The 56,777-nt window shown below is 49.4% G+C and carries 53 protein-coding genes, 1 other RNA gene and 1 pseudogene (2 of these 55 only partly in view); 31 read left to right on the top strand and 24 right to left on the bottom strand.

All coding sequences use genetic code 11. The annotated features are described in order from the left end of the window. On the bottom strand, positions 1 to 827 hold the beginning of the coding sequence (locus LHL18_RS08550; protein WP_226766614.1) for a penicillin-binding protein activator. The gene continues 1,000 nt to the left of window position 1, outside the view; 827 of the gene's 1,827 nt are visible here — the first part of the coding sequence; it begins with the start codon at positions 825 to 827; the stop codon falls past the left edge of the window. Positions 828 to 913: 86 nt separating this feature from the next. On the opposite strand from LHL18_RS08550, the gene rsmI reads away from it, so the two are divergent. After that, entirely contained in the window at positions 914 to 1,765 is an 852-nt protein-coding gene (gene rsmI, locus LHL18_RS08555; RefSeq protein WP_226766615.1) for a 16S rRNA (cytidine(1402)-2'-O)-methyltransferase, read from the top strand. Between the two features lie 20 nt (positions 1,766 to 1,785). After that, an RNA gene (gene rnpB, locus LHL18_RS08560) (RNase P RNA component class A) lies at positions 1,786 to 2,158 on the top strand. 107 nt (positions 2,159 to 2,265) lie between these two features. On the opposite strand, the gene LHL18_RS08565 is transcribed toward rnpB, so the two are convergent. Further along, a complete protein-coding gene (locus LHL18_RS08565; RefSeq protein ID WP_134052302.1) occupies positions 2,266 to 5,301 on the bottom strand; it encodes a carboxypeptidase regulatory-like domain-containing protein in 3,036 nt (1,011 codons plus the stop codon). 245 nt (positions 5,302 to 5,546) lie between these two features. On the opposite strand from LHL18_RS08565, the gene LHL18_RS08570 reads away from it, so the two are divergent. Together LHL18_RS08570 and LHL18_RS08575 are read left to right on the top strand one after the other, a co-directional pair. Further along, positions 5,547 to 6,923, top strand: a complete 1,377-nt coding sequence (locus LHL18_RS08570; RefSeq protein ID WP_226766616.1) for an SH3 domain-containing protein — start codon at positions 5,547 to 5,549, stop codon at positions 6,921 to 6,923. Positions 6,924 to 6,934: 11 nt separating this feature from the next. After that, positions 6,935 to 8,035, top strand: a complete 1,101-nt coding sequence (locus LHL18_RS08575) for a dipeptide epimerase (RefSeq protein WP_134052298.1) — start codon at positions 6,935 to 6,937, stop codon at positions 8,033 to 8,035. 57 nt (positions 8,036 to 8,092) lie between these two features. Here LHL18_RS08575 and LHL18_RS08580 read toward each other — a convergent pair whose 3' ends face one another. Beyond that, the gene (locus tag LHL18_RS08580; protein WP_226766618.1) at positions 8,093 to 8,938 is read right to left on the bottom strand and encodes a MurR/RpiR family transcriptional regulator; all 846 of its coding nucleotides are present in this window, start codon (positions 8,936 to 8,938) and stop codon (positions 8,093 to 8,095) included. Positions 8,939 to 9,311: 373 nt separating this feature from the next. Between LHL18_RS08580 and mraZ the strand changes: the two genes are divergently transcribed. The 16 genes from mraZ to lpxC all read left to right on the top strand — a co-directional run bounded on the left by mraZ (position 9,312) and on the right by lpxC (position 26,941). Next, a complete protein-coding gene (gene mraZ, locus LHL18_RS08585; RefSeq protein WP_226766620.1) occupies positions 9,312 to 9,776 on the top strand; it encodes a division/cell wall cluster transcriptional repressor MraZ in 465 nt (154 codons plus the stop codon). Further along, positions 9,777 to 10,721: a 16S rRNA (cytosine(1402)-N(4))-methyltransferase RsmH gene (rsmH, locus tag LHL18_RS08590; RefSeq protein WP_226766622.1), complete on the top strand. Its 945-nt coding sequence runs from the start codon at positions 9,777 to 9,779 to the stop codon at positions 10,719 to 10,721. It abuts the gene before it with no gap. Further along, on the top strand, positions 10,714 to 11,022 hold the full coding sequence (gene ftsL / locus LHL18_RS08595) for a cell division protein FtsL (protein ID WP_226766624.1): 309 nt from the start codon (positions 10,714 to 10,716) through the stop codon (positions 11,020 to 11,022). Before rsmH ends, ftsL begins: the two co-directional genes overlap by 8 nt. Continuing rightward, complete coding sequence (locus tag LHL18_RS08600; protein ID WP_226766626.1) at positions 11,019 to 12,770, top strand: penicillin-binding transpeptidase domain-containing protein; 1,752 nt, start codon at positions 11,019 to 11,021, stop codon at positions 12,768 to 12,770. The genes ftsL and LHL18_RS08600 overlap by 4 nt, the downstream gene beginning before the upstream one ends. After that, the gene (locus LHL18_RS08605; protein ID WP_226766628.1) at positions 12,760 to 14,217 is read left to right on the top strand and encodes a UDP-N-acetylmuramoyl-L-alanyl-D-glutamate--2,6-diaminopimelate ligase; all 1,458 of its coding nucleotides are present in this window, start codon (positions 12,760 to 12,762) and stop codon (positions 14,215 to 14,217) included. Before LHL18_RS08600 ends, LHL18_RS08605 begins: the two co-directional genes overlap by 11 nt. Beyond that, positions 14,214 to 15,590, top strand: a complete 1,377-nt coding sequence (locus LHL18_RS08610; RefSeq protein ID WP_226766630.1) for a UDP-N-acetylmuramoyl-tripeptide--D-alanyl-D-alanine ligase — start codon at positions 14,214 to 14,216, stop codon at positions 15,588 to 15,590. The genes LHL18_RS08605 and LHL18_RS08610 overlap by 4 nt, the downstream gene beginning before the upstream one ends. After that, positions 15,584 to 16,666 (top strand): phospho-N-acetylmuramoyl-pentapeptide-transferase, encoded by a 1,083-nt coding sequence (gene mraY / locus LHL18_RS08615; RefSeq protein ID WP_226766631.1) that lies wholly within the window; start codon positions 15,584 to 15,586, stop codon positions 16,664 to 16,666. Before LHL18_RS08610 ends, mraY begins: the two co-directional genes overlap by 7 nt. Before the next feature lie 8 nt (positions 16,667 to 16,674). Beyond that, positions 16,675 to 18,018: a UDP-N-acetylmuramoyl-L-alanine--D-glutamate ligase gene (murD, locus tag LHL18_RS08620; RefSeq protein WP_226766632.1), complete on the top strand. Its 1,344-nt coding sequence runs from the start codon at positions 16,675 to 16,677 to the stop codon at positions 18,016 to 18,018. Beyond that, a complete protein-coding gene (ftsW, locus tag LHL18_RS08625) occupies positions 18,015 to 19,226 on the top strand; it encodes a putative lipid II flippase FtsW (protein ID WP_134052279.1) in 1,212 nt (403 codons plus the stop codon). The genes murD and ftsW overlap by 4 nt, the downstream gene beginning before the upstream one ends. After that, positions 19,219 to 20,319 carry an undecaprenyldiphospho-muramoylpentapeptide beta-N-acetylglucosaminyltransferase gene (gene murG / locus LHL18_RS08630; RefSeq protein ID WP_134052277.1) on the top strand — a complete coding sequence of 367 codons (1,101 nt, stop codon included), beginning with the start codon at positions 19,219 to 19,221 and terminating at the stop codon, positions 20,317 to 20,319. The genes ftsW and murG overlap by 8 nt, the downstream gene beginning before the upstream one ends. Next, on the top strand, positions 20,316 to 21,785 hold the full coding sequence (gene murC, locus LHL18_RS08635) for a UDP-N-acetylmuramate--L-alanine ligase (RefSeq protein WP_226766634.1): 1,470 nt from the start codon (positions 20,316 to 20,318) through the stop codon (positions 21,783 to 21,785). Before murG ends, murC begins: the two co-directional genes overlap by 4 nt. Further along, positions 21,782 to 22,711 (top strand): D-alanine--D-alanine ligase, encoded by a 930-nt coding sequence (locus tag LHL18_RS08640; protein WP_226766635.1) that lies wholly within the window; start codon positions 21,782 to 21,784, stop codon positions 22,709 to 22,711. Before murC ends, LHL18_RS08640 begins: the two co-directional genes overlap by 4 nt. A 2-nt stretch (positions 22,712 to 22,713) precedes the next feature. Further along, the gene (locus LHL18_RS08645) at positions 22,714 to 23,466 is read left to right on the top strand and encodes a cell division protein FtsQ/DivIB (protein WP_226766637.1); all 753 of its coding nucleotides are present in this window, start codon (positions 22,714 to 22,716) and stop codon (positions 23,464 to 23,466) included. Next, the gene (gene ftsA, locus LHL18_RS08650) at positions 23,463 to 24,698 is read left to right on the top strand and encodes a cell division protein FtsA (protein ID WP_134052269.1); all 1,236 of its coding nucleotides are present in this window, start codon (positions 23,463 to 23,465) and stop codon (positions 24,696 to 24,698) included. The genes LHL18_RS08645 and ftsA overlap by 4 nt, the downstream gene beginning before the upstream one ends. A 27-nt stretch (positions 24,699 to 24,725) precedes the next feature. Next, positions 24,726 to 25,886, top strand: a complete 1,161-nt coding sequence (gene ftsZ / locus LHL18_RS08655) for a cell division protein FtsZ (protein WP_134052267.1) — start codon at positions 24,726 to 24,728, stop codon at positions 25,884 to 25,886. 143 nt (positions 25,887 to 26,029) lie between these two features. Beyond that, on the top strand, positions 26,030 to 26,941 hold the full coding sequence (gene lpxC, locus LHL18_RS08660; protein WP_134052265.1) for a UDP-3-O-acyl-N-acetylglucosamine deacetylase: 912 nt from the start codon (positions 26,030 to 26,032) through the stop codon (positions 26,939 to 26,941). Positions 26,942 to 26,970: 29 nt separating this feature from the next. On the opposite strand, the gene LHL18_RS08665 is transcribed toward lpxC, so the two are convergent. Beyond that, on the bottom strand, positions 26,971 to 27,444 hold the full coding sequence (locus LHL18_RS08665) for a DciA family protein (RefSeq protein ID WP_134052263.1): 474 nt from the start codon (positions 27,442 to 27,444) through the stop codon (positions 26,971 to 26,973). Positions 27,445 to 27,642: 198 nt separating this feature from the next. On the opposite strand from LHL18_RS08665, the gene secA reads away from it, so the two are divergent. Together secA and mutT are read left to right on the top strand one after the other, a co-directional pair. Continuing rightward, positions 27,643 to 30,360, top strand: coding sequence for a preprotein translocase subunit SecA (gene secA / locus LHL18_RS08670; RefSeq protein WP_226766639.1), 2,718 nt, complete (start codon positions 27,643 to 27,645; stop codon positions 30,358 to 30,360). 65 nt (positions 30,361 to 30,425) lie between these two features. Then, positions 30,426 to 30,842 carry an 8-oxo-dGTP diphosphatase MutT gene (gene mutT, locus LHL18_RS08675; protein ID WP_226766641.1) on the top strand — a complete coding sequence of 139 codons (417 nt, stop codon included), beginning with the start codon at positions 30,426 to 30,428 and terminating at the stop codon, positions 30,840 to 30,842. Between the two features lie 10 nt (positions 30,843 to 30,852). Here mutT and yacG read toward each other — a convergent pair whose 3' ends face one another. From yacG to LHL18_RS08700, 5 genes are read right to left on the bottom strand one after another with little or no spacing between them, the layout of a single operon-like run. After that, positions 30,853 to 31,080, bottom strand: coding sequence for a DNA gyrase inhibitor YacG (yacG, locus tag LHL18_RS08680; RefSeq protein ID WP_134052257.1), 228 nt, complete (start codon positions 31,078 to 31,080; stop codon positions 30,853 to 30,855). A 29-nt stretch (positions 31,081 to 31,109) separates the two neighbouring features. Further along, a complete protein-coding gene (gene zapD, locus LHL18_RS08685) occupies positions 31,110 to 31,856 on the bottom strand; it encodes a cell division protein ZapD (protein WP_134052255.1) in 747 nt (248 codons plus the stop codon). Positions 31,857 to 31,900: 44 nt separating this feature from the next. Further along, on the bottom strand, positions 31,901 to 32,509 hold the full coding sequence (gene coaE, locus LHL18_RS08690; RefSeq protein ID WP_226766643.1) for a dephospho-CoA kinase: 609 nt from the start codon (positions 32,507 to 32,509) through the stop codon (positions 31,901 to 31,903). Next, a complete protein-coding gene (locus tag LHL18_RS08695; protein WP_226766644.1) occupies positions 32,509 to 33,384 on the bottom strand; it encodes a prepilin peptidase in 876 nt (291 codons plus the stop codon). Before LHL18_RS08695 ends, coaE begins: the two co-directional genes overlap by 1 nt. Then, positions 33,384 to 34,613, bottom strand: a complete 1,230-nt coding sequence (locus LHL18_RS08700) for a type II secretion system F family protein (RefSeq protein WP_226766646.1) — start codon at positions 34,611 to 34,613, stop codon at positions 33,384 to 33,386. The genes LHL18_RS08695 and LHL18_RS08700 overlap by 1 nt, the downstream gene beginning before the upstream one ends. Here LHL18_RS08700 and LHL18_RS19860 point away from each other — a divergent pair. Further along, entirely contained in the window at positions 34,601 to 34,669 is a 69-nt protein-coding gene (locus tag LHL18_RS19860) for a PEP-CTERM sorting domain-containing protein (RefSeq protein WP_226766745.1), read from the top strand. The genes LHL18_RS08700 and LHL18_RS19860 overlap by 13 nt on opposite strands. Positions 34,670 to 34,678: 9 nt before the next feature. On the opposite strand, the gene pilB is transcribed toward LHL18_RS19860, so the two are convergent. The 11 genes and pseudogenes from pilB to LHL18_RS08760 all read right to left on the bottom strand — a co-directional run bounded on the left by pilB (position 34,679) and on the right by LHL18_RS08760 (position 43,242). After that, the gene (pilB, locus tag LHL18_RS08710; protein ID WP_226766648.1) at positions 34,679 to 36,376 is read right to left on the bottom strand and encodes a type IV-A pilus assembly ATPase PilB; all 1,698 of its coding nucleotides are present in this window, start codon (positions 36,374 to 36,376) and stop codon (positions 34,679 to 34,681) included. Positions 36,377 to 36,514: 138 nt separating this feature from the next. Continuing rightward, positions 36,515 to 37,666: a serine hydrolase domain-containing protein gene (locus LHL18_RS08715; RefSeq protein ID WP_226766649.1), complete on the bottom strand. Its 1,152-nt coding sequence runs from the start codon at positions 37,664 to 37,666 to the stop codon at positions 36,515 to 36,517. Next, the gene (locus LHL18_RS08720; protein WP_226766650.1) at positions 37,663 to 38,796 is read right to left on the bottom strand and encodes an isoprenylcysteine carboxylmethyltransferase family protein; all 1,134 of its coding nucleotides are present in this window, start codon (positions 38,794 to 38,796) and stop codon (positions 37,663 to 37,665) included. The genes LHL18_RS08715 and LHL18_RS08720 overlap by 4 nt, the downstream gene beginning before the upstream one ends. Positions 38,797 to 38,916: 120 nt before the next feature. Continuing rightward, a complete protein-coding gene (locus LHL18_RS19790; protein WP_319004169.1) occupies positions 38,917 to 39,330 on the bottom strand; it encodes a pilin in 414 nt (137 codons plus the stop codon). A 340-nt stretch (positions 39,331 to 39,670) separates the two neighbouring features. Next, a pseudogene (locus LHL18_RS08730) lies at positions 39,671 to 39,970 on the bottom strand (type II toxin-antitoxin system RelE/ParE family toxin). Continuing rightward, on the bottom strand, positions 39,957 to 40,250 hold the full coding sequence (locus LHL18_RS08735) for a type II toxin-antitoxin system RelB/DinJ family antitoxin (RefSeq protein WP_226766651.1): 294 nt from the start codon (positions 40,248 to 40,250) through the stop codon (positions 39,957 to 39,959). Before LHL18_RS08735 ends, LHL18_RS08730 begins: the two are co-directional and overlap by 14 nt. Before the next feature lie 74 nt (positions 40,251 to 40,324). Further along, on the bottom strand, positions 40,325 to 40,984 hold the full coding sequence (locus LHL18_RS08740; RefSeq protein ID WP_226766652.1) for a cold shock and DUF1294 domain-containing protein: 660 nt from the start codon (positions 40,982 to 40,984) through the stop codon (positions 40,325 to 40,327). Positions 40,985 to 41,074: 90 nt separating this feature from the next. Continuing rightward, complete coding sequence (locus LHL18_RS08745) at positions 41,075 to 41,437, bottom strand: HepT-like ribonuclease domain-containing protein (RefSeq protein WP_226766653.1); 363 nt, start codon at positions 41,435 to 41,437, stop codon at positions 41,075 to 41,077. Continuing rightward, the gene (locus LHL18_RS08750; protein ID WP_226766655.1) at positions 41,434 to 41,724 is read right to left on the bottom strand and encodes a nucleotidyltransferase family protein; all 291 of its coding nucleotides are present in this window, start codon (positions 41,722 to 41,724) and stop codon (positions 41,434 to 41,436) included. Before LHL18_RS08750 ends, LHL18_RS08745 begins: the two co-directional genes overlap by 4 nt. Before the next feature lie 49 nt (positions 41,725 to 41,773). Beyond that, positions 41,774 to 42,658 carry a carboxylating nicotinate-nucleotide diphosphorylase gene (nadC, locus tag LHL18_RS08755; RefSeq protein ID WP_226766657.1) on the bottom strand — a complete coding sequence of 295 codons (885 nt, stop codon included), beginning with the start codon at positions 42,656 to 42,658 and terminating at the stop codon, positions 41,774 to 41,776. Positions 42,659 to 42,708: 50 nt separating this feature from the next. Continuing rightward, on the bottom strand, positions 42,709 to 43,242 hold the full coding sequence (locus LHL18_RS08760) for a retropepsin-like aspartic protease family protein (protein WP_226766659.1): 534 nt from the start codon (positions 43,240 to 43,242) through the stop codon (positions 42,709 to 42,711). A 66-nt stretch (positions 43,243 to 43,308) separates the two neighbouring features. On the opposite strand from LHL18_RS08760, the gene ampD reads away from it, so the two are divergent. The 6 genes from ampD to lpdA all read left to right on the top strand — a co-directional run bounded on the left by ampD (position 43,309) and on the right by lpdA (position 51,758). Continuing rightward, the gene (gene ampD, locus LHL18_RS08765) at positions 43,309 to 43,875 is read left to right on the top strand and encodes a 1,6-anhydro-N-acetylmuramyl-L-alanine amidase AmpD (RefSeq protein WP_226766661.1); all 567 of its coding nucleotides are present in this window, start codon (positions 43,309 to 43,311) and stop codon (positions 43,873 to 43,875) included. Positions 43,876 to 43,887: 12 nt separating this feature from the next. After that, on the top strand, positions 43,888 to 44,739 hold the full coding sequence (gene ampE, locus LHL18_RS08770) for a regulatory signaling modulator protein AmpE (RefSeq protein WP_226766663.1): 852 nt from the start codon (positions 43,888 to 43,890) through the stop codon (positions 44,737 to 44,739). A gap of 321 nt (positions 44,740 to 45,060) precedes the next feature. Further along, entirely contained in the window at positions 45,061 to 45,819 is a 759-nt protein-coding gene (gene pdhR / locus LHL18_RS08775) for a pyruvate dehydrogenase complex transcriptional repressor PdhR (protein ID WP_226766665.1), read from the top strand. A gap of 61 nt (positions 45,820 to 45,880) precedes the next feature. Beyond that, entirely contained in the window at positions 45,881 to 48,547 is a 2,667-nt protein-coding gene (gene aceE, locus LHL18_RS08780; RefSeq protein ID WP_226766667.1) for a pyruvate dehydrogenase (acetyl-transferring), homodimeric type, read from the top strand. An 11-nt stretch (positions 48,548 to 48,558) separates the two neighbouring features. Next, the gene (gene aceF, locus LHL18_RS08785; protein WP_226766669.1) at positions 48,559 to 50,193 is read left to right on the top strand and encodes a pyruvate dehydrogenase complex dihydrolipoyllysine-residue acetyltransferase; all 1,635 of its coding nucleotides are present in this window, start codon (positions 48,559 to 48,561) and stop codon (positions 50,191 to 50,193) included. Between the two features lie 152 nt (positions 50,194 to 50,345). Next, entirely contained in the window at positions 50,346 to 51,758 is a 1,413-nt protein-coding gene (gene lpdA, locus LHL18_RS08790) for a dihydrolipoyl dehydrogenase (protein ID WP_134052218.1), read from the top strand. Positions 51,759 to 51,805: 47 nt separating this feature from the next. Here lpdA and LHL18_RS08795 read toward each other — a convergent pair whose 3' ends face one another. Next, entirely contained in the window at positions 51,806 to 53,218 is a 1,413-nt protein-coding gene (locus LHL18_RS08795; RefSeq protein WP_226766671.1) for a deoxyguanosinetriphosphate triphosphohydrolase, read from the bottom strand. Between the two features lie 127 nt (positions 53,219 to 53,345). On the opposite strand from LHL18_RS08795, the gene LHL18_RS08800 reads away from it, so the two are divergent. Continuing rightward, entirely contained in the window at positions 53,346 to 54,341 is a 996-nt protein-coding gene (locus LHL18_RS08800) for an NERD domain-containing protein (protein WP_226766673.1), read from the top strand. Between the two features lie 8 nt (positions 54,342 to 54,349). Here LHL18_RS08800 and LHL18_RS08805 read toward each other — a convergent pair whose 3' ends face one another. Genes LHL18_RS08805 through LHL18_RS08815 form a run of 3 tightly spaced genes read right to left on the bottom strand, consistent with a single transcriptional unit; the run spans position 54,350 to position 56,133 of the window. After that, positions 54,350 to 54,880 (bottom strand): hypothetical protein, encoded by a 531-nt coding sequence (locus LHL18_RS08805; protein ID WP_226766674.1) that lies wholly within the window; start codon positions 54,878 to 54,880, stop codon positions 54,350 to 54,352. Between the two features lie 33 nt (positions 54,881 to 54,913). Then, positions 54,914 to 55,489: a hypothetical protein gene (locus LHL18_RS08810; RefSeq protein ID WP_226766675.1), complete on the bottom strand. Its 576-nt coding sequence runs from the start codon at positions 55,487 to 55,489 to the stop codon at positions 54,914 to 54,916. Then, positions 55,486 to 56,133 (bottom strand): hypothetical protein, encoded by a 648-nt coding sequence (locus tag LHL18_RS08815; RefSeq protein WP_226766676.1) that lies wholly within the window; start codon positions 56,131 to 56,133, stop codon positions 55,486 to 55,488. Before LHL18_RS08815 ends, LHL18_RS08810 begins: the two co-directional genes overlap by 4 nt. Positions 56,134 to 56,626: 493 nt before the next feature. Here LHL18_RS08815 and LHL18_RS08820 point away from each other — a divergent pair, with 493 nt between their 5' ends. Next, positions 56,627 to 56,777, top strand: partial view of a type II toxin-antitoxin system CcdA family antitoxin gene (locus LHL18_RS08820; RefSeq protein ID WP_226766678.1) — the 5' portion only. 80 nt of this gene lie beyond the right edge of the window; 151 of the gene's 231 nt are visible here — the first part of the coding sequence; the start codon lies at positions 56,627 to 56,629; its stop codon lies off the right edge, out of view.

The raw sequence follows: 56,777 nt of genomic DNA on the forward strand, positions 1-56,777 counted from the left end.
TGCGCATGTGGCCGGAACTGGCCTTGCAGCGGCAGTAACACCGCAATACGTTTGGGCTGGTAAGGTGTCAGGTTGATTAACTGGCGCACAGCATCAGGCAGCTGAGATAGTGCCGGCAGCGTAGGATAGCGGCGCTGCCAGTCAGCGAAAGCTTGTTGTAAAGCCTCAGGCTGACCAATATAACGCCGGCTTAGCTGCGCCAGATTCAGCCAGCCAGCCGTGTTGTAATCTGCTCCTGTACGTAAACCTTCCAGCTGACTGTCGCTCAGCGCTGACAGGTTTTGCCATAACTGGTCCGGATATTGTGGAAAGTTTTGTAAAGCGCCGTCCTGCTGCTCCAACAATAACAAGTTGCGGCAGGCAGCTAAGTAGCGTTGTTGCTGGCTTTGATGCTGGCCGGCAAGCCACAGAAATTCAGCACGATCCGACTCAGCTATCTGTTCAAGTTCAATCTTGTCTAACAGCTGCATCAGACTGTGTTGTTGCTGTGTGGCAAGATAGGCTTTTAGCCTTGGCAGCATATTCTGGCGTCTGACCAGCGGATAGGGGCTTTGTTTCAGACTTTCAGTGATTGCCAACGCCAGCAGGTAATCTTCTTCTGCCAGCGCCTGTCTGGCGGCTTTTAGCAAGTGGTAATGCTGCGGCTCAGCCTGATAATTGCGGGCCAGTTGGTACAGTTCACGGGCAGAATATGGCTGGTCGTCCGTTTTGCTTACCGCAGGCGTATCGATAGAAGACCGCGGGGCTGTTGCCGGGCCTTGCGCACAACCGGCCAGAATACCACTGAGGCAGAGAAATAACGCGGGCTTAAATTTGCTGGAAGTCACAATGCACAGTACCATAGCGAAACAATGGTCTTATCTTACTGAGACTGCCGGTTAAGCTCAATTAAATAGCGTACATTAATCATAAAATGGCAAAAGATAACGGTTTTTTATATGTAGTGGCGACACCGATAGGCAATCTGGACGATATCAGCCAGCGTGCCATTGATACACTGAAGCAGGCCGACTGGATAGCAGCGGAAGACACCCGCCATACCGGCAGGTTGCTGCAACACCTTGCCATTTCTGCTAAAACAATTGCGTTGCACGATCATAACGAAAAGCAGCGTGCTGCCAGTATTATTCAGAAATGTCAGGCGGGCGAAAATGTGGCACTGGTGTCTGATGCCGGTACGCCATTGATAAGTGATCCGGGATACAGTCTGGTAAGGCAATGCCGCGAAGCCGGGGTAAGAGTTATCCCCATTCCAGGCCCCTGCGCATTAATTACTGCGCTGTGTGCTGCAGGCTTACCGACCGATAAGTTTCATTTTATCGGCTTTTTACTGCCGAAAAGTCAGCAGCGACAAAATCAGCTGGCCGATGTGCCGGCCGCCGTCGGCACCATTATATGTTACGACACGGCACGGCGGATTAAAGACACCTTACAGGATGTCGCACTGGTGTTTGGTGCTGAGCGTGAGCTGGTGCTGGCCAAGGAGCTGACCAAAACCTTTGAGCATTTAGAATATGGTACAGCTGAGCAAATCACGACGTGGCTGGAAGCTGATCCGCAGCGTTGTCAGGGGGAAATGGTGCTGATGATAGCGCCGACGCCAAAAGCCGACAGTGAAATAAGCGATGCTGCGCAGGCAACCTTAAAATTATTGCTGGCAGAGCTGCCAGTGAAGAAGGCAGCAGCTATTACCGCCGAAATTCATGGTATGAAGAAAAATGCGCTGTACAAACTGGCGTTGCAATTTACTGGTGAAAGCGAATAAAAAGCGTATAATCGCCGCCGTGAGTTGGCCAAGACAATCGCTGCCTGCGCAAGCAGGGGGAGGAAAGTCCGGGCTCCACAGGGCAGGGTGCCAGGTAACGCCTGGGAGGCGAGAGCCTACGACCAGTGCAACAGAGAGCAAACCGCCGATGGCCCTTTCGCAAGAAAGGGATCAGGTAAGGGTGAAAGGGTGCGGTAAGAGCGCACCGCGCGACTGGTAACAGTTCGTGGCACGGTAAACTCCACCCGGAGCAAGATCAAATAGGCCCCCTTTGGCGTGGCCCGCGTTGGGGGCGGGTAGATTGCTTGAGGCTTAAGGCGACTTAAGTCCTAGAGGAATGATTGTCACTCTGGCAACAGAGCACAGAACCCGGCTTACTGGCTGGCTCACCCCGAATTACAAAAAAACCGCAGCTAAGCTGCGGTTTTTTTGTTTTCTGCTAGCCATATGCAGAAAAAAGCCCGCACAAGGCGGGCTGGAAGTCACCAGGAACGGTGGGTTTAGAAATCAAAACCAACAGACAATTGTAGACGACGTGGGTTGTAAAACTCAGTCGGCTCGCCATAGGTGGTTGATGTAACCAGCGGGTTGATACGGTAACCGGTTTGACGATCAAACACGTTAAACAGGTCTGCACGGAAGCGCAGTACATATTTATCCGCAAAGGTAAAGTTCTGGTTATAGCTTAAATCTAACTGCCAGTGGCTGGCACTGCGGCGGCTACCTGCTGGCTCACTGTAGCGGATAGTGCCTGAGCTGTAGCCATAGTAAGCGCCATCCCAGTTTTCCCAAGGCTGACCAGATTGGTATACCAGGTAGGCACCAATATTGGCTTCCCAATCGGTGGTGTAATAACCAAAAGCTTTTAGCAGGTGCGGTTTGTCGCCGGCCAGAGTACCGTATTTGTTATCCCATGAGTAACGGCCCGGGCCATCACCATAGTTAGATGAACCTATAAAGATGTTCTGATCCTGATTAGTGGTTGTGTTGTCCTGGTCAAAGTTGCCGTAGTAATGGCTCCAGACATAAGACAGGTTAAAGTAGGTGCGGTCGCCAAAATATTCGGCCTCCAGGCTAACTTCCCAATACTTGGTCTGGCCGTCATCAATTTCAGCAATCACATAGGTACCACCTGAGGGGCTACCAATACCGTCATAGCGGTCGGCTAAATCAGGAATATATAAACCTTTATCAGCGATATGCGCTGGCACGCCTGGTGACTGGCTGCTGGCCGGGTAGGCAGCGATACGGCCGTTATTCGGCATATCTTCCCAGAAGTGTGAACCATAGCGGTAACGGGTATGGCCGCGCAGTTGTAAGCGGTCAGTAATGGCCCGGGTAGTACCTAAGGTAATCTCGTCAATGCGGTGTGGTTTCATATTATCGGCAAAAAATTTGCCTGATGAGCCGTTAGCTGCACCTGAATCGAGGAAATTACCGTCTTCATCAAAATACACTTTTAATGACTGCTGGGTGTTACGATCCCATGAAGCCGCCCTGGCCAGTGAGCTGGCTTCCGGGTTATAGCTGGCATAGTTAGCAAATACCGAGTTTTGGCCATCATACTTCCAGTCAATCCCCAGGCGTGGTTGGATCAGGTCTTGCCAGTCTACTGAGTACATTTTGTACTTCTCACCCATAGCCAGTTCCCAACCTGAACCGTTGGCTGAGTTAGCCCGTAAGCCCTGACCGTATAAGGTATCTTTACTGATCAGTACGCCGATATTGTAGGTAAAGTCGCCATGCTCAATGGTATCGTTAATTTCCAGATTCCATGATTCAGAGAATGAATGGATGGCGGATACCGCCTGACCAGACTCGTTAACAAAACTCATCTGCTCTGTGGTTGCGATGTAATAAACAGACGTTGGATCAAGGCCGGCCGGGCTGCCGTCCAGTGCTACATTGCGACCGCCATGATAGCTGATAGAGCCCCAGCCATTAGAGAAACGGCTTAACTCTTCTTCAGCTTCAGAGTATTTCAAGCCGACATGAATCGAGTGCACCAGCTCATTACCAATAATTTCATGATCCAAGGCCAGCTCGAAGCTGTCACGGAAGAAGTTCTGGTTGTTGTACTGATAGTAAGCACCTACACCACCACCGCCGGTTAATACACCATTTTCGGTATAGCCATAGCGGTTAATCAGCTCTTGTGCACCCACATTAAAGCTTGCAGCATCTACTTCGGTATCTGCCAGTAAATCAGGCACATTGAAATAACCCATTTGGTCCAGATTGGCAACATCAAGCGATGCGCCCAGCTCTGGTACCACACCTAATTCAACGTCAGGTTTACCGCCGGTTTTATAATCAAATTTATTAATGTTGAAGCTTAGCGTGGTGTAGTCACCCAGAATATAAGAGCCGTCAAAGGTGAAAATCTTTTGTGTTGCCTGATCGCCAGCAGATACAGAGTCTGTCTCGAACTCACCGATACTGCCGCCTGTTACAACACGGTCAGAATCGCGGTAGCTCAGGTTTAGCAATAAATCATCGGTCGGTGCCCAGGTTAACTTACCGAAGTACTCATCGCGATCGCTTTTATAGGCTTTGGTAGGGCCGTACGCCGTCACTTTATTGGAGCCTTTTTCTTCCGGGCCATAGTAAGAGCCATAGAAAAACAGCTGATCTTCTATCAAAGGCCCACTGACACTGGCGGTAATCCAGGTTTTATCAGTGTCCTGCTCTACGCCGTCTTCACGTGAGGCGGCAAAGTTTTTATTTTCGATTTTGTACTCAACACTGCCTTTAAACTCGTTGGTGCCTGATTTTGATTTAGTGTTAATAGCAAAACCACCTGAGCGGTTAAAGCCTACTGCTTTAGCGCCGCCGCGCTCCATCGACACCATTTCAATATCGTGTGTTGACGGCTCAGACGCCAGGTTGCCGAACAATGGCATTGATACATCGACACCGTCGAAGCCGTATTTGTTGTGCGCGCCGGAACCGCCTGCTGACGGGCCTAAGGTGCCGTTTTCGGTGTACTGCACACCAGGTACGATTTTCAGCATATCGCGGAAGGTTTGGCCGACAGGCAGAGCTTCTACCACGTCTGAGCCCAGAGAGTTACTCAGCGATGAATTGCCTTGCTGAGCGAAAAATGGTGAGCCGACAACCTGAATAACTTCGATATCACCAGTCTGACTTTGTAATGCAACATTAACGTTGGAGGTTTGATCCAGCAGAACATCGACTTCCATCTGTTGCACGCTGCCATCAGCTGCAGTGATGGTCAGGGTGTAGCGGCCTGGGATCAGCAACGGCAAATTGAAGCTACCATCTTCACGTGTGTGGACTGTGCGTGGCTTAGGCATGACCGGGCTGGTTGCTACGACAGTGACACCTGAAACAGAACCCGTTGCCTGTTCAGTCGTTACTTTACCGCGGATACCACCTGCCTGTTGCGCCAGTGCCGGTGTGCAAAGCAGCATACCGGCCAGTACAACGGCTGAAACTTTTGCGGGTTTAGTCAAGGCTGTTTGCACAGCATCGACTAATCGATGTTTATGTAAGGTTTGCTGTTGAGACTTCATTGCTCTCTCCTGGAGTTGCGTTATTTTGTTTTATTCAGTGCTATCCGTTATTCGGGTCTGCGCGCCCGTTTTTTTAGTAGTGTTTGTTTTCTGCACAAAATTAACATAGCAATATTTCTTTCCTTTGGAAAATAATTTATGCTCAATTTTGTAAATTATTGGAATATTTGATTCCTTTACGTTGTATTGTAGCGCTGTTGCTGCTATTTAACGTAATGAAATTAAACAATTATTCAGGAGTTGGCATGAAGAATATGGTGCGGTTGCTGTGCGGTTTTTACCTGCTGGCACTGACCACAGCGTCTGCTAATCAGTTTAGTTCTGACGTGCCATTAATACAGCCGGAACAGATGAGCCGCCAGTTCTGGCAGACGAAATTAACCGACGGTGATAAGTTGCTGCTCACGCCAGAGCAAATAGCCAGCCGCAATAAACAGACTTTTACTTTGCAAAGCGAAATGCAATCGCTTGACAGCTTGCCGCAAACACTGAGTAAAGCTGAGTTACTCAGTGTTATTGCGAATGTCAGCCCGGTGCCGTCAAGTGCACGGTTTTATGCCGATGGCCGTGAAGTCAGTCAACAGCAATGGCAACAATACCGGGCATTACTCGCCATCGATAAGGTGCAGCTACAAAACACGCTGCAATTTGCTTTAGTGGTAAAGCGTACTGCACTCAGGGCTTTTCCTACCGAAGACAGGGTATTTAACAGCGAAGCCAATCTGGATTTGGACCGCTTTGCTGAAACGGCGCTGTTTCCCACAGATGCCGTTGTAATACTGCATTACAGTGCAGATAGTAGCTGGGCACTGGTGCAGAGTTTTAACTACACCGGTTGGGTCAAGACAAAAGATATTGCCACCGGCAGCAAAGAACAGGTGTTGGGGTATGCCCGCAGGCAACCGTTTTTGGTCGTCACCGGCGCGACAGTGCGCACGGCTTACACTCCAAACCGACCAGACATATCAGAACTGCAGCTGGAAATGGGCGTACGTCTGGCGCTAATGGATGCAGCAGATACCGGTTTTAGTGTGCATGGGCAAAACCCGCTGGCCAGTTATATTGTGTCTTTGCCGGTGCGCAATGCGGATGGTTCGCTGGCATTTGTGCCAGCGCTGATCCCGCGTAGTGCCGATGTCAGCCAGGGGTATTTGCCGTTCACCGCCAACAATATTCTGCAGCAGGCGTTTAAGTTTCTCGGTGAACGTTACGGGTGGGGTCACGACTACAACGGCCGTGACTGCACCGGCTTTATCTCCGAGATTTTCCGCAGTTTTGGCTTTGTCATGCCGCGCAACTCGGGGCAGCAGGGCAAAGGGGCTTATGGTGATAATATCCGCTTTGACCAAAGCAGCAACGCGCAAGAGAAGCTTAGCGCGATCCAAAAAGCCCGCGTAGGGGACTTATTTTATTTCCCGGGCCATGTATCGCTGTATCTGGGTATGCAGGATAACCAGCCTTTTATGATCCATGACGTCAATACACTTATATACCCGCTGGAAAACGGCCAGCTATACCGTGGCACGTTAAATGGCGTAGTGGTAACACCTATGCTACCACTGAATGCTAATACTGAGCAGTCGTACCTCGACGCGCTCTATGCAATTAAATCACTGCGTTAACAGGGGCAACTATGAAAATTACAGACATTAAACTGGGTATGTTGCGCGTGCCTCTGAAAACACCGTTTAAAACAGCTTTGCGCACGGTAAACACCATTGAAGACATTATTGTGATGGTGGAAACCGATACCGGCCATGTTGGTTATGGTGAAGCACCGGCAACCGCGGTGATTACCGGCGATATCCATGGCTCCATTATCGAAGCCATCCGCACTGTGATAAAACCGAAGCTGATTGGCCAGGATATCTCTGACTTAAATCATATCGTACGGCTGATACAGGGCTGTATTATGAAAAACTACAGTGCTAAAGCCGCTGTCGAAATAGCGGTTTATGATTTATTCGCCCAGCTGTACAAAGCCCCGCTATATAAAGTGCTGGGTGGTGGTGTACCAAAAATAACGACAGACATTACCATTAGTGTTGATTACATCGACAAGATGGTTGCGGACTCGTTGCAGGCGATAGACCGCGGCTTTGAAACACTGAAAGTCAAAGTGGGTAAAGATATAGGTGTTGATATTGAGCGGGTAAAAGCCATTTATGCAGCAGTGGAAGGCAAGGCGCTGATCCGGCTCGATGCTAACCAGGGCTGGACAGCAAAAGAAGCGGTATATGCGCTGCATAAACTGGAAGATGCGGGTGTAAGGCTGGAGCTGGTGGAGCAGCCGGTTAAAGCCTATGACCTGGAAGGGCTGAAATACATTACTGAACGTGTGCATACGCCGGTTATGGCCGATGAAAGCAGCTTTGGTCCACGCGAGGTGATTGACCTGATAAAGATGCGCGCTGCCGACATTATCAATATTAAGTTGATGAAAACCGGCGGTATTGCCAACGCGATTAAAATTGCCGATATCTGCTCGTTTTACGACATGCAGTGCATGATTGGCTGCATGCTGGAAGGCAGTGTCAGTGTGGCGGCGGCAGTGCATGTGGCGGTGGCAAAATCAGATGTGATCACCAAAATAGACCTGGACGGGCCTTCATTGTGCCTGTTTGATCCGGTAAAAAGCAGTGTGAAGTTTCACGATGCCGATATCACCATTGAAGATGCGCCGGGGTTGGGTATTACGGCTATTGAGGGCCTGGAGATGTTGCCGGGTAACTAACATAGCCCGTTAGATTGCACCGCCCTGAACGAACAGCTCAGGGGTATCCTTTTAACCTCAAGGCTGTTCCAGTATATGTAACAGCTTGCTGCTTTCTTCCAACTGGTGATCGCTGTTTTGTCGCTGGCACAACATTAAATACAGAATATGGCACAGGTGCTGCTGTGCCAGCTGTACCAGTATAGGGTTTACCCGCACGTTCTCATCACCACTTAGCGCATATAACGCTGTGTTAGCGGCCATACTCAGCGCATTGGCTTTGAAGCTGGTCAGGCTGATAAGCGGAATATTTTTGTTCTTAGCGTAACGTGCCAGTTTCAACAAATCACTATTCTGGCCTGATTCGGATACCAGCAGCATTACGCTATTACTGCTAAGTGTGCTGGCGAGCTGCAGTGTCAGGGCCGGATCACTGTGCTGTAATGCCAGTTTGCCCAGTTGCAGTAAGCGAAATTGCATATCGTGGGCGACAATAGCCGAGGTGCCATAGCCTGCCAACAGTATTTTATCCGCCTGACTCAGATGCGAAGCGGCATCGAGTAACGATTTTTCTTCATTAATTTCTAAAATGCCACGCAAATGGCTGGTCAGACTGAACTGCAACTGTTCTACTAAGTTCACCAGCCCGCTTTGTACCGGATTTTGCTCTTGGTTGTCGCGGTTTAGCGTTGAAGCGGTGATCACCGCCTCGCTAACGGCGAGCTTCAGATCGGGGTAACCTTTATAGCCCAGTTTCTGACAAAATTTCACCACGCTGGACTGGCTGGTGCCGACTGCGTCAGCTAATTGCTGGGAAGAATAATCCCGTAGCAAATTGGCGTTATCGAGAATAAAATCTGCCAGCTTGCGTTCGATAACTGACATTTGCTCCAGCATGCCGCGGATCTTCAGTAAACACACCATAGGGCTTTAATCCTTTTATCGCTGCTGCGCTATTGTGGAATTTGTTATTAGCTTGATGCACCAGTATTGAATAATTTATTCCGCCTTGGCAAGCCACTACAATAAAAAGCAGCCTGAGCCAGGGTGCTGTACATAAAAACAGGACTATTTAGTATCGCTTTTGATCTGCCTCCACTTTTTCCCACCAAAATCATCACCGTCGCTGCAGAGCTTATTTTTACTGTGATCGCAAACGATGATTAGCTTAGTTTTTGCCTTGACAATGGTCAAACCTCGACCCTAAACTGTATCGTTGTGGGGATTTGTGGGTAAAAGTGGATCGTTTTGGATTACCTGCGAACAAAAACAAATAAATAAACTGCACAGGAAGCTTATGTTTCGTGGCTCATTTACGTTGACACTGGACGAGAAAGGACGGTTAGCGCTACCTGCACGCTACCGTGAATTTCTGCTGTCTGATTGTCAGGGCCACATGATCTGCACCATAGATTTGCATGATCCCTGTTTGTTGTTATATCCGCTGGCTGAGTGGGAAGAAATAGAAGAAAAACTCAAGCGCTTGTCCAGCTTAAACCCGCAGGAACGCCGCTTACAGCGGGTGTTACTGGGGAATGCGACCGACTGTGATATGGATAAAAGCGGGCGTATTTTACTGCCTGCGCCGCTGCGTCAGCATGCGGGTTTGAATAAAGGTATCCGTCTGGTGGGTCAGTTAAATAAATTTGAAATCTGGGATGAGACAACCTGGAATGAGCGTCTGGCGGCTGATATCGCGCTGGAACAGGCTCAGGCCGGTGATGTTGAACTGTCAGAACGATTACAGGATTTTGTACTGTAAATGAATGCACCGGCGCATATTTCCGTTTTGCTGCAAGAAGCAATCGATGGCTTAGCTATTAAGCCCGATGGTTGCTATCTGGATGGCACCTTTGGCCGTGGCGGCCACAGCCGGGTAATTTTATCCAAACTTGGCCCTAAGGGCCGGCTGTACGCAATAGATCGCGACCCCACCGCGATAGCAGCAGCTGAACCGCTAAAAGCAGATCCCCGTTTTCATATCACCCACAGCCCCTTTGCCGCCCTGGCGTCTATTGCTGAACAGCAGCACATCAACGGTGCCCTGGACGGTATATTGCTTGATCTTGGTGTGTCCTCCCCACAACTGGACGATGCCGATCGAGGCTTTAGTTTTATGCGCGACGGTCCGCTTGATATGCGGATGGACCCAAGCTCTGGTATCAGCGCTGCAGACTGGCTGGCTCAGGCTGATGTTGAAGATATCAGTTTTGTACTGCGGGAGTATGGCGAGGAAAAATTTGCCTGGCGTATCGCACAGGCAATTGTGGCCAGCCGCACTGAACAGCCGCTGACACGCACTGCGCAGCTGGCAAAGCTGATAAGCGACAGCGTGCCGAAAAGTAACAAAGAGAAAAAACACCCGGCTACGCGTAGTTTTCAGGCTATCCGCATTTATATCAATAGCGAGCTGGAGCAGGTTAATCAGGCGTTACATGCTGCGATGCAGGTACTCAAACCCGGTGGCCGGCTGGTGGTTATCAGTTTTCATTCACTGGAAGATCGGCTGGTTAAACAGTTTATGCGCCGGTTCTCTAAAGGCGAGCCTGTACCGCGCGGTATTCCGCTGACCGCGGTGCAAATGAATCAGCGTACTGAATTGACACTGATTGGTAAGGCTATCATGCCATCAGAAGCGGAACTGCAGGCCAACCCGCGGGCCCGCAGTGCAGTGCTGCGTATCGCACAAAGGCAGCAGCATGAGTAACATTAATCTGCACTGGCTTATCGTACGTGACTGGCACCAGCAAAAATGGCTGGTGTTGCTGTTATTGGCGTGTATCGCTTCTGCGCTGGTGGTGGTGCACTTTGCGCATTTAAACCGTCAGCTCACTATTGCCCAGGATGCGCTGTATCAGCAGCGTGACCAGTTGGACATTGAATGGCGCAATCTGGTGCTGGAGCAACGCGCTTTATCGGAACACAGCCGGGTTGAAGATATCGCCCGCAACCGGTTAAACATGGTTCGTCCATCAGGCGAGCAGGATATTGCGGTGACAGTGCCATGAGCAAGACTAAAAAAGCACCTCAGGCAAAAGCAAGAACAGCCCCGTCGGTAATCGGCTGGCGTTTTGCTTTTGTTTTAGTCAGTCTGGCCGGGGTATTCACCGCTTTGATGGTTCGGGCGGCGTGGTTGCAGGTGGTAGAACCTGACATGCTGGTCAGCCAGGGCGATATGCGCAGCTTACGGGTTGAAGCGGATACGGTACTGCGCGGCATGATATTTGACCGCAATGGCGAAGAGCTGGCGATCAGCGTACCGGTAGAAGCTATCTGGGCCGACCCTAAAGTGGTGATTGAACGTCACGCCGCAACTGACGAACGACGCTGGCATGCGCTGGCAGATATTCTGCAAATGACACCGGCACAACTGCTGAACAAAATTGGTGATAATCCGCAGCGACGCTTTGTTTATCTGCAACGCCAGGTCAATCCAGCTGTGGTTGATTATGTGAAAAAATTAAAAGTGCCGGGCATCTATTTTCGTCAGGAGTCGCGCCGCTACTATCCGGCTGGCGAGGTTACCGCGCAGCTGATAGGTTTTACCAATGTTGATGATGTCGGCGTTGAAGGTATTGAAAAACGGTACGACGAACTGTTAACCGGCAAAGCCGGCCGTAAAGTATTCCGTAAAGATGCCAAAGGCCGGGAAATTGAAGTGCTGGAACGGGCGCAGGCTAAAGCCCCCGGTAACTTACAGCTGAGTATCGATCAGCGAATTCAGTCAGTTACGTACCGCGAGCTGAAAAAAGCTGTGCTTTCGCACGGTGCTACATCAGGTTCAGCCATCGTGGTTGATGTACAGAGCGGTGAAGTATTGGCGATGGTGAATAGCCCGTCATTCAACCCTAACAACCGTGGCAATGCACCGGCTTATTTGTTTCGTAACCGTGCTATTACCGATACCTTTGAACCCGGTTCGACAATGAAGCCGCTGGCTGTACTCAGCGCGCTGGAGTTTGGCAGTGCCAACCTGAATACTAAAGTTGATACCTCTCCCGGTTACTTCCGCATTGGTGGCAGTTGGGTGCGCGATGCCAACAATTACAATGTGTTAAGCCTGACCGGCATTATTCAAAAGTCGAGCAACGTGGGTGTCAGTAAACTGGTGCTGGACATGCCGATAGAGCATGTTATCGGCTTGTACGCCAATATGGGCCTGGGTATTGATACCGGTCTTGGGCTGAATGGCGAAAGCAGCGGGATGTTAAGCCACCGCCGGCGCTGGTCTGATCATGAACGTGCGACCCTGTCGTTTGGTTATGGTTTGTCTGTCACTGCTGCGCAATTGGCGCGGGCCTACGCCACCATGGCAAACGGCGGTGTGAGTCGTCCACTTACGATACTAAAAGATGACCAGCAACATTCGGGCGAACAGGTGTTAGCGCCAGAGCATGCGGCAGCGATGCTGGAGATGATGGAAGCCAATATTATGCCCGGCGGTACAGCAACCAAAGCACAGGTTAAAGGTTATCGCGTGGGCGGAAAAACCGGTACGGCACGTAAAGCGATTGCCGGTGGCTATGGTGAGGATTATGTGGCGTCTTTTGCCGGCGTAGGCCCGGTATCTAATCCGCGGCTGGCCTGTGTTGTTGTGATTAATGAGCCTGCCGGTGATTTTTATCACGGTGGCGAAATTGCAGCGCCGGTATTTGCCAATATTATGGGCGCCAGTATGCAACTGCTGAATCTGACGCCTGATGGTACAAGTCAGCCCAGACTTTCTGCTCTGACAGGAGGTAATAATGCCGGTTAACGCACAACAGTGGCTGGCGCTTTACGCCAGTGATATTCCGCCGTGTCAACTGAATCAATTACAGCTCGATAGCCGTAAAGTGAGCAGTGGTGATGTGTTCCTGGCCATCCCGGGCGTGCAGCAACATGGCAAACAGTTTATCGCGCAGGCGCTGGCACAGGGCGCTGCGCTGGTGCTGACAGATGAAGGCCAGTACGAGGACAAGCGTATTCTGGTGCTACCGGAGTTGATGCAGCTTCTACCTGCGTTAGCAGCCAGTTTCTATCAGCAGCCGGCACGATCACTGCAGCTGGTTGGGATCACTGGCACTAATGGTAAATCCAGCACGGCCTTTTTTGTCAGTCAGTTGGCTGAGCAACTGGCACAAAAAGCGGCTGTCATCGGTACCCTGGGTTATGGCCCGTGCAGCAAGCTGACACCTTTACCCAATACCACACCGCATTATGTTGATATTCAACGCATTTTGTCAGAAGCGGTGGCTGCGAAAACCCAGCTGGTTGCCATGGAAGTATCTTCGCATGCACTGGTTCAGCAACGCGTTGCCGGGCTGTGGTTTGACGCGACAGTATTTACCAATTTAACCCGTGATCATCTGGACTATCATGGCTCTATGGCGGAGTACGGTGCCGCCAAAGCGTTATTGTTTACACCGCAGCTTAGCCGCGCAGCGGTAATTAATGTGTCCGACGAATTTGGCCGCCAGCTGGCAGCGCAAAGTCAGTTACCGGTTTGGGCTTATGGTAAAGCGGCCGACTGCCGTGGTTTTAACCGCTATCTGGCGTATGACGATGTGCTTGCTACCGAAGACGGCTATCAGCTACAGCTAAGCAGCCACGTCGCCGAGTACAACTTTTATCTGCCGCTGCTCGGCGAGTTCAACATTCAGAATGTATTGGCCGCCATGAGCAGCATGCTGGTGCTGGGTTACGATTTAACCACAGTGGTAGCCGCATGCAGCCAGCTCAAACCAGTGCCCGGGCGCATGGAACAGTTTAAATTTGCGCAGAATTTTACTGCCGTGGTTGATTATGCCCATACCCCAGATGCGCTACAACAGGCACTGCAGTCGTTGCGGTTGCATTGTAAAGGCAAGCTTTGGTGCGTATTTGGCTGCGGCGGCGACCGCGACCGAGGCAAAAGGCCGCTGATGGGACAATTAGCCGAATTGCATGCTGATCATGTGATTATTACCGCAGATAATCCGCGCAGCGAAGATGTGCTGAGTATCTGTGAAGAAATTGCCGCCGGCATGAGCCCTGATGGCAGTTATACCATTGAACCAGACCGGCAAAGTGCTATTAAGCTGGCGCTTATCAGCGCGCAGGAAGGAGACGTTGTACTGGTCGCTGGCAAGGGGCATGAAACTATTCAGATCATTGGCTCAGAGCATCGGCAATACGATGAGCGGGCTTATCTTCGTCAACTGGTAGCGGAGATGTCAGCATGATAAAGCTTAACTGTGCAGAAATCGGATTGATGCTTGATGGCGCCCTGACCGGCCATAATGTCAGTATCAGCAATGTCAGTACTGACAGCCGCGTGATAGGTGAACACGATTTATTTATTGCGCTAAAGGGCCCCAACTTTGACGGCAGTGCCTTCGTGGCTGATGTGAAAGAAAAAGGCGCAGCTGCAGTGGTGGTAGAACAGGCTGTAGCCGTTGATATACCGCAGATCATTGTACAGGATACCCGGCTGGCGTTGGGCCAGCTGGCCGCTGCGGTAAAAGCGCGGCTGGCGCCAAAAACGATAGCGGTAACCGGCAGCGCCGGAAAAACCACAGTTAAAGAAATGATGGCGGCTATTCTAAGCCGCCGTGGCACTGTGCTGGCAACGCAAGGCAATTTTAACAACGACATTGGTGTACCGCTGACGATGCTGCGTCTGACTGAGCAACACCAGTATGCAGTGTTGGAGCTGGGCGCCAATCATCAGGGCGAAATTGCCTACACCACGTCGCTGGCTAAACCCGATGTCGCTATTATTACCAATGTCGCGCCGTCACATCTGGAAGGCTTTGGCGATGTCTACGGCGTGGCTCGCGCTAAAGGTGAAATTTTTAATGCGGTAACTGCACAGGGGCTGGCCATTATTCCAGCCGACAGTGAATATCGCGACTACTGGCTACGCCGGCTAGAAGGCAAACCCGTGCAGCAATTCTCAGCTACGGCCGTGGCCGATTATCATGCTACAGACATCATCCTTGATGCCAATGGTTGCGCAGGTTTTGAGCTACATTGCCCAACTGGACGCCAGTTTATTCAGCTGACGATTCCTGGCAAGCACAACGTTGCTAATGCGTTAGCAGCGGCAGCTGCCTGTATTGCCGTTGGCGCCAGCCTGGCCGATGTCCAGCTTGGGCTGGCACAGATGCAGGCAGTAAAAGGCCGCACTAATGTCAAAATGGTGACGCCTCAACTGCGGCTGATAGATGACACTTACAACGCCAATGTCGAATCAGTTAAAGCCGCAATAGACTTGCTGGCATCCTATAACGGTTATCGCGTGCTGGTACTTGGCGATATGGCTGAATTGGGCGCAGACGCCCGTTTATACCACGAAGAGATTGGTTTATACGCAAAAGAAGCGGGAATTAATCTGTTGTTCACCCTTGGCGTGTTATCACAGAGCGCCAGTGACTTGTTCAATGGACAAGGCGCTCATTTCAGTTCGCGTCAGGCGCTGTTGCAGCGTTTGATGCCGGTAGTATCAGAACAACAGGAAGTCACCCTGCTAGTGAAAGGCTCGCGTAGTGCGAAAATGGAATTAGTCGTGCAGGACTTGCTAGAAAGATGTCAGCAGGAGAGTAGCCCATGCTAGTTTGGTTGGCCGAGTATTTAACGCAGTACTTCAGCTTTTTTAATGTATTCAGTTATCTGACGTTTCGCGCCATTCTGGGGATCTTAACCTCGTTATTACTCAGCCTGTACCTTGGCCCTAAGCTTATTGCCCGCTTACAGCTGATGCAAATTGGCCAGGTGGTACGCGGCGACGGCCCGCAAAGCCACTTTTCGAAAAAAGGCACTCCGACCATGGGCGGCTTACTGATCCTGGGAGCGGTGCTGTTAAGCACCTTGCTTTGGGCCAATCTGGAAAACAAATACGTCTGGGTCGTGATGTTTGTACTGGTCAGTTTCGGCTGGATTGGCTTTGTCGATGATTATCGCAAAGTGATCCGTAAAGATCCGAAAGGCTTAATAGCGCGCTGGAAGTATTTTTGGCAATCGTTATTTGCTATTGCCACTGCTGCTTTTTTGTATTTCACCGCAGAGCGCCCGGCAGAGACAGCACTGCTGGTGCCTTTTATAAAAGATGTGATGCCTCAACTGGGTTTGTTATTTCTGGCGCTGAGTTACTTCGTTATCGTCGGCACCAGTAATGCGGTTAATTTAACCGATGGTTTAGATGGTCTGGCAATAGTGCCTACCATCATGGTAGCCGGTGCTTTTGCCATTATTGCTTATGCCAGTGGCAACGTGAATTTTTCTGCTTACCTGAACATTCCTTATTTGCCCCATGCCGGTGAGCTGGTGGTGGTATGTGCTGCTCTGATTGGTGCTGGCCTTGGTTTTCTCTGGTTTAACACTTATCCGGCCATGGTATTTATGGGCGATGTAGGCTCTTTGGCGCTCGGCGCGGTGCTGGGTGTGATTGCTATTCTGGTGCGGCAGGAAATCGTGTTGTTTATTATGGGCGGTGTTTTCGTTATGGAAACCCTGTCAGTCATTCTACAGGTAGGTTCTTACAAGTTGCGCGGACAGCGTATTTTCCGTATGGCGCCTATCCACCACCATTATGAGTTAAAAGGCTGGCCAGAGCCCCGCGTTATCGTAAGGTTCTGGATCTTATCGATTATTTTTGTATTGGTTGGCTTAGCCACCCTGAAACTGAGATAAGAGTACATATGACGCTGACACAGACTGGTATGACGCAAAGTTTGGCAAAGAAACGCGTAGCCGTTGTTGGCCTGGGCCTGTCAGGCCTGGCGACAGTGCGTTTTCTGCTGAGCCTTGGTATCAAACCTGTGCTGATGGACAGCCGCAGCAAACCTGCCGGTATCGAGCATATTGCAGCTGACAAAGTTGACGGTATTTACCTCGGTGAGCTTGATGCAAACCGGCTGGCGAAAATGGATATGATTATTCTAAGCCCCGGCCTGTCACCGACTCATCCGGCAATTCGTTTTGCGGTAGCGCAGGGCGTTGAACTGCTTGGCGATGTTGAATTGTTCGCCCGCTACAATACTAAGCCTGTCGTTGCCATCACGGGCTCTAACGGCAAATCGACAGTCACCAAGCTGGTTGAAGCTATGCTTCAGTGTAGTGGTGTAAAAGCGCTTGCGGCCGGCAACATAGGTTTACCGGTACTGGATGCTATCAGCCAGCAGGACACCGAAGTGTTCGTGCTGGAGTTGTCCAGCTTTCAGCTTGATACCACAAGCAGCTTGCACAGTGTCGCCAGCACTATTTTAAATGTCAGTGCCGACCATCTGGACCGCTATCAGACTATGGCAGCTTACGCCGCGTCCAAACAACGGGTGTATCAGCACACCCGGTTAGCGGTATTTAATCTGGAAGATGCTGCTACTACGCCTGAAGGCTCAGCGTCTTTAGGTATTAAACTGGCCGACCCGACTTATGGCATTGCCGAATATCAGGGCAAACGTTGGCTGGTGCTGGATGCAAAACCTTTATTGCCTGTCAGTGACATGACAATATTTGGTGCTCACAACGAATTTAATGCGCTGGTTGCAGGCACCTTGGCACTGGCCGCCGGTGCCAGCCGTGAAGGTTTAATTAAAGCGCTGACCACATTTGAAGCCTTGCCTCATCGCTGTACTTTGGTAGCCGAAAAGCAAGGTGTGCGCTGGGTTAATGACTCCAAGGCCACCAATATCGGCGCAACCTTAGCGGCTATCGCCGGCTTACGGCCGGGCGTTTCCGGCAGGCTGATTCTGATCGCCGGCGGTGATGCCAAAGGCGCCGATGTAACCGAGTTGAAGCCGGTTCTGGACTCTGAGGTTCAGCAGCTGATTACACTGGGGCAGGATGGCCCGGCTATCGCCGCACTAAAAGCTGACAGTGTGCAGGTCAAAACGCTGCAGGATGCGGTAAAAGCCGCGGCGAAAATAGTCAAACCGGGCGATATGGTGCTGCTGTCGCCAGCCTGTGCCAGTCTGGATATGTTTAAAAGCTACTCTGACCGCGGCGAGCAATTTGCCGCCGCTGTCAAAGCGGAGGTGCTATGAAGCAACTGGCGCTTAGCTTACTGAACATGTCCTGGCCAAACCCGTTGCAGGGTATCAGCAATTGGTGGAATGCCGAAGACGGTGCCGCGTACGACAAGCTGTTTTTAACGCTTTTGTTGCTTATCCTGGCGGTGGGCGTGGTAATGGTGACCAGTGCTTCTGTACCGGTAGCTACCCGGCTGTACGACAATGAACTGCATTTCACCATCCGTCATCTGGTATATCTGGCGCTGGGTTTCTCTGTGGCGCTGCTGGTGCTGAATGTACCGGTACAGTGGTGGCATAACAGCAATATGCTGTTGTTATTCGCGGCATTGGCGCTGTTAGTTGCGGTATTGTTGTTTGGCCGTAATGTCAATGGCAGTACGCGCTGGCTGGCAATAGGCCCGGTTGGTTTACAAGCGGCAGAGCCCGCCAAGCTGTTTTTCTTTGTTTATCTGGCCAGTTATCTGGTGCGCCGGCACGAAGAAGTGCGTGAAAACTTAAAGGGTTTTATCAAGCCGCTGGTGGTGCTGTTTGCTTTTGCCGTGTTGCTGCTGATGCAGCCGGATTTAGGCACAGTAATAGTGATGTTTGCTACCTCAGTCGCGTTGCTGTTTTTGGCAGGCGCTAAGTTGTGGCAGTTCTTTTGTCTGATTTTTACCGGCCTGATGTCAATCGGTGTGCTGATCGTATACAGCGAATACCGCTGGAAACGGGTAACCGCTTTCCTCGACCCTTGGGCAGACCCTTTTGGTAGCGGTTATCAGCTGACACAATCGTTAATGGCATTTGGCCGTGGCGGCTGGTTCGGTCAGGGGCTGGGCAACAGTATTCAGAAGCTGGAATATTTGCCGGAAGCCCATACAGACTTCATTTTGGCCGTGATTGCTGAAGAGACAGGTTTCATCGGCGTCAGTATCTTGCTGGCGCTGATTTTTATGCTGGTTTACCGTGCGTTATGGATTGGGCAGCGTGCACTGGCAAAACAAATGAGTTTTCACGGTTTTCTGGCCTATGCGCTGGCTATATGGATTGGTTTTCAGTCGGCCGTCAATATTGGTGTTGCAACGGGTGCCTTACCAACCAAGGGGCTGACGTTACCTTTTGTCAGCTCGGGTGGTAGTAGCTTAATTATTATGCTTGCTGCGGCAGCGCTGCTACTGCGTATCGATTTTGAAGTCAGGCTTAAAGGCAAACACGCTATCAGTGGGGGGCGCAATGACTAAACCCCGAATCATGATTATGGCTGGCGGTACAGGTGGGCATATTTTTCCGGCGCAGGCGGTAGCAACGGCGCTAAATGCTGCCGGCTGGCAAATTCATTGGCTGGGCACTGCGACAAGAATGGAAGCAACACTGGTACCGCAGTTTGGCTGGCCATTTCATACTATTGACGTTGCCGGGCTTAGAGGCAAAGGTGTGTTGTCATTGCTAAAAGCCCCCTGGATGTTACTGAAATCTGTCTGGCAGGCCAGACAGGTACTCAACACAGTGCAGCCTGACGTGGTGCTGGGTTTTGGTGGTTATGCCAGTGGCCCCGGTGGCGTTGCAGCCTGGTTAAAGCGCTTGCCGCTGTTAATCCATGAACAAAATGCCGTTGCCGGTAGCACCAACCGCTTGTTGGCACGCTTAGCCGACAAAGTGATGGTGGCTTTTCCTGCTGCTTTTTCGAATCAGCCAAAACAGCTGGTGGTCGGTAATCCGGTGCGCAAAGAGCTGATTAATGTGGCTGGCGCACATGATTACAGTGGTGAGTTAAAAGTATTAGTGGTTGGTGGCAGCCTGGGCGCCAGGGTATTGAATGACACTTTACCGGCTATTTTCGCCAAAGCGGCGGCTACAGGTGCTATTGCGGTTCGCCACCAAACAGGTAAAGCGTTACAGCAACAGACAGAGCAGGCTTATCAGCAGCAAAATGCCACGCAGCTAACAGCAAACGTGAGTGCTTTTATTGACGACATGGCACAGGCCTACGCCTGGGCTGACGTCGTCATTTGCCGCGCGGGTGCGCTCACTGTCAGTGAGCTGGCTGCCGCAGGGGTAGCAGCAGTATTTGTACCGCTGCCAACGGCTATTGATGATCATCAAACGGCGAATGCACGCTGGCTGACAGAGCAAGGTGCGGGGCTTTTAGTGGCGCAGCAGGATTTAACAGAACAAAGGTTGTTACCACTGCTTAGCCAGTGGCTGACAGACAAAACACCGTTACAACAGATGGCCGCCAAAGCGCGTGCCTGTGCATTGGATAACGCCACAGCACAGGTAGTAGCGCAGTGTCAGCATTTTGCCGGCCAACAGGTAGTAGGACAGCATTTATGATTAGTACACCGCAACAGAAAAAACTGGCCATGCGCCGCGTAGAACGTATTCACTTTGTCGGTATCGGCGGTGCTGGTATGGGCGGTATAGCAGAAGTGCTGGTGAATGAAGGTTACAACGTTACCGGCTCGGACATTGCTCCTAATGCAGTTACTGAGCGCTTAGCGGGGTTGGGCGCCAGTATTTATATTGGCCATAGCGCCGCTAACGTCGAAGCCGCCAGTGTGGTGGTGGTATCCAGTGCGATTAACAGCGCAAACCCGGAGGTTGCCGCGGCCCGCGAAATGCGGATCCCGGTGGTACGCCGCGCTGAGATGCTGGGCGAGCTGATGCGGTTTCGCCACGGTATTGCGGTAGCGGGCACGCACGGTAAAACCACCACCACCAGTTTGCTAGCATCTATTTTTGCCGAAGCGGGCACTGATCCAACGTTTGTTATCGGCGGCTTGCTCAACTCAGCAGGCTCTAATGCTCGCCTTGGCGCAGGGCGCTATTTAATTGCTGAAGCCGATGAAAGCGACGCTTCATTTTTGCATTTGCAGCCGCTGGCCACCGTGATCACGAACATTGAAGCTGATCATATGGACACCTATCAGGGTGACTTTGAAAAGCTCAAGTCGACCTATCTGGAGTTCTGCCACAACCTGCCTTTTTATGGTGTGGCAGTGGTGTGCATTGATGACCCGGTACTACGTGCGCTGATCCCAAAAATTGGCCGCACTGTGCTGACTTACGGCTTTAGCAGCGATGCTGACTTTATCATCAGTGACTTTAGCCAGAGTGGCACGCAAAGCCGATTTGTTATTACCGACAATATGGCAGGCGATAGCAGCGGTAACCAGCGCGAAGTGGTACTGAACCTGCCGGGTAAACACAATGCGCTAAACGCAACGGCGGCTTTTGCGCTGGCACGCGATGAGGGGATCAGTGAACAAGCGATCCTGGCCGCTTTTAGTAAGTTTGAGGGTATAGGCCGGCGTTTCCAGCAGTATGGTGAGTTTGATACCGGCAACGGCAAAGTGCTGCTGCTGGATGATTATGGCCATCACCCGACCGAAGTCGCCGCAACGATAGCGGCAGTGCGCTCTGCCTGGCCAGAGCGGCGGTTAGTGATGGCGTACCAGCCTCACCGTTTTACCCGCACGCGGGACCTGTACGAAGACTTTGCCAAAGTGCTGTCAACGGTAGACAAGCTACTGCTGCTGGAGGTGTACAGCGCAGGTGAAGCGCCGATAGCCGGGGCTGACAGCCGCAGTCTGTGTCGCTCTATCCGCGCCCGCGGCACGCTTGACCCGGTATACGTCGCAGAACCTGATGAGTTGGCGCCCAGCCTGGCTGATGTGCTGCAGGACGGTGATGTCGTGCTGACGCAGGGCGCAGGTAATATTGGCAGCCTGGTGAAAAAGCTTGCCGCAATGCAGCTGAATATCAATTTACTTAAAGCCAGTGCAGGAGAAAAAGCATGAGCAGTAACCCCAATGCTTTTGGCAAAGTCGCAGTTATGTTTGGCGGTACTTCAGCTGAACGTGAAGTATCGCTGCGCTCAGGTAATGCTGTGTTAAAAGCGCTGCAGGCCGGCGGCGTTGACGCTTTTGCTTTTGACCCGCAAAGCCAGTCACTGGCGCAGCTGGCCGACAGTGGCGCGCAGCGCGTGTTTATTGTGCTGCACGGCCGCGGCGGTGAAGACGGCAGTATGCAGGGCGCGCTGCAGCAATTACAGTTGCCTTATACCGGCAGCGGTGTGCTGGGTTCCGCATTGGCGATGGATAAAATCCGCTGTAAGTGGTTATTCCAGGCGCAACAATTACCCACGGCACCCTTTGCTGTGGTGCATAGCAATGACACTGATTTTGCCGGTTTGTTAGCTGGGTTAGGTGGCAAGGTGATGGTTAAACCTGCCAATGAAGGCTCCAGCATAGGTATGAGTGCCGCTTCAACGGCAGAAGAGTTAGAGCAGGCGATTCACGCTGCACTGAAATACGACACAGAAATATTGGTAGAGCGCTGGATTAATGGCCGCGAGTTTACCGTTGCTATTTTAAACGGCGAAGTACTGCCGGTAGTGGAAATGCGCACACCGCGCGCTTTTTATGATTACGAAGCGAAATATCAGGCCAACAGTACTGAGTATTTATGCCCGGCGCCGCTTAGCGCAGAGCAAACTGCCGCTATGCAGCACACTGCGCTTAAGGCCTTTAATACCGTTGGTGCATCGGGCTGGGGCCGCGTCGATATCATGCTCGACCAAAGCGGCCAACACTATTTGCTCGAAGTAAACACGGTACCTGGTATGACAGAAAAATCATTGGTGCCGATGGCGGCAAAGGCAGCAGGGCTTAGCTTTACCGACCTGGTATTGGCCATTCTGACGCAGGCACAAGAGGCAAGATAACAATGAACTGGCAACTGCCCACCTTACAACTGAAACAACGCCCGGCTTTCTATGCCGGTGTGCTGTTTTTTGTTGTTGCTGTGGCAGGGTTGGTTTGGACCGGGCTGAAAATCAGCGACTGGGTGCAGAGTAAACAGAGTGCGCCGGTGCGCCAGGTTAAGCTGTATGGCGATTTTGTGCATATTGATGCCAGGCAGTTACACCGGCTATTGCAGCATGAGTATGTGGGTAACTTTTTTAGTGTGAACGTGGACCAGGTGCAGCAGTTCCTGTTGCAGCAACCCTGGGTATATCAGGTAGCCGTGCGCAAACAATGGCCTGATGCCCTGGTTGTGGTAGTAACAGAACAACAGCCGGTAGCGATCTGGAATCAGCAGCAACTTCTAAATACACAGGGTGATGTCTTTGTGGCGCCCATACAGCAGCTGAAAACGGAACTGCCGATGCTAACCGGCCCCGATGGCAGCCAGCAGGATGCACTGTCCATGTTCCACCATATGCAGGGCTTGCTGGCCCTGCATAAATTTAATGCCGTCGCGCTTGGCTTAACCGAGCGCTTTTCCTGGCAGTTAAACCTCAGCAACGGTGTTGCACTGAAACTGGGGCGGGAAGATACATTAAAACGGCTACAGCGCTTTATAGAGCTGTATCCGGTGATCACTAGACACAAAGCCGAAGCCGTAGCCGAAGTGGACTTGCGCTACGACACAGGCGTAGCAGTGCGCTACAGCGCTGAACAAAAGAGAAAAGCATGACAAAGTCGTTAGATAGAGATCTGATCGTTGGCCTTGATATCGGCACCGCGCAAATCAAAGCGGTGGTGGGCGAAATTACCGCCGACGACAAGTTGAGTATTGTCGGTGTGGGCACCCATGTCTCCCGTGGTATGGATAAAGGCGGCGTTAACGATTTGAACCTGGTAGTACAGGCGGTACAGCGGGCGATAGATGAAGCCGAGCTGATGGCCGATTGCCGCGTATCGTCAGTGTATTTGGGTATCACCGGTAAGCATATCCGCTGCCAAAACGAAAGCGGTATGGTGCCGATTAACGACACTGAAGTAACAGCTGAAGATGTGTCAAATGTTATTCATGCTGCTAAATCGGTGCCTATTTCTGCCGAGCGTCGCATGTTGCATGTACTGCCGCAGGAGTTTTCGGTCGATATGCAGGAAGGCATTAAAAGCCCGGTCGGCATGTCAGGCGTGCGGATGGAAGCGCGGGCGCACATTATTACCTGTGCCAACGATATGGCGAAGAATATCGAAAAATGTGTCGAGCGCTGTGGCCTACAGGTAGATCAGCTGATTTTTACCTCGCTGGCATCAAGCTTTGCCGTGTTAACTGACGATGAAAAAGAGTTGGGTGTTTGTGTCGTCGATATGGGCGGCGGCACTATCGATATCTCAATTTATACCAACGGCGCGCTGCGTCACACTGCGGTGATCCCAGTCGCCGGTAATCAGGTTACCAGCGATATCGCCAAAATTTTCCGCACCCCAATCAGCCATGCTGAAGAGATTAAAGTGCAGTACGCCTGCGCGCTTCGCAGCATGGTAGGTAAAGAAGAAAGTATTGAAGTACCCAGTGTGGGCGGGCGTCCGGCCCGGTCGATGTCACGTCATACGCTGGCAGAAGTGGTAGAACCACGTTATCAGGAATTATTTGAGCTGGTGCTGGAAGAGATTCGCAGCTCTGGCCTGGAAGAGCAGATAGCGGCAGGCGTGGTACTGACAGGCGGCACAGCCAAAATGGAAGGTGCCGTTGAGTTTGCAGAAGACATATTTCAGATGCCGGTGCGCGTTGGTCAGCCTATGCATGTTACCGGCTTAAAAGAATACGTACAGGACCCGGCGTACGCCAGTGTGGTTGGGTTGTTGTTGTACGGCAAAGATGCGCGCACTCAGCAGAAGAAAGTGGCAGATGTGCGTGATTCAGTAGGCAGTTTCGTCAAACGGATCAGCAGCTGGTTCAAAGGCGAATTTTAAACTAAGCGTAGAAACGGAGAGAGAGCTATGTTTGAACTAATGGAAAACCACAGCGAAGAAGCTGTAATTAAAGTAATAGGTGTTGGTGGCGGCGGCGGTAACGCTGTTGAGTATATGGTTGCCAGCAATATTGAAGGTGTAGAGTTTGTTGCGGCGAATACCGACGCTCAGGCACTGCGTAATTCATCAGCCAACATTACGCTGCAGTTAGGCGCTAATGTGACTAAAGGTTTAGGCGCTGGCGCTAACCCGGAGATTGGTCGTCGTTCAGCAGAAGAAGACCGCGAAACCATCAAGAAAACCATTCAGGGTGCTGATATGGTGTTTATCGCTGCCGGTATGGGCGGTGGTACAGGTACCGGTGCAGCGCCAATCGTGGCCGAAGTGGCGCGTGAACTGGGTATTTTAACCGTGGCAGTAGTGACCAAGCCGTTCCCGTTCGAAGGTAAAAAGCGTACTGCGTTTGCCGATGAAGGTATTCTGGAACTGAGCAAGCATGTTGACTCGTTAATCACTATTCCTAACGACAAGCTGTTAAAGGTATTAGGAAAAGGCACCAGCTTACTGGATGCATTCAAAGCGGCGAACAACGTATTGCTTGGTGCTGTACAGGGTATTGCTGAGCTGATTACCCGTCCGGGTTTAATCAACGTTGACTTTGCTGACGTGCGCACCGTTATGTCGGAAATGGGTACTGCGATGATGGGCAGTGGCCGTGCATCAGGTCCTGACCGTGCAGAAGAAGCTGCAGAGCAAGCTATTTCAAGCCCGTTGCTGGAAGATATCGACCTGTCAGGTGCTAAAGGCATACTGGTGAACATCACTGCTGGTCTGGATATCAGCATTGAAGAGTTTGAAACTGTTGGTAATGCGGTTAAAGCTTTTGCCTCTGAAAACGCGACTGTGGTTGTGGGGGCGGTTATTGACCCCAATATGCAGGATGAGCTGCGCGTAACTGTAGTGGCTACCGGTATTGGTGCAGATCGCCGTCCGGATATCAGTCTGGTACCAAACAGCCGCCCTGAGCCGATGCCTGTATACGTGCAGCAAGGCAACACTATGCAAAAAGCTGCTCAGCAGCCCATGCGTGATGAAGCGCCGGCGGTAACGGCTAAAGCACAACCAGAGAGCAAAGCGAATATCGATATTTTTGATATTCCGGCATTTTTACGTAAACAGGCTGACTAACGCTATACTGCGTATAGCTAGAGTCAGCGGCAGGGCCGACAGCAGAGTTAAGCTGCTGTTCAGTGAAATTTGGCATAATTGCCACGTTATGCTATGCTTCGCCGCCATTTTGTGATTGCTTATTATTTGAGCAGGAAGAAATTATGATTAAACAACGTACCATCGACAAGACAGTCAGCTCCATTGGAGTAGGATTGCACAAAGGCGAAAAGGTTACGCTTACTCTCCGACCTGCGCCGGACAACACGGGTATCGTGTTCCGTCGTGTGGACCTGGATCCTGTGGTCGACTTCAAAGTAGCGCCTGAGTTAGTGGGCGATACCGTGATGTGTACCTGTTTAATCAATGAAAATGGCGTGCGGTTATCCACCACTGAACATCTGATGGCGGCCATTGCCGGGCTGGGTATTGATAACCTGGTCGTAGAAGTTGACGCTGCTGAAATTCCCATTATGGATGGCAGCGCAAACCCCTTTGTTTACCTGTTATTGGAAGCGGGTGTTGCCGAGCAGCGCTTAGCGAAAAAATTTATCCGTATTAAGAAAGCGGTACGGGTTGAAGACGGTGACAAATGGGCCGAATTTAAGCCTCACCACGGTTTTAAAATTGATTTTGCCATTGAGTTTAATCACCCCGTTATCGCCGAAACCACGCAGCATATGCTGATGGATTTCTCTGCCGCCGGTTTTATTAAAGATATCAGCCGGGCCCGTACTTTTGGTTTTTTACACGAAGTAGAGTACCTGCGGGCAAACAATCTGGCATTGGGTGGCAGCTTTGATAACGCCGTCGTGCTGGATGAGTACCGGGTGTTAAATCAGGATGGCCTGCGTTACGAAGACGAGTTTATCAAGCACAAGATCCTTGATGCCGTGGGCGATTTATATATGGCCGGTTACAGCATTCTGGGCGAATTTAAAGCCTTTAAAACCGGGCATGCGCTGAATAATCAGTTGCTGTGTGCAGTATTGGCAAACCAGGAAAACTGGGAATTTGTGACCTTTGAAGATAAAGCGCAAATGCCTATTTCTTATCTGGCGCCGCAACTGGCATAAAGTTGAAGGTTTAACGCAAAACCCGGTTATCACCGGGTTTTGTTGTTTTTAGCTTCTGCGTTTTGGGCCAGTTTCAGCAGCGCCTGTTTTAAGGCACCGTCGGTGTTTTGTGCTACAGACAGCAGGGCCGTGGCGGCAGAATCTGATAATTGATGGCTGTTTTTTTGAGGTATAGGCACATTTGGCTTGTTTATCTGGCCATTGGGAGAGGCTTCAATGTCAATTCCAGCCAAATCAGGCAAGATTTTTCGGCGAAAATTGTCTAGAATGGCGTCGCGCTGCAATTTTAAACGGGTTAGCCAAGGCGCAGAGGCAGATAAAATAACGGCCCGGCCATCGCGGATACAGCTAACCTGACAAAAACTAAGTTGCTCCAGTTGTAATACCTCAGCCAATACCTGATTCAACTGTTGCACCAGGGCAACCTGTTGTTGTTGCGACGCCAGGCTACTGTGCGACAGCACTTTGCTGATATCGAGCGGCTTCTGGGTATAGCGGGCCATTGACGTTTACTACCTGCTGCGTTGGTAACATAAGCGCAGTGTAGCAGCTTATGTCTGCGGCGAGAATGTTGCACCTTGAAAGCGTTAGCATCGGGCACCATATCTGGCGTAATATGCTGGGGTTTTAATATTTGTACTGGCTGAGCCAAGCGCCGCCGGGGCTGCACTGCAGTTTTAACTTAACATGGTATTTGGATAATGTTTGGAAAACTTTTTACCAAATTATTTGGTAGCCGCAACGACCGCTTCTTAAAAAAATTAGAAAAGCAAGTACAGCAGATCAATGCGTTAGAGGCAGAATTTGAAGCCTTATCCGACGACCAGCTGAAACAGAAAACCACCGAATTTAAAACTATGTTAGCCAGCGGCAAAACGCTGGATGATATTCTGCCACAAGCCTTCGCTACCGTGCGTGAAGCCAGTAAACGTGTATTTGGCATGCGCCATTTCGACGTACAGTTGATGGGCGGTATGGTGCTGCACCAGGGCAAAATTTCTGAAATGCGCACCGGTGAAGGTAAAACCTTAACCGCAACCTTGCCGGCTTACCTCAATGCCTTAAGCGGTGGCGGTGTGCACGTTATTACCGTCAACGACTACCTGGCCCGGCGTGATGCGCAAACCAACGCACCGCTTTTTGCCTTTTTGGGGCTGACTGTTGGCGTTAACGTGCCCGGTATGGCGCACCCGGATAAACAGCAAGCCTATGCTGCTGATATCACCTACGGTACCAACAATGAATTTGGCTTTGATTACCTGCGCGACAATATGGCGTTTTCACCGCAGGACCGCGTACAGCGCGATCAGGCGTTTGCCATTATCGATGAAGTGGATTCAATTTTAATTGATGAAGCCCGTACACCGCTGATTATTTCCGGCCCGGCTGAAGACAGCTCTGAGCTGTATAAACAGATTAACGTGCTGGTGCCGCAACTGGTAAAACAAGATAAAGAAGACGAAGAGGGTGCACATGGTGATGGCCACTTCACAGTAGATGAAAAGGCGCGTCAGGTATATCTGACCGAAAAAGGCCAGATCAAAGTTGAAGATATGCTGCGTGAGCATGGCTTAATTCAGGAACACGATACATTGTTCTCTGCGGCTAATATTACGCTGTTGCACCACGTTTACGCGGCGCTGCGCGCGCATCAGCTGTTCAAACGCGACGTTGATTATGTTGTTAAAGACGGTGAAATCGTTATTGTTGATGAACACACCGGCCGTACGATGGAAGGCCGGCGCTGGTCTGAAGGTTTACACCAGGCGGTGGAAGCCAAAGAAGGCGTAAAAATTCAGAACGAAAATCAGACGCTTGCTTCTATCACCTTCCAAAACTACTTCCGTTTGTATGACAAACTGTCCGGTATGACAGGTACAGCTGATACCGAAGCTTTTGAATTTCAGCAAATTTATGGCCTGGAAACCATAGTCGTGCCTACCAACCGGCCTATGGTGCGTAAAGATATGGCCGACCTTGTATATTTAAACGCGGAAGATAAGTATCAGGCCATTATTGCCGACATTATCGCGACCCGTGATGCCGGTCGTCCGGTGCTGGTGGGTACAGCATCGATTGAAAGCTCTGAGTACTTATCCGGCTTGCTGAATAAAGCCAAGATCAAACATCAGGTATTAAACGCTAAGTTCCACGCTAATGAAGCACAGATCATTGCTCAGGCCGGTCAGCCGGGTACGGTCACTATCGCTACTAACATGGCGGGCCGTGGTACCGATATCGTGCTGGGCGGCAGTTTGCAGGCCGAACTGGCTGCGCTGGGTGCTGATGCGACTGACGCACAGAAAGACAAAGTTAAAGCAGACTGGCAAACCCGCCACGATGCAGTCATTGCTGCCGGTGGTCTGCATATTATCGGTACCGAGCGCCACGAATCCCGCCGTATCGACAACCAGTTACGTGGCCGTTCAGGCCGTCAGGGCGACCCGGGCTCAAGCCGGTTCTATCTGTCGCTGGATGATGCTTTAATGCGTATTTTCGCCTCTGACCGGATGGCAGGCATGATGCGCCGCTTAGGTATGGAAAAAGGCGAGGCGATAGAGCACCCATGGGTAAGCCGTGCTATTGAAAACGCGCAGCGTAAAGTGGAAGCGCGTAACTTCGACATCCGTAAGCAGTTGCTTGAGTTTGACGATGTTGCCAACGATCAGCGTAAAGTGGTGTACGAGCAACGCAATGAGTTACTGGATGCTACAGACATCAGTGAAACCATCACCGCTATCCGTACCGACGTTATCGATGGCGTGATCAGCCAGTATATTCCGCCGCAGTCGTTAGATGAAATGTGGGACGTACCAGGGCTGGAGCAGCGTTTAAAAGCCGACTACACGCTGGATTTACCTATTTCGCAGTGGCTGGCTGAAGATAAGAAACTGTTTGAAGAGAAGCTGCGCGAGCGCATCCAACAGGAAGCTGAACAGGCCTACGCACACAAAGAGCAGATGGTTGGGCCGCAGGTGCTGCGTCAGTTTGAAAAAGCCATCATGCTGCAAAGCCTGGACACGCACTGGAAAGAACATCTGGCGGCGATGGATCACCTACGTCAGGGTATTAACCTGCGTGGCTATGCACAGAAAAACCCGAAACAGGAATACAAGCGCGAAGCCTTTGAGCTGTTCTCCGCTATGCTGGAAAATCTGAAGATCGATGTAGTTGGCGTATTAGGCCGGGTGCAGGTTAAAGCCGCGGAAGACGTGGATGCCGTAGAGCAACAACGCCGTAAGGCCGATGCTGTACCGCATGATTATCAGCATGCCGAAGCTGAGCACGTCGGCGGCGATGTACCTGCCGGTATGCCCGCTGGCCCGGTGTTTCGCGACCACGACAAAATAGGCCGCAATGACCCTTGCCCTTGTGGTTCCGGTAAAAAGTATAAGCAGTGTCACGGTAAGCTGGTATAAACCCCTACCATGTCGCTAAACAAAGTCAGCTCAGGCTGGCTTTGTTGTTTTAGCAGGAGAATAGTGTGAGTACAGCAAAAGTGATTCATGTTGCAGTAGGCGTGATTCTTCGTGGGCAGCAGATATTGTTGGCACTGCGTAACGGTAAACAACATCAGGGCGGCAAATGGGAGTTCCCCGGTGGTAAGGTTGAGCAGGGTGAAACGGTAGAGCAGGCACTTAAGCGCGAACTACAGGAAGAAGTAGCCATAGATGTGACGGCAAGCAGCGCTTTTATGCAGTTGGAATATGCTTATCCGGAAAAAACTGTGCTGCTGGATATTTATCTGGTGACCGGTTTTGATGGCGAGCCAGAAGGGCGCGAAGGTCAGCCGCTGCGCTGGGTCGGCATTGCCGGGCTTGGCGATATTGAATTTCCTGATGCGAATCAACCCATCGTTGAACGCATTCAGCAGCATTTTTTAACGTTAAAGCCCGCTTAATGCGGCGGGCTTAGTGTTTAAAGAAGTCGTTATCCTGTGCGATAAATTCTTGCTCTAACTCAGCCAAATACTCTTCAGACAATACAGTATCTATCGGCGTTTTGTCGGCAATGCGGTGGTTTTCTGCCGCCCAATCGCCCAGGTCAATCAATTTACAGCGTTCCGAGCAAAACGGCCTGAACGGTGCGTCACTTGACCATACTACGTCTTTATCACAGGTGGGGCATTTAACTTTCATACTGTCCTCTCAACGGCTAGCGGCGCATTCTAACAGCTGGCCAGCTTAAAACAGATCGTTTTTTCACTGCTGCAGCGGCCACTGTCATCGCTAAGCTGCATAAAGCGGATGGCATAACGGTATTTGTTGCCGCTGACGGTAGGATAAACGCCAGCCTCCAACGGGTAGCGGATGCGCAACAGTTCGTGCTGGTCAGTATTGCTCTGATAAAAGCCATTGTCAGCGGTAACATCGGTGAACTGGCCTTTCTGCCGGCTAAACCCCAGCACAAAACTTACTGCCTGTTGCAGTAAACTGAACTCAGCACACCACTGCTCAGCCATGTAGCTGCGCTCACTTTGTGGCAGGTTTAGCCAGTAATGTAGTTGTGGTACGTCGAAGTAACAGGTGCCGCCTGGTATTGCAAAGCGCTGGCGTAGTGGCGCTAAAAATTTATCGTCTTTTAAATTACCGACAAACTTATTGCTGCGCAGCAGATCACTTTGCAGCCGAACTGCCTGCTGTAACACTGGTTGCAGTTTATCGTCCGATACCGAAGGGTGATTGGCCCAGGCGACCAGTGCCGTTTCGCAGCGCTCGCAGTCTTTAATCAGGTCCGGGCGGATATCATTGCGGTCCAGCACTTCAATTAAATCAAACAGCGTATTAAAAAATGCCTGCTGCTGCCATTCGCTGTCCAGTGCCTGCAAACTGTACAGCTGAGCCAGCAGATATTCCAGTCGAAGGTAGGTGCGCAGTTTTTCATTTAGCGGGTGTTCGTAAGTCAGTTCAGTCATTTTTGGGTGCTTCACGCCTGTTACGACAACACACCTAATGCCTGTTAAGTTGCTGTATTAGCCTGCTGCAAATATTGCTGGTGCAGTGCTGCAACCTGGGGGGCGAGATCTGCCGGGGTGCTGTCATTGGTAATAATATCATCGGCTTGTTTCAGCCGTTCGCTGCGCGAAAGTTGCGCGGCCATTATGGCTCTAATCTGTTGCTCGTCTGCGTTGTCACGCGCCATGGCGCGCTGCAGTTGCAGGCTTTCGGGTAAATCGATCACCAGTACACGCTGCACATACTGGTCAAGCTTATTCTCTAACAGCAAAGGTGCGACTAATAACGCATAAGGCGATGTCAGCTCCTGTAACTGCCTTAGTATCTGCTGCCGTATTGCCGGGTGTAATAACTGCTCCAGCCAGGTTTTACTAGCTGCATCGGTAAAAACACGTTGCCGCAGTTTTGCCCGGTTTAGCTCGCCAGTGGGGAGCAGTATCTCATTCCCGAAATATTGCGTGATGGCACGCAAGCAGGGCGTTTCCGGCATGACTACTTCGCGGGCGACGATATCGGCATCAATATGCTGTACGCCAAGCTTAGCAAATAACGCTGTGACGGTAGTTTTGCCGCAGCCAATACCACCGGTTAAGCCCACTACAAACTTTGACATTACAAACCTAAATAACGCAGGTAAGCATTAGTTAGTTGCTCACCCCATAGCAGCGCTATCCAGCCAGCAGCGGCAATATAAGGCCCAAACGGGATAGGTGTCGCTTTGTCTTTACCCTGCACACTCAGCAAGGTTATACCCACTACCGCACCAACCAGCGACGACAACAGAATAATCAGCGGTAACTGCGCAGCCCCAAGCAACGCGCCAAAGACGGCCAGTAATTTAAAATCACCATAGCCCATACCTTCTTTGCCGGTCAGCAGTTTAAACAGCCAGTAAACGCTCCACAGGCTCAGATAACCGGCAGCGGCGCCGACAATAGCCTGAGCGGGATTAACAAAGGCTGAATCACTAAGGCTAAACAGCAGTGCCAGCCACAATAGCGGCAAGGTTAACTGATCAGGCAGCAGCATTTTATCTATATCGATAAAGGTCAGAGCTATCAGCCCCCAGGTGGTAAAAATAATCACAGCGGCAGCTAAACCAAAGCCCAGTTTCCACGCCACCACCGCTGAAAGTAGCGCTGTCAGTGCTTCAACTACAGGGTAACGCGCGCTGATGGGCGCACTGCAACTGCGGCATTTGCCCTTTAACAGCAACCAGCTCAGTACCGGCACATTGTCACGCGCCTGCACTGGCGCATTACAGGCCGGGCAGGCAGAACGCGGTACGGCCAGATTAAACCTGGCAGGTGCTGCGGCAGTATCGGCATTAAAATAGGCCTGATATTCCTGCTGCCAGTCGTTTTCCATCATTTTCGGTAAACGGTAAATCACTACATTTAAAAAGCTGCCAATCATCAGGCTGAAAATGGCAACCATAACAACAAATAACGCCGGGAAAGTGGTAAGTAATTCGATAAACTGCTGCATTAAACTATGTTTCCCATCTGGAATATGGGTAAATACATTGCAATAATCAAACCGCCAATTATTACGCCCAATACTGCCATAATCATTGGTTCCAGCAGCGCTGTTAAACCATCTACGGCATCGTCAACTTCCTGCTCATAGATATTGGCGACTTTGCCTAACATACTGTCCAGTGCACCGGTTTCTTCACCGATAGACACCATCGAAATCACCATTTCCGGAAACTGATCTGTTTGCTTCATCGCCAGGTGCATTTGTATACCGGCAGATACTTCTTCCCGGATAAATAAAATGGCATTTTTATATACTTCGTTACCGGATGCTCCCGCGGCCGATTCCAATGCTTCTATCAGTGGTACACCTGCAGCAAAGGTGGTAGACAAAGTGCGGGCATAGCGGGCAACAGCGGCTTTATTTAAGATACTGCCAATGACCGGCAATTTAATAATACGGCCATCGGCCCAGGTACGAAACTTCAGGTTGCTGGCATAGGTTTTCTTTACAACAAAGAAGGTGGCAATAATACCCGCTAGTACCAACCACCAATATTGTTGCATCATCTCTGATATACCGAGCACGAATAAGGTAAAGGCGGGCAGTTCAGCGCCAAAGCCAGTGAATATCTCAGCAAACTGAGGCACCACAAAAATCAGCAAAATAGACGTAACAATAGCTGCAACTACTAACACAGCCACAGGATAAAACATGGCCTTTTTAATTTTTGATTTTAGCGCTTCGGCCTTTTCTTTATAAATAGCCAAGCGGTCAAAAATCTGATCAAGCGAACCAGATGACTCGCCCGATTTAACTAAGTCGCAATATAATTCATCAAAATACTTTGGGTGTTCACGCAGGGTTTCGGATAGCGGCAAACCTGCCTGTACTTTTACTGAAATTTTCTGCATTAGGGTGCGCAGGCTTTTGTTATCGGCACCATTCGCAATAAGGTCGATAGATTGCACCAGTGGCACACCGGCACCCAGCATGGTAGCAATCTGCCGGGTAAAAATAGCGATATCCAGCGGTTTAATTTTTTTACCATCACCGAACAGGGATTTTGGCTTTTTCTTGACCCCTGATGGCGTAATACCTTGCTGGCGCAGTAGTGCTTTAACCTCAGCAATGCTGGTGCCTTTAATTTCACCATCTACCTTTTTACCGCGCCGGTTTACACCTTTATAGGTAAAGGCTTCGAGCTCTTTTATTTTAAATTGTTGTGCCTGAGCCATCTGTTTATTTCCTGTTGTGCGCTTTGGCGCCTGCTTTAATACTTAATTTGCTTTAACTGTTTACGTTAGCCTTTCGTTACTCGGTTTACTTCGGCCAGGCTGGTTAAACCGGCGGCGGCCTTAATAAGCCCGGACTGGCGTAAGTTATTCACGCCTTCAGTCTGCGCTTGGGTGGCTATATCCAGCGAGTTGCCGCCTTGCATAATAATGTCGGCCATTTTTGCACTTACCGGCATGACTTCATAAATACCCACCCGGCCTTTATAGCCATTGGTACAGTGCTCACAACCCACAGGTTTAAACACTTTAACATTCGGTAGCTGCTGTGGCGTAAAGCCTTGCCTTAGTAGTTCGGCCTCGGGCAATACTTCAGGCTGTTTGCACTGGCCGCATAACCGCCGTGCCAGGCGCTGAGCGATAATAAGTGATACTGAGCTTGCCACGTTGTAAGACGGCACGCCCATATTCAGTAAACGGGTTAAGGTTTCCGGTGCCGAGTTAGTGTGCAAGGTTGATAAAACCAAGTGGCCGGTTTGCGCTGCTTTAATGGCAATTTCAGCAGTTTCTAAATCCCGAATTTCACCGACCATGACCACATCAGGGTCTTGCCGTAAAAAGGCCTTTAGTGCCGAGGCAAAAGTTAAGCCTGCGCGCGGGTTAACCTGCACCTGGTTAATACCGGCTAAGTTAATCTCTACCGGGTCTTCGGCTGTTGAAATATTAGTTTCGCTGGTATTTAAAATAGCCAGGCCGGTATATAGGGATACGGTTTTACCTGAACCAGTCGGGCCGGTTACCAGTATCATACCCTGCGGCTGTGCTAACGCATCTAAATACAGCTGCTTCTGGTTTTCTTCGTAGCCTAAAACATCGATACCGAGCATGGCACTGTCGGAGTCGAGAATACGCATTACAATTTTCTCGCCCCAAAGTGTAGGCAGCGTACTTACCCGAAAGTCGATCGATTTTTTCGCTGACAGTTTTAGTTTAATCCGGCCATCCTGCGGCACCCGCTTTTCCGCGATATCCAGCCGCGACATTACCTTTAGTCGCGCTGATAACCGGGTAGCGAGTGCGACCGGTGGGCTGGCCATTTCATGCAAAATGCCGTCGATCCGAAAGCGAATGCGGTAGCTTTTCTCGTAGGGTTCAAAGTGTAAATCGGACGCACCTTTACGTATGGCATCAAGCAGCATTTTGTTAATAAAGGCAATAATCGGCTGATCTTCTTTATCAACCTGCACGCCCTGGGTTTCTTCCTCTTCTTCCTGGGCAATGCCCATCGAGCCTAAATCCCAGTCGCTCTCGCTAAAATCGCCACCCAAGCTGCTATCGAACAGTTTATCAATCAGTTTATGCAGCTTGTCGTACTCAACCACCACCACTTCTGCGTTTAAACCGGTGTTAAATTCAAAATCTTCAATGGTTTGAATATTGGTCGGGTCTACCACTGCCAGAAACATGCTGCGGCCGCGCTTGCCAAGCGGCAGCATATCGGTTTTGCGTACCAGTTTTTCATTGCGTAGCTCTTCCGGCACGTAGTCGATATCAAAATGGTCTAAATCCAGGCTAATAGCATGGCTGATACCGGCAGCGGCACGGGCCAGTTCGTCAGCTTTTATCAACTTTTCAGTGATTAACAGCTCAGGCAGGTTTTTAAACTGACCACCTTTATCGGTGACAATTTTAGTGGCCTGGTCGCCATTTAACAGACCAAGCTGTACTAAACGTTTAAATAAGGTGGAGGTAGTGGTTACGGCCATTAAGCTGAAACGTCCTGATTTTGCTAATAAGAATTAGATAAAGTTAATTGATTATGCCACTAACTGCTGGTTATTCAAGTTAAACGAAGCCGTCATAGACAGATGAATTTTGAGTTAAGCTATTTACAACGCTCTAATTTACGTACCTTCATTTGAACTCACTTTATCACCTAAATATTGGTATAACAGCTGACCGATAGCGTCATTAAATTTAAGCCATTTATACTCTCTATAGTTTGCGAGCAAAACAATAACCTCTCCATCAGGTGTTGTTGCAGCGAAAGCTGTTAGCCCTGGTAAGCTACCGTCTCGCCAGTACATAACATGCTGTGTATTTTTCTGGTATTTATAAAACACGTATCCATGACAGGTTCGCCACAAAGAAAAATCACAAACCGGTTCAAGGCCTTCAAATACCGATAACTTCGTGTCGTTTAAATTACGCGATATCAATAAAGCCAAATCTGATGCAGTTCCGGCCCAACCACCTGAAGCGAGCATTGCATGATAGTCAAAACTCAACAAGGTTTTTTCGCTATCAGAATGATCAAACATATAATGTACTTCTTTACTGCTTATAGTCGAATTAGTAACTTCCTGAATTGACGAGTATTGAGCAACATCCAAAGTGTTTATAAATAGTGTCTCAAGAGGAGTATCTGCCGACTTTGCTAAAGCTTCTCCTAACAAGCAGTAACCTAAATTAGAATATGAATAGTGTTGTCCGGGGGTATAGTCGAGTTTAAGCTTGTTCAGTGTTTTCAAGTCATATGGACACCAAGGAGCCACTTGTAACATTGGATCGCCTGAGCGTATTCTGTCAAACCCTGCCCGGTGGGTGAGCAGGTGTTTGAACGTAATAGTCAATAGTCTTGAATCCTGCAGTTTATCGTAATCTCCAAGTCGCGGGAGTACTAACCCATCTAGCGGCATTTTCCCTTCAGATACCAGCCTCAATGCTGTCAAGGATGTGAATATCTTAGTCAGGCTGGCATATCGAAAATGGTCCGCTAATGAAACTGGAGAGAATAAGCCTTTACTACCACCCCACCCAAATGCGCAATCAATGCTGGGTGTTGTTTTTGATATAAAGCTTATTTGCCCACCGGGAATGCCTAAATCTTGCAGACTTTTGATCAAATCTAATATTTTACTGTTTGTTGTCGAAGTGCAGGAATGAGTAAAGGGCAGTGACCGCGCAATATGGTATTGGATCTTGGTTTGGTGCCTGACATACACAAAACCGATAAAAACGACCAGCAATATGATTAGGGCGGTTGCGCGTATCAAGCTTCTACCTGCCTTTTGAAAAGGCGTCTTTTTATTCGACTGAAAATGCCATTCTTAGCAATTTGTTCTGAGTAAGCTCTGTATTCAGCAAAAGCCATAAGATGGCGCTCTTCTGTTTTCGCCCGAAGATAATAGACTGTGCTGACAAACAAGAGACCAGCAATATTTCTTATAAACTCATAGGTAGTCGTAACGCCAAAAAAGGGCACGGTATGCATCCACCAGTAGATATTTTTTGCAATATAGGCTGGATGCTTGGTATAGGCGTAAGGGCCGGTATCTATAAGCCCACGCCAGGTTAAATTCGAAAATTTCCAGCCAAAGTTAGCGCTGGATATCCAGTAAGTCATCCAGGTTGCGGTGATCATAAATGCCCAAAACCAGTAAAGAGGATGATCTGCAGTCAGCCAGTCGTACCACAGATAATTATCTGTTTGTTGTTTAATCCAGTGATAAATGATTAGTAAAGGCGGATAACAAATAAGGCAAACTAACCAGCCACTTATGTTCGGGTCAGTGCTTTTAACATCACTATTTAGCAGTTTGCTAGAGAATACATAGCCTATTGTCGCGACAATAAGATCAAATGCCAGCCCAAATGTAAATATTCCCGTGATGATCACTAACGGCTTAGCTGACCAACTAAATGTCAGCAGAAACTCGGTAGTATCGAATAATGCTCCGGCCATTATGGGAATAAACAGTAACTTAACCAAACTTTTTAGTATTAAAGCTTTATGTTCATGCAATATAAATTTACGCCGGCGCAGCAGACTGTAACCGAGCTTAGCATACTCATCTTCCGGCTCAGCTAACCGTGAACTGGTAAAGCGCAGATACCAAGGAGCTAATAGTACTAATATTGGGTAAAGTAGAGTGAATTCAAAAGTGAAGCTGGCAAAAGGGCTAATACCAAAGCGGGCCATTAAGTGGGTATACAATAACAGCAGAGTAAAAAATACAGTCACCACTGCGTGTTTAGCTTTTACCATGTTGGCATCAGGTACACAGATTACAGGTGATACAGCTAACTGACGTTTTAATATAACAATTAACGGCGGTGTAATAGTTATAATAATCAGTAGCTTGCTGGCTAAAAAACTGCCGATATAAGTCTGAAAATTAGTCATCAGTAGCAGCAGATAGCCAGCATTAAAACAAATAAATAAAGGCCAGGCAGTGTACATAAACATGTTAGTCCTAAAAAATAAAGGCGCCGTTGGGCGCCTTTACGTTTATAAATAAAGCGATTAACCGCCTGTACCACCAGCTGCGCCACCAGCAGCACCGCCACCAACAGCTGCTAAAGTACACGAACCAGTACCAGCTAAGCATACAGTATTTTGTGCAATAGCAGCGTTACCACGGGTGCGTGGTGTAAAGGTTATCGGAGCATTGGTGTTATAATTTTCCCGAGTTAAAGTCAGAGTTGCTGGAGTAAGACAAGAAACCGCAGTGTATTGATCTGGAATTGGCTGGTTCTCGTCGGCTAAAGCACCAACTGCCGCGCTCATGTAAGCTTTAGCTTCTTGCATACAAGCACCGTTTGAACCGCGTTGGGTGTAGTCACGGTAAGCTGGCAGTGCTACTGCAGCTAAGATACCGATGATCGCTACAACGATCATTAATTCGATTAAGGTAAAACCTTGTTGGTTACGTTTCATTTTAACTTCTCCTGATTTTTTTATTAGCCGCTCGGGCTGCTTATAATTTTGAACTTTTTAACAAGCGGCGCAAGTCAAATGTAACTAAATTTGCTTGTTAATTGCAACTATTTGTAATTTAAGGTTATTTTTATCTAAAGTCGGGAATTTTGTTATTGTTTTTATAGTAATAAAGTACTAGTTTAAAAGCTCTAACTTAAATCCGTACCGAAAATGCCATGTTATCTATCGCGCTAGGAGTGGTGTTAAGCGTGCTTTTTACGTGTGTTTTGACAACACTCCGGCTGCTTTTTACTGTTACGCAGTGCCAGTGGGGTAGGTGTAAGTTGATGACTAGAGATTATGGCCATTGCTGTGCGGCATGCAAAACCCTAAGTATGGTAACGCTGGTTTCACTGTAGGTATATACCACTATGTAGTTGGCGTGGGCGACTAATTCTCTGGTGCCTTTTACTCTGCCTGCACGTTATAGTTGAGGGTATGTTTCTAAAACTAAAACTAAAACTAAAACTAAAACTAAAACTTTATTTTCAATATCATCTTTCAGTTGTTGGGCGGCATCCGGATTGTCGTCTGAGATGTAATCGACAATAGCGAGTAAATCTGCCCTGGCGCCCGGTTTCCAATTAAGCTTTGGCACGGCGCTTTTTATCTATCAGAGCCTGAACTTCGTCCATTACATCGCTATGTCGTACGGCAGGAGAGTTGTCATTAAGGGCTTCAGTCACCTTAGCTTTGAACCAGTTATCATAAGATTTTTCATCAGCAATAAGTGCTGGCGGCAGTCCTCCCTCTTTTGATATACGGGTGAGTAAAATACGTACAGCGTCAGATACCGTTAAACCGGCATTAGCCAGTTTTTCTGCTGCGTCGGCTTTTAATGCGTCGTCTACCCGTACATGTATCATTGAGCTTGCCATGAGAAATACCGTGATTTGCTGTAGGTTGAAAGTATGTATCTCATTTGAGATATCGTCTATTGTAAATTGGTAATTCAGGCTGCCCATAGTGCCATGCGGGCTAAAAATGCCTGGCCCCATGGCGATAACAGCCAGATAACCAACAAGGCATTACCAAGGATGACAAAACCGAACTCACGGCGGAATGACATTTTGCTGCGCTTATGCGCCAGCTGCTGCTGGGCGAGGTAAGCACCGGGCCAGCCGCCAATCAGGCTGAATAATTGCAGCGTTTCTTCGGTTAGCCGGTTGCCATGGCGGGCTATGGCGGCTTCTTTATCGGCTTTATATAACCAGTAGGTAAAAATGCTGGCTTCTACGTATAGCAGCGGCAGTACATATAACAGCTTGCCAAACAGCAGGGCTATGACCACTGCGATAAAAAAGGCCAGCCGGAACAGCAGGGCAGTGTGGTTGGCATAGGCAATATCGGCAGCGCCCTGCAGCATGCGGGCTGACATTTTTTTAAACTGCGACTCGGCAGGGGCCGTGGCAAAGCGCCAGGGGGCGGCAATGTTGCGCTGCCGTTTGTCTTGGCTGAGGCTAAATTGCAGTTTATCGCCGGGTTTTGGCCGATCGCCCACGCCCGCCATATCGCGGATATGGAAAAACAGTTTCTCACCGCTCTGGTCGCACAATACAAAGCCAAAGCCTTTATCGTCACGCCAGAATACTACGGTACCGGTCAGCTGCATTTGCTGTTCCTGTATTAATGCCTTGTCGGTGAGACCAAAACGTTACGGCAGAAGTTTAATATTTTGCAGCCAAATACTGGCTTTCAGTGTTTATGGATTTTGTTTTAAATGGTTTAACAGTTGGTCCAGCTGATGACTAAGCGGAGGTAATGCTTGCGTGGCTGTGTCCCAAACGACGTCTAGATTGATATCGAAATAACCGTGAGCAATTCGGTTGCGCATACCTTTCATGCTGCGCCAGGGAATATCATCATGCCGTGCAGAAAACTCCGGATATAACTGCAACACTTTTGTTGCGTTCTCACCCAATACCAGCAAGTTCAATACTACAGCCTGCTGCGTTTTTTTATCAGCTAAAAAGTCTGCCTTCTCAATTCCTTCAATGTAGGAGCGGGCTAGAAACACAGACTCCTGCATTTGCTCGATGTAAGTTAAAATTCGGTTTATTTTCATACAGGTACGGCTTGTCTGAGTATTGATACCCGTATTTTTTCTGGTAAATCGCCAGGTGTTAACAGGTCTACCGGTACTCCCAATGCTTCTTCAAGCATTAACTGCAATTCGCCCAAATCAAATAACGTTGTGCCTGGTAAGGTGTCTACCAATAAGTCTAAATCACTGCCCTCAGTGTCTTTGGCCATAGCCACCGAGCCAAATATACGTGGATTGGTCGCTTTATATCGAGCTACCAAAGTGTGTATAAGTGCCCTGTTGTGTGACAGTGCATCTGATGGCCGCATAATAGTCTCCAAGTTTTTCACTTAGTGTGCAGTATAGGGTAATTTTCCGCTACAGAGCTTCCTGATTAATGCTTAAGCGCATCGATAAGTCTATCGCCTGTATATGCTTGGTTAAGGCACCACTGGAAATATAGTCAACGCCGGTGGCCGCAAGTTCCGTTAAACGCTCGCTGGTAATATTGCCTGATACTTCCAGTTTGGCTTTGCCACCATTCAGAGTTACTGCTTGCTTGATATCGGCCAGGCTAAAGTTATCCAGCATGATAATGTCGGCACCGGCAGCCAGCGCTTGTTGTAGCTCGGTCAGGTTTTCGGTTTCTACCTCTACCGGTTTGCCGGGGAAGTTTTGCCGGGCAGTCGCTACCGCATTGGCGATAGAGCCTGCTGCGGCAATATGGTTTTCTTTAATTAAAAAGGCGTCATACAAACCAATGCGGTGATTTTTACCGCCGCCGGTACTGACAGCATACTTTTGCGCGAAGCGCAGGCCCGGGATAGTTTTACGGGTGTCGAGTAAGCGGGTATTACTGCCTTGTAAAAACTGCACGTAGTGCGCCGTGGTGGTAGCCGTTGCACTTAATAGCTGCAGAAAGTTCAGGGCGGTACGCTCGCCGGTTAGTAGTATTCTGGCCGGGCCACTCAGGCTGCACAGGGTGCTGTTGGCGGCTAATTTGTCGCCGTCTTTGGCCTGCCAGTTAATCCGCACTTCGCCGCCGAGCTGACGGAATACTTCGTTGACAAAGGCGCTGCCGCACAACACACACTCTTCGCGGGTAATAATAGTGGCACTGGCCTGCTGCTGCTTCGGAATTAATGACGCAGTGATATCGCCGTCGGTTAAGGGTAAAAAGCCTAAATCTTCGGCCAGGGCGCTGGCCACGGCGCGCTGTATTTCTTGTTGTAACAGCGTGGTAAAGTCGGTTTGCTTAGTCATTTGGTTTTAGTCATCTGGTTTTCGTCATTCAGTCTGGTTTGTAAGATGTATTAGTTGTGCTGGATAAGGGTAAGCTGATTGCCTTGCTGGTGGAATTCTAACTGTTTTAGCGCGCTCATGCCCAGTAATATCTCGGCGCTGCCATCCAGGTTACCCAGCTGCGGCACGATAACGGCGTCGATGTTATACAGCCGGATATCGCCCAGTTGCAGGCTGTCTACCTGGCTTTGATACGCCTGCGCTATACCATTGGCGGTGCTTACCTGTACCTCGCGGCCAAAAGGCAAATTTAGCTGGCGGGCGGTGCCGGCATCAATGGCAATAGTGGTGGCGCCGGTGTCGAGCATAAAATTAACCGGCGTATTGTTAACCAGAGCCGTGCCGACATAATGGCCGCTTTTGTTACGGATCAGCACAGTGCGGGTTTCGCCACTACTGCCGGTTACGCTGCGCAGTTGCTGGTTTGGGTTAAGCTGTTTGCTGATGGTGTCCTGAAAAAATAAAAACAGCAGCACCATCAGAATAAGCCAGGCAATAATAGCGAAGGTCTTACCATATTTGTTTGTTGGCTCAGGTGCTTGCATTAATAACCTCCTGCATTGACAATAGCGCTATAGCTTACTGACCCTGCCGGTTAAAGGCAAAACATCATGACTGCTACTCTACCTGTTGTCACAGAGCGTCATAGCCCTCATTACGATGACCGCCCGCACGCGGAAACGGTTAGCCTGTTGGTGATCCACAATATCAGCCTGCCAGCCGGCGAATTTGCCAAAGTACCACAGCATAGCTATGTGGACGCGCTGTTTATGGGCAAGCTTGATTGCACAGCACACCCAAGCTTTGTCGGTCTTGCCGGAGTGAGGGTATCGGCGCATTGCGTGATCTGGCGTGACGGCAGCATTTTTCAGTATGTGCCTTTTGCCAAACGCGCCTGGCATGCCGGTGTCAGCAATTTTGCCGGCCGTGCGCGCTGTAACGATTTTTCTATCGGCATAGAATTAGAAGGCACCGATAATTTACCGTATACTGATCAGCAATATAAAAGCCTGATTAACCTGACACTAATGATAATGCAGCAGTATCCGGCTATTACGCCTGAGCGAATAGCTGGCCATTGTGATATTGCGCCCGGGCGCAAAACCGACCCCGGCGCGGCGTTTGACTGGATGCGCTACCGCGACGCGATAAAAAGTGCGCTAAACAAGCCGATTTAAGGAGTTTTCGCTATGACATTAATCAGTATGCTGCTGGCACTTATTATTGAGCGTCTTGCCGTGCGCAGTGATGCCTGGCAAGCCAGCCGTTATGCCAGCGCTTATGTGCGTTTTACCGCCCGCTCCGGCCTGAGTAAGCTTGCCGCCAATAGCCTGGGCTGGTACTTGTGGCTGATACTGCCGGGCGCTGTTGTGGCTTTATTGCTGCATCTGGCAGACAGCCATTTGCTGAGTCTGGTGGTCAATACGCTGGTATTGCTGGTGGGGCTTGGCTGCTGGCATTATCGTCAGCTGTATAAGCAGTATTTAAATGCTATGGACAGAGGCGATGAAGAAGCGGCGTTTATTGCTATGCAGCAAATACGCACTGATATGGGTAGCAACAAAGAGCAGCACAGTTATGGTCAGCTCTTGGTGTGGCTGAATTTTCGTTACTACGCTGCTGTAGTGTTCTGGTTTTTACTACTGGGTGCGTTCGGCGTTATTACCTATGCCCTGGTGCGGCATTTACAGGAAGCTGTGGCAGAAGACGATGCAGCCAGTTATACCGCCTGTAGTAATAGTAAGGCTGTGCCTTGTGTAGCGCACTGGGCCAACTGGTTTCCGGCCCGGTTGTTTGGCTTAGGCTTTGCACTGGTGGGGCATTTCTCCCGCGCCTCTACCGCGTTACTGGGCTACTTTCTTGATTTTACCGCCGACAACGAGCAGGTGGTGGTAGATGTAGCAACCGCTGCCGAACCATTGCCGGCAGACAGTTTAAATACGCTGGAAGATACCAGCTATATGGTGCAGCTTGCTAAACGCAATATGCTGTTTTTCCTGGCCTTTACCGCCATTCTGACGTTAAGTGGCTGGTTAGGCTGATTAGAGTTTTGCTATCAAGGCGCCGATATGGCGCCTTTTTTATTGCTGCCTGTTATCGAGATTACCGCAGGCGGAAAATGCGTTACCTGCCTTGCTCGTACCCTGGTCAGACCAATTCTAATGGTTTGTTTCATACGCTTGTCATTCTGAGTTAATACTCTAACTATTTTCCGTTTTTGCCTTTGCCGGTATTCTCTGCTTTATTTACATGCCGGGCAGAAACTGCTACCTTATCGCCACTAAAATATAATTGGTAAGACCAATTTACAGTGGCGGATTGGCTCTGTAACGGAAAATACCAGATAGCAAACTTGGCAGCGCATGGCAGATTTTAAAATTAAACCGGCAAAACTCTCTGACCGCATTGTCGAGCAACTGGAAAACATGTTGCTTGAAGGCAGTTTTGCGCCGGGGCAGAAATTGCCGCCAGAGCGTGATTTAGCCGACATGTTTGCCGTATCGCGGCCATCGCTGCGCGAAGCTATTCAAAAGCTGGAAGCCAAAGGCCTGGTCAGCCGCCGTCAGGGTGGTGGCACTTATGTCTGTGACAACCTGGCTGTTGGCCTGACCGACCCGCTGTTTGCGCTGATTGCCCGCCACCCGGAATCGCAGTTTGATTTACTGGAGTTTCGCCACGCGCTGGAGGGTATTTGTGCCTATTACGCCGCATTGCGTGGTACGGCTGCCGATTTTGCCCAAATTACCGCGCATTACGATGCAATATGCCAGGCACAGCAGTTAAACGACATTGACCGTGAAGCCAAAGCGGTCGGCAGTTTTTATCTGGCAGTAGCCGAAGCGTCACACAATGTGGTGTTACTGCATTTGGTGCGCGGCTTAACGCCATTGGTGGAGCAGAATATCCGCTTAAACCTGGAAACCCTGCAGCAAAAGGAAGGCATTGTCAGCCAGCTAAATGCACACCGGCAACGGCTGATGCAGGCTGTTATCAACGGCGAGCCGGAAAAGGCGCGTCAGGCCAGCAATGGCCATTTGGCTTTTATTGAAGAAGCGCTGCTGGAAGTGGGCAAAGAACGTTCGCGTATTGAACGTTCGTTGCGCCGTACCCAGCAGGGTTAATAACAATTTTAACGCACATGCATGTATAGCACAGGCGTGCATAACCAAAGGAAACCTCGATATGTCTGAAGTCAGTAAAGTTGACATCGACGCTCTGGAAACCAAAGAGTGGCTTGAAGCGCTGGAATCGGTAGTTCGCACTGAAGGGGTCGAGCGGGCACAGTTCCTGCTGGAGAAAGTGCTGGAAGAAGCCCGGTTAGAAGGCGTAGACATGCCAACCGGCGTCACCACCAACTACATTAATACCATTCCTCCGCAGCAAGAACCGGCTTACCCGGGCGATGTTAATCTGGAACGGCGTATTCGTTCGGTGATCCGCTGGAACGCCATTATGATTGTACTGCGTGGCTCGAAAAAAGAGCTGGATTTAGGCGGCCATATGGCGTCTTACCAGTCATCTGCCGCGTTTTACGAAACCTGTTTTAACCACTTCTTCCGCGCGCCGAACGACAAAGACGGCGGCGACTTGGTGTATTATCAGGGCCATATTTCTCCGGGTATCTATGCCCGTGCTTTTGTAGAAGGCCGCTTAACTGCAGAGCAGCTCGACAGCTTCCGTCAGGAAGTAGACGGCAAGGGCTTATCAAGCTACCCGCACCCGAAATTAATGCCGGAATTCTGGCAGTTCCCAACGGTGTCGATGGGCCTTGGCCCTATCGCCTCTATTTACCAGGCACGATTCTTAAAGTATTTACACGGCCGTGGCTTAAAAGACACCAGCGCACAGCGCGTTTATGCCTTCTTAGGTGATGGTGAGATGGACGAGCCGGAATCACGTGGTGCGATAAGCTTTGCCGCGCGCGAAAAGCTGGGCAACCTGTGTTACCTGATCAACTGTAACCTGCAGCGCCTCGATGGCCCGGTAATGGGTAACGGTAAGATTATTCAGGAACTGGAAGGCTTGTTCCGCGGTGCGGGCTGGAACGTGATCAAAGTGGTGTGGGGCCGCGGCTGGGATAAACTGCTGGCGAAAGACACCACCGGTAAGCTGTTACAGCTGATGAACGAAACCATCGACGGTGACTACCAGACGTACAAAGCCAATGACGGTGCCTATGTGCGTAAGCACTTCTTCGGCCGTTACCCGGAAACGGCAGCGCTGGTTGCTGACATGACCGATGAAGAAATTTTCGCCTTAAAACGCGGCGGTCATGAGCCATCCAAACTGTTTGCTGCCTTTAAAGCCGCGCAGGAATGTACTGACAAACCGACTGTTATCCTGGCAAAAACCGTTAAAGGTTACGGCATGGGCGAAGCAGCAGAAGGTAAGAACATTGCGCACCAGGTGAAGAAAATGGACATGACGCACGTGCTGCAATTGCGTAAACGTCTTGGCCTGGAAGACTACATCAGCGAAGAGCAGGTAGCCGACTTACCGTACATCAAGCTGCCGGAAGGCTCGCCAGAGCTGGAATACCTGCATGCACGCCGTAAAGCGTTGCACGGTTACACGCCGGTACGTCTGCCAAACTTTACTAAAGCGCTGGCACTGCCTGAGCTGGGTGCTTTTGACGCCCTGCTGGAAGAGCAAAAGCGTGAAATCTCAACCACTATGGCCTATGTGCGCGCACTGAATATTCTGCTGAAAGATGAGCATATCGGTAAGCAAATTGTGCCGATTATTGCTGACGAAGCCCGTACCTTTGGTATGGAAGGCTTGTTCCGTCAAATCGGTATCTATAACCCTGGCGGCCAGAACTACACGCCGGAAGACCGCTCAGTAGTGAGTTACTACAAAGAAGATGTCGGTGGTCAGGTACTGCAGGAAGGTATTAACGAGCTGGGCGCAATGTCATCCTGGGTGGCGGCGGCAACGTCGTACAGCACCAACGATTTACCGATGATCCCGTTTTATATCTACTACTCGATGTTTGGCTTCCAGCGCGTGGGCGATATGGCGTGGCTGGCAGGCGATCAGCAGGCGCGCGGCTTCTTATTAGGCGCAACTGCTGGCCGTACTACGTTAAACGGCGAAGGTTTACAGCACGAAGACGGCCACAGCCATATTCTGGCCGGCACCGTGCCGAACTGTATTTCATACGACCCGACTTATGCCTTTGAGCTGGCGGTGATTATGCAAGACGGTATCCGCCGCATGTACGGTAAAGATCAGGAAAACATCTATTACTACATCACGGTAATGAACGAAAACTACCACCACCCGGCCATGCCAAAAGGCGCCGAGGAAGGTATTCGCCGTGGTATTTACAAGCTGGAGTCGCACAACGGCGATCGCGGCAAAGTACAGCTGATGGGCTCAGGCACTATTTTAAATGAAGTGCGTAAAGCTGCTGACATCTTAAGCAAAGACTACGGTGTAGCCTCTGACGTGTACTCTGTTACCTCGTTTAACGAGCTGGCACGTGATGGCCAGGATGTTGAGCGCTTTAACATGCTAAACCCGGACGCGAAAGAGAAAACGCCATACATTGCTACGGTAATGAACAGTGCACCGGCGATTGCCGCCACCGACTACATGAAAAACTACGCCGATCAGGTTCGTGCTTTCATCCCGGCTAAGTCTTACAAGGTACTGGGTACCGACGGCTTTGGCCGCTCAGACAGCCGCGAGAACCTGCGCCGCCACTTTGAAGTTAACGCCGGCTACATTGTTGTGGCTGCGCTTAGCGAGCTGGTGAAGCAGGGCGAGTTGAAGAAAACCGTGGTCAGCGACGCCATCAAGAAATTTGGCATCGACAGTGGCAAAACCAACCCGCTGTACGCATAAGAGGATTAACCATGACGATTGAAATTCATGTTCCGGATATTGGTGCAGATGAAGTAGAAGTCACCGAAATTCTGGTCAAGGCAGGCGACAAGGTTGCGGTCGATCAGTCACTGCTTAGCGTTGAAGGTGATAAAGCCAGTATGGAAGTACCGGCAAGCGAAGCTGGTGTGGTAAAAAGCATCAACGTTAAAGTGGGCGATAAGGTAAAAACCGGCAGCCTGATCATGACCTTTGAAGGCGAGGGCGCAGCGAAAGAAGACGCAGCACCTGCCAAAGAAGAAGCTAAGAGCGACGCCAAAAGCGAAACCAAAGCAGACAAGCCAAAAAGTGGCGGCACTGCAGTACAGGACGTAAAAGTACCGGATATCGGCGGCGACGCAGTAGAAGTTACTGAAATAATGGTAAAAGTTGGCGATACAGTAAGCGAAGAGCAATCTTTGCTGAGCGTAGAAGGCGACAAAGCCAGTATGGAAGTACCAGCACCTTTTGCCGGTAAGGTTAAAGAAATCAAAATCAATGTTGGCGATAAAGTATCGACCGGCAGCCTGATCATGGTATTTGAAACCGAAGGCGACGCCAGTGCCGATGCTGCCCCGGCTGCCGAGCCAAAAGCCGAAGCCAAAGCAGAAACGAAAACCGAAGCAGCTCCGGCGAAAACCGAAACAGCACCGGCAGCCTCTGCTGCGTCAGGCAGTGACGGCTTTGTTGAAAACAGCGCCTATGCCCACGCGTCGCCGGTGATCCGCCGTTTAGCGCGCGAGTTTGGTATCAACCTGGCGAAGGTGAAAGGCTCAGGCCGTAAAGGCCGCGTGGTGAAAGAAGACGTACAAAACTACGTTAAGCAGTTAGTGAAGCAGGTTGAAAGTGGCGCAGTAAGCTCTGGCGCTGGCAACAGCATGGGCTTTGACCTGATTGCCTGGCCAAAAGTCGACTTCAGCAAATTTGGCGAAGTTGAAGCCAAGCCACTGTCACGTATTCAGAAGTTATCCGGTGCTAACCTGCACCGTAACTGGGTACGTATTCCGCACGTGACCCAGTTCGATGAAGCTGACATCACCGGCCTGGAAGACTTCCGCAAAGAGCAGAACGCTATTGCCGACAAGAAAAAAATGGGCGTTAAGTACACACCGCTGGTGTTTATTATGAAAGCGGTGGCCAAAGCGTTGGAAGAGTTCCCAACCTTTAACAGCTCATTGTCGGATGATGGCGCAAGCTTAATTCTGAAAAAATACGTGCACTTAGGTATTGCCGTTGATACTCCAAATGGCCTGGTGGTACCGGTAGTACGTGATGTAAACAAAAAAGGCATTATCGAGCTGTCACGTGAGCTGCAGGACATCTCTGTTAAGGCTCGCGAAGGTAAACTGACTTCCAGCGATATGCAGGGCGGCTGTTTTACGATCTCAAGCCTCGGCGGCATTGGCGGTACGGCGTTTACGCCTATTGTAAATGCGCCGGAAGTCGCCATATTAGGGGTGTCGAAGTCTGACATTAAGCCGAAATGGAACGGTAAAGAGTTTGAGCCAAAGCTGATGCTGCCGCTTAGCGTATCGTACGATCACCGCGTGATTGACGGCGCCCTGGCCGCACGTTTTACCGCCACACTGGCAGGTTATCTGGCTGATATTCGCCAAATTATTATGTAACACCCTGTAGCGGAGCGAATTTTGTGTCCCGCACTGAAAAGTTACGGGACATCGCTCAGGCAGAATGTTAAAATTCTGCCACTTTTTTCGCCTGGTAGCCTTGCCCTACATGCTGCTATCAGTCAACCGAACCGATGATAAAAGGTAATACGATGAGCAACGAAATCAAAACCCAAGTAGTGGTGCTGGGCGCAGGCCCTGGCGGTTACTCTGCAGCGTTTCGCGCAGCAGATTTAGGTTTAGAAGTTACCCTGGTTGAAGCACGCAGCACCTTAGGCGGCGTATGTTTAAACGTAGGTTGTATTCCATCTAAAGCCTTATTACACGTTGCTAAGGTCATTGATGACGCCCGCGATATGGCCTCACACGGCGTAACCTTTGGCGAGCCGAAAATCGATTTAGACAAAATCCGTAGCTGGAAAGACAAAGTAGTTGGTCAGCTGACTAACGGCCTGGCCGGTATGTCGAAAATGCGTAAAGTAAAAGTGGTTACCGGTTACGGTAAATTCACCGGCGCAAACACCTTACAGGTTGGCGACACCACTATTACCTTTGAACAGGCCATTATCGCTGCAGGTTCAGAGCCGGTATCACTGCCATTTATTCCAAAAGATGACGACCGTATTATCGATTCAACCGGCGCACTGGAATTAAAAGACATTCCGGGCGAAATGCTGGTATTAGGTGGCGGTATCATCGGCCTGGAAATGGGTACTGTGTACCGTGCACTGGGTTCTAAAGTATCAGTAGTTGAATTTGCTGACCAGTTAGTACCGGCAGCAGATGCTGATATCGTTAAAGCCTACACCAAGTACAACAAAGACAACTACAACATCATGTTGTCGACCAAAGTAGTTGGCGTAGAAGCGAAAAAAGACGGCTTATATGTAACCTTCGAAGGCAAAAACGCCCCTGAGAAAGCCGTACGTTACGACAAGATCCTGGTTGCAGTTGGCCGTAAGCCAAACGGTAACCTGTTAGACGCGGCAAAAGCAGGTGTTAACGTAGACGAGCGCGGCTTTATCAATGTTGATAAGCAACTGCGCACTAACGTACCGCACATTTATGCCATCGGTGACGTTATCGGCCAGCCAATGTTAGCGCACAAAGCAGTACACGAAGGCCACGTAGCGGCTGAAGTGATTGCCGGCCAGAAGCACTACTTCGACCCGCGCTGCATTCCATCAGTTGCCTACACCGACCCGGAAATGGCCTGGACAGGTGTAACCGAGAAAGAAGCAAAAGAAAAAGGCATGGCAGTAGAAACCGCCGTGTTCCCTTGGGCCGCGTCAGGCCGTGCTATTGCTTCAGCCCGCACTGAAGGCTTCACTAAGCTGATTTTCGACAAAGAAACGCACCGTATCGTCGGTGGCGCTATTGTTGGTATCAACGCCGGTGAAATGCTGGGTGAAATCTGCTTAGCAGTAGAGATGGGGGCCGACGCAGAAGATATCGCGTTAACTATCCACGCTCACCCAACACTGAACGAGTCTATCGGTTTAGCAGCAGAAGTGTACGAAGGTTCAATCACCGACCTGCCAAACCCGAAAGCGAAGAAGAAGTAAGCTTCTTATTGCTGAATAAAACAAAGGCCGCTAATGCGGCCTTTGTTTTATCTAAAGATTCCCATGCCATTGAATTGTTGCGCGAGGTAATTTGCGTAATGATCAGTCATGCCGCATATGAAATCAAGCCCTCTCATTATTCCATGATATGTAGCAATATTCTTATCTCCATTTTCGGTATTTACATAAGCTTTTACTTCTGGTGAAAAAGTATCCCGCCCCAAAAGGTCGAGAACCCTATTTGACTTGCTACTTATTTCTTTGCTATTTCCTTTATTTTCAATGTGTTCTGTTATCGCCTCTATGATGTTTTCTAGCAGTGTTGCCAATGTATTATAAGCACCAATTTCTAGTTCTATTTTTCTTGGATGTTTAAATAGCTTTGATTTTGCTAATTCTTTAGCCTCGCCAACCGCTGCTTTAACTTCAGGGGAGCATAAACTTATCAAGTCTTTTTTTAATCTAAAAATGTTGCCATTCAAAAAATCACTTTGATTTTCAATAAAGGCTTTTGCACCTGCATCGACAAATTTTTGAATTATCAAACCTCTAAGTATCGACATTTTTCTGCCATCACTCAAAGTAGCGCGGTGTTGCTCAAACTCATCAATATCCTTTTTGTCCAACGCTAACTCAATTATTTTGTATACATCTGCCCAAGAGAGAATGCCCATGGATATCCCATCTTCTAGGTCTATGATTGTATAGCAGAAGTCATCAGCGGCTTCCATCAAGTAAACCAGTGGATGTCGAGCATAGATACTTGAGTCGAGTTTCAACAATCCAGTATTCATAGCGACATCGTGGTAGATTAAATTTTCTGAACTATATATTCCGAATTTCCCTTCTTTGGTAAATTCTTTTTGAGTTAGACTATCTAAAGATGTCCATGGATATTTTATAAAAGAAGCTAAAGTAGCGTAAGTTAACCTCATGCCATACTCATATTGATATCCTTCGCAAGTCGTCAGAATTCTGAATCCCTGTGCGTTGCCCTCGTAGTTCTCGAGATCTCCTTTATGTTGAGGTGCAAGGTTTTTTATAAAATGATTGCCTGCTTTTTTGAACCAAGCTCTAATTGCTTCCTCACCAGAATGTCCAAAAGGGGGATTACCTATGTCATGAGCAAGGCAGATAGCCTCAACAATGTCTCCGATATCTGATGGCGTAATCGAAGCTGGAAGTTGATTATTCTCATTTAGTTTTTGCCCAACACGAATGCCAAGAGTCCTTCCAACACATGAAACTTCTAGACTATGAGTTAGACGATTGTGGACATGGTCATTAGTTGCCAAAGGATGAACTTGAGTCTTTTTTGCTAGACGTCTGAAGGCTCCTGAAAATATTATTTTATCGTGATCTGAATTGAATGGAGTTCTGCCATCTTCTGTCTTCGGTGGGTTATCTTTCAATCTGTGAGTATTTAACAATGTATCCCAGTTCATTACTGATTGTGTCATTGGGTTGTCCTTGGTTTTTATTTTTAATTGCAATTGATTCAATTATAGAATTGAAACAAAATCAACATTGAAATTCACAAAGTTACCTATGTTGGATAATTTGTCTAAAGCTTTAATCATTCTTTTAATGTTGCCGATAACAGCTTTTAGCCAAAAGCAATACACCGAAGGGGCGTGTTTATTGCTGCAGCAGCAAGCTGACCGCTTTGCTGGTCAGCCGAATAGCCGTAATTACCAGGATGCGCGGCGTGAGCTGAATAACCACTGCCAAAATCCGATACCGGCGCCTGACAAAGAACTTAACCTGACCAACATCCCAGTTAAAACCATTACCGTTGGCAACACAAAAAATACTGCTGCAACACAACCTGCAAACCCCAATGTGGTTGTAACAGCAAAACCGCAGCCGGTTAAGCCTACACCTTCTGCTATACCCAAGCCCGCCGATATACTAAAACAGCTATTTGCCCCGGTACTGGCACTATTTGGCAGCCTGCTGGCATTTCTGCTACTGATTGTTGTGGTTATGGGGTTACTTGCACTGTTTTTAGCGCGGCACGGCGCCCGTATTAAAGGTGCGCTGGCCGAGCGCGTATTACACAAGGTATTAGTTAAAGAGTTGCCAGCCAGCTACCAGCATTATCGTAATTTGGTGATACCCACAGAGCAGGGTGATTTAACCGAGATAGATCATCTGGTGGTTAGCGCCTATGGCATCTTTGTGATTGAAGTAAAAAACTACCGTGGCTGGATTTTCGGTGGCGAGAAACAACCACGCTGGACAGTACAGCGCTTTCGCAGCAAGCATCAGTTTATGAACCCGTTGCACCAGAACTACAAACATACCGAAGCGATAAAGCATGTGCTGGGCTTAAACGGTAAAGACAGCGACGCAGTGCATTCGATAGTGGCATTTAGCCAGCGGGCGGAGTTTAACAGCCAGATCCCACAAAATGTAATGTACATCGATTTAGTCGGCGATTACCTGCAGCAGTTTTATCAGCCATGTTTTGATGATGAGCAAGTGCGCCAGTTTACCGCGCGGTTAAACTTTGCCCTAGCCAGCAGAAAGGCGTTGAGCAAGTTGCATTTAGCGCAGGTTAAAACGCAAAAAGCAGCGTAGCTACAGCTTCAGAACGTTACTGCTTTACCATTAAAATACTGCGGTAACGACTGGCATTTCTGCTTATCAGCATCGGTTTTACACTCTGCAATCGTCATTTCAATACAATGCTCGGGGGTGGCAGTAAACACCATTACTTTGTCGTGCATCCATTGCCGTGATTGCAGCGCGCACTCGGTATAACCTTTTGCTGTTAAATAGCTTTGGATTGGGTAGTGTAGTAACTGCGGCAGCACAATTGTAATTATCAGGCTGATAACAAAGAACCGGCTGGCCTGTTTGTTCAACTGCGGTGTAACGGGCTTATTGCGAATTTTACGCACACCAAAGTACGACAACATAGCGCCCATCATTGCTGCACCCAGGCAATAGAACGCGCCTTTGTTTACCGTAACTGCATTTGCTTTAGTCAGCAGTGCTTCAAGCATAGTGATTAAGCTGTAGCCAAAATAGCCCAGTGCAAAAAAGGTCAGCATTGCAAACAGTGCCAACCCTGCGAACAGTTGCCATAGCGCTAGTTCATTTTCATCTTGTTGCATTTAAACGGTAGGCTTATGTATTGGGTTATTACTTTATCCTTGCTGCAGTTTCAGCCGTGCTTCGCGCTGTCGTTGCTGTGCCTGCCAGTACTGCTCGACTTGTTTGGTTTCTTCCGGTGTGCCACGGCTGATAATACGGCGGATATCACTGTTGTAACACAGCGCTTCATTCTTCACCCAGGCCGTATACGTTACCCGATTTAACAGCAAAGTACCGACGGGGCAGGGCTGGTAGCCTTTATTTACTGCCTGTTTATCCCAGTTGTTTGCCAGATAAATTTCTCCGCCAAACACACCACCTAAGCTTAACAGCACCGCAATGCTGCAAAAGCGGATCAGTGCCGACTTGAACGTTTTTGCCTTTTCACCAGCAAACAGCAAAAAGGTGAGGCCAGAAAATAATAGTGCCAGCACCGCTAACCCGGCGATAACACCGGGGATATAACCGGATGAGTAACTTAGCACGATAAGTTGTTGGCCACTTTGCAGTTGCTCCCGCTGGCTTTGCCAGTCGCTTTGTAAAATCCACAGCAACACTGATGCAAACACACCACAGAATAAGGTAATGCCAACACCATAGGCGACTGCTTTGGGTTTGTTAATATTCATCTTAATACGGGAATTCCATTGAACCTGCGCAACAGGCTGGATAAATAGCTTCTTATTGCACCGGTTAACTGGCGTTTGACTGCTTGTCCTGCCGCTGAAACAACATAGTAGACACCATCACTGATATCTTTTTTGGTGTCGTATTCAATTCGGTTGAGATGGTTAATGATGGCTTGTGTTACACCGTATTTGTTGTCCAACCAATTCAACGCAAATCCAATACCGATACCTACTAAAATGGCTGCTGCTAAGGGAAATATTGCTATGCTGGCGCCAGTTATTGCCACCAAACCGGCTGATACCACCATACCGGCTGCATAACCAGCAGCACTTGCGATAGCTGCTTTAACTATGTCGGTTGATATGGTTGCTAACCAGTTTGTCCAGCGGAATTCGTCTTTAAAAATCCAGTCTATTGTGTTTAATGTCGCAGAAAATATTACTGAGACCAGTACACCACCTCTGGCTGACGCTCTCATTGCTTGTCCGCCGATACCAAGTTGCATGACTTTACTGTTGTTCGCCAGGTAGCGGGTGCCTGTTAAGATTTGCCGCAAACCAGCCCGGCCTTTGAAAATAATGTATTTCTTGCCGTTTTGAGTCTGAAAATAGTATTGCCCTAAAATGCTGCCAGAGCGTTTCATTTCTGCCGCCAATACAGTCAAAACCTTTGCATCTGACCCGGCTGCTACCACAGTAGCACCGTAATTTTTGCCAAATTGCATAAGGTATTCGTCAAGTGGCATGCCGGTTAGTTGCTCAAATTTAGCAGCGATATGTTGCTGATTTACGCCCTTACTTTTTTGCTCTGCAATCCAGAGTTCGAGTAGCTCCCGATCATCCTGGACAAAGATATCATGCTGATTCTCATTGAAAGCTGTTTCTAGCTCAGCCCGGCTTAAAACTGGATGGTTCTGGGACATAAAATTCTTCCGTGATAAATTGTTAATTTGGTGTGATTAAAACATTTCGTAAATTACTACGCAACTGAAAAAACAGTTCCTAACTTTTTAAGATTCTGGCTTGGATATGTTGAGTATTTCCGGCAAAAGATATTATGCGCAGGTTATTTGCGCATAGAATTTGCGTTATACTTTTGAGCATCGCGCTATGCAGTCAATCTGTAAGGAGCTTTTGATGAATCAGAAATTAAAATCAGCATGTAATACCTCTGTTGATGCCGCTTTGCTGGCTGAGGCAAAGGCGCTGAATATCAGCCCGTCTGTGGTATTGGAGCAAGCGCTTAAAAAAGCCGTTAGCCAGGCTAAAGCTGAATTATGGCGAGAGC

This window comes from Rheinheimera aquimaris (assembly GCF_020531985.1).
GTDB classification, from domain to species: Bacteria; Pseudomonadota; Gammaproteobacteria; order Enterobacterales; family Alteromonadaceae; genus Alishewanella; species Alishewanella aquimaris.

Bases quoted from the DNA above. Each gene is read 5' to 3' on its own strand.
- rsmI (WP_226766615.1), top strand. From the start codon at position 914: ATGGCAAAAGATAACGGTTTTTTATATGTAGTGGCGACACCGATAGGC.
- LHL18_RS08565 (WP_134052302.1), bottom strand. From the start codon at position 5,301: ATGAAGTCTCAACAGCAAACCTTACATAAACATCGATTAGTCGATGCT.
- LHL18_RS08570 (WP_226766616.1), top strand. From the start codon at position 5,547: ATGAAGAATATGGTGCGGTTGCTGTGCGGTTTTTACCTGCTGGCACTG.
- LHL18_RS08575 (WP_134052298.1), top strand. From the start codon at position 6,935: ATGAAAATTACAGACATTAAACTGGGTATGTTGCGCGTGCCTCTGAAA.
- LHL18_RS08580 (WP_226766618.1), bottom strand. From the start codon at position 8,938: ATGGTGTGTTTACTGAAGATCCGCGGCATGCTGGAGCAAATGTCAGTT.
- mraZ (WP_226766620.1), top strand. From the start codon at position 9,312: ATGTTTCGTGGCTCATTTACGTTGACACTGGACGAGAAAGGACGGTTA.
- rsmH (WP_226766622.1), top strand. From the start codon at position 9,777: ATGAATGCACCGGCGCATATTTCCGTTTTGCTGCAAGAAGCAATCGAT.
- ftsL (WP_226766624.1), top strand. From the start codon at position 10,714: ATGAGTAACATTAATCTGCACTGGCTTATCGTACGTGACTGGCACCAG.
- LHL18_RS08600 (WP_226766626.1), top strand. From the start codon at position 11,019: ATGAGCAAGACTAAAAAAGCACCTCAGGCAAAAGCAAGAACAGCCCCG.
- LHL18_RS08605 (WP_226766628.1), top strand. From the start codon at position 12,760: ATGCCGGTTAACGCACAACAGTGGCTGGCGCTTTACGCCAGTGATATT.
- LHL18_RS08610 (WP_226766630.1), top strand. From the start codon at position 14,214: ATGATAAAGCTTAACTGTGCAGAAATCGGATTGATGCTTGATGGCGCC.
- mraY (WP_226766631.1), top strand. From the start codon at position 15,584: ATGCTAGTTTGGTTGGCCGAGTATTTAACGCAGTACTTCAGCTTTTTT.
- murD (WP_226766632.1), top strand. From the start codon at position 16,675: ATGACGCTGACACAGACTGGTATGACGCAAAGTTTGGCAAAGAAACGC.
- ftsW (WP_134052279.1), top strand. From the start codon at position 18,015: ATGAAGCAACTGGCGCTTAGCTTACTGAACATGTCCTGGCCAAACCCG.
- murG (WP_134052277.1), top strand. From the start codon at position 19,219: ATGACTAAACCCCGAATCATGATTATGGCTGGCGGTACAGGTGGGCAT.
- murC (WP_226766634.1), top strand. From the start codon at position 20,316: ATGATTAGTACACCGCAACAGAAAAAACTGGCCATGCGCCGCGTAGAA.
- LHL18_RS08640 (WP_226766635.1), top strand. From the start codon at position 21,782: ATGAGCAGTAACCCCAATGCTTTTGGCAAAGTCGCAGTTATGTTTGGC.
- LHL18_RS08645 (WP_226766637.1), top strand. From the start codon at position 22,714: ATGAACTGGCAACTGCCCACCTTACAACTGAAACAACGCCCGGCTTTC.
- ftsA (WP_134052269.1), top strand. From the start codon at position 23,463: ATGACAAAGTCGTTAGATAGAGATCTGATCGTTGGCCTTGATATCGGC.
- ftsZ (WP_134052267.1), top strand. From the start codon at position 24,726: ATGTTTGAACTAATGGAAAACCACAGCGAAGAAGCTGTAATTAAAGTA.
- lpxC (WP_134052265.1), top strand. From the start codon at position 26,030: ATGATTAAACAACGTACCATCGACAAGACAGTCAGCTCCATTGGAGTA.
- LHL18_RS08665 (WP_134052263.1), bottom strand. From the start codon at position 27,444: ATGGCCCGCTATACCCAGAAGCCGCTCGATATCAGCAAAGTGCTGTCG.
- secA (WP_226766639.1), top strand. From the start codon at position 27,643: ATGTTTGGAAAACTTTTTACCAAATTATTTGGTAGCCGCAACGACCGC.
- yacG (WP_134052257.1), bottom strand. From the start codon at position 31,080: ATGAAAGTTAAATGCCCCACCTGTGATAAAGACGTAGTATGGTCAAGT.
- zapD (WP_134052255.1), bottom strand. From the start codon at position 31,856: ATGACTGAACTGACTTACGAACACCCGCTAAATGAAAAACTGCGCACC.
- coaE (WP_226766643.1), bottom strand. From the start codon at position 32,509: ATGTCAAAGTTTGTAGTGGGCTTAACCGGTGGTATTGGCTGCGGCAAA.
- LHL18_RS08695 (WP_226766644.1), bottom strand. From the start codon at position 33,384: ATGCAGCAGTTTATCGAATTACTTACCACTTTCCCGGCGTTATTTGTT.
- LHL18_RS08700 (WP_226766646.1), bottom strand. From the start codon at position 34,613: ATGGCTCAGGCACAACAATTTAAAATAAAAGAGCTCGAAGCCTTTACC.
- pilB (WP_226766648.1), bottom strand. From the start codon at position 36,376: ATGGCCGTAACCACTACCTCCACCTTATTTAAACGTTTAGTACAGCTT.
- LHL18_RS08720 (WP_226766650.1), bottom strand. From the start codon at position 38,796: ATGACTAATTTTCAGACTTATATCGGCAGTTTTTTAGCCAGCAAGCTA.
- LHL18_RS19790 (WP_319004169.1), bottom strand. From the start codon at position 39,330: ATGAAACGTAACCAACAAGGTTTTACCTTAATCGAATTAATGATCGTT.
- LHL18_RS08735 (WP_226766651.1), bottom strand. From the start codon at position 40,250: ATGGCAAGCTCAATGATACATGTACGGGTAGACGACGCATTAAAAGCC.
- LHL18_RS08740 (WP_226766652.1), bottom strand. From the start codon at position 40,984: ATGCAGCTGACCGGTACCGTAGTATTCTGGCGTGACGATAAAGGCTTT.
- LHL18_RS08745 (WP_226766653.1), bottom strand. From the start codon at position 41,437: ATGAAAATAAACCGAATTTTAACTTACATCGAGCAAATGCAGGAGTCT.
- LHL18_RS08750 (WP_226766655.1), bottom strand. From the start codon at position 41,724: ATGCGGCCATCAGATGCACTGTCACACAACAGGGCACTTATACACACT.
- nadC (WP_226766657.1), bottom strand. From the start codon at position 42,658: ATGACTAAGCAAACCGACTTTACCACGCTGTTACAACAAGAAATACAG.
- LHL18_RS08760 (WP_226766659.1), bottom strand. From the start codon at position 43,242: ATGCAAGCACCTGAGCCAACAAACAAATATGGTAAGACCTTCGCTATT.
- ampD (WP_226766661.1), top strand. From the start codon at position 43,309: ATGACTGCTACTCTACCTGTTGTCACAGAGCGTCATAGCCCTCATTAC.
- ampE (WP_226766663.1), top strand. From the start codon at position 43,888: ATGACATTAATCAGTATGCTGCTGGCACTTATTATTGAGCGTCTTGCC.
- pdhR (WP_226766665.1), top strand. From the start codon at position 45,061: ATGGCAGATTTTAAAATTAAACCGGCAAAACTCTCTGACCGCATTGTC.
- aceE (WP_226766667.1), top strand. From the start codon at position 45,881: ATGTCTGAAGTCAGTAAAGTTGACATCGACGCTCTGGAAACCAAAGAG.
- aceF (WP_226766669.1), top strand. From the start codon at position 48,559: ATGACGATTGAAATTCATGTTCCGGATATTGGTGCAGATGAAGTAGAA.
- lpdA (WP_134052218.1), top strand. From the start codon at position 50,346: ATGAGCAACGAAATCAAAACCCAAGTAGTGGTGCTGGGCGCAGGCCCT.
- LHL18_RS08795 (WP_226766671.1), bottom strand. From the start codon at position 53,218: ATGACACAATCAGTAATGAACTGGGATACATTGTTAAATACTCACAGA.
- LHL18_RS08800 (WP_226766673.1), top strand. From the start codon at position 53,346: ATGTTGCCGATAACAGCTTTTAGCCAAAAGCAATACACCGAAGGGGCG.
- LHL18_RS08805 (WP_226766674.1), bottom strand. From the start codon at position 54,880: ATGCAACAAGATGAAAATGAACTAGCGCTATGGCAACTGTTCGCAGGG.
- LHL18_RS08810 (WP_226766675.1), bottom strand. From the start codon at position 55,489: ATGAATATTAACAAACCCAAAGCAGTCGCCTATGGTGTTGGCATTACC.
- LHL18_RS08815 (WP_226766676.1), bottom strand. From the start codon at position 56,133: ATGAAACGCTCTGGCAGCATTTTAGGGCAATACTATTTTCAGACTCAA.